Raw genomic sequence first — 57671 nt, 5'->3', positions numbered from 1 at the left:
TGTCCGCTTTTCCGTCGCCATTGGTATCGAAGATTTTGGCGATTTTCGGATCTTTTAGCTGAGCGATATTGGTGATGTTGTACTGCTCGGCGGTTTTTTTATCGATCAGATAGCCCTGCGCAGCGCCGGAGACGAAGACACCCTCGCGGTAAAACTTTTTGTCTCCGCCTGCTGCGGCATACATATCATCATGCAGCGGCTGCCAGTTCACGGCGGTAAACGTCGCATCGCCAGAGGCGATGGAGGTATAGCCTACGTTGTAATCGACTTCACTCGGCTTATTTACGGTATAACCCAACTTTTCCAGCGCCCGGCTGACCAGTAACGTCTGGAAGGACTCTTCAGAAATAGTGCTTTGGATAGGTTGGACGGTAATGCCTTTGCCAGGCAGGTCGGCAGCGAAAGCGCTGGCGGTGACAAGGGTGGCAAACGCTGAGGCAAATATCACAGTATGTCGCATCGTTGTTCCTTTAATTATGGTAGGGAGTTGTAAGCCCGGTAAGCGCAGCGTCACCGGGCGTCAGGAGAGTTACTTAACGAAAGGGCGGGTGATTAGCCCAACAGGACCGGTGGTATACCAGCGACGGTTACCGCGGCTACGCGAGTCGCGCCCGACGGCCTGCGTCAGACGGTCCAGAATGATGGCGAGAATCACAATGCCGACGCCGCCGACGGTTGCCAGCCCCATATCAAGACGACCAATGCCGCGTAGTACCATCTGGCCAAGCCCACCGACCGCAATCATCGAGGCGATGACGACCATCGAGAGAGCCAGCATCAGCGTCTGATTAACGCCTGCCATAATGGTGGGCATCGCCAGCGGTAACTGCACTTTGAACAACATTTGGCGCGGGCTGGCGCCGAACGAGCGCGACGCTTCAATTAAGTCGGCAGGCACCTGGTTAATGCCCAGGATCGTCAGGCGTATAATCGGCGGTAGAGCAAAAATAATCGTCACCACCACGCCCGGCACGTTACCGATGCCGAATAACATGACAATCGGCACCAGATAGACAAACGCGGGCGTGGTCTGCATCGCATCCAGCAGCGGACGAACTATTTTGGCCGCACGCGGGCTGCGCGCCAGCCAGATTCCCATCGGTAATCCGATCACGATGCAGAACAACAGGGCGGTCAGCACCAGCGCCAGGGTAATCATCGCCTGCGACCAGGCACCGATCGCGCCGATGGCGATCAGCGATATCAGCGCCGCGATCCCCATGCCCACGCCGGAAACCTGCCAGGCAATCAGCGCAAAGAGAATAATCGCCACAGGGGCGGGCATGCCCAGCAGCAGTTGCTGAAAGCCGTTAAGGATGTAATCCACCGGCACACGAATCCCCTGAAAAAGGGGACGGAAATGGGTAACGACCCAGTCGATTCCCTCTGTGACCCAGCTATCCAGCGGGATCAGCGTCTTATGGAACGGGTCCAGAAGAGAAAAGTGTTCAGGAGCTGGCGCGGGCGCGCTGTTCAACCAGTCGGTACTGCCGCCGTCCGTGGCTACGCCTGCCGGTGTTCCCCAGGCATCAGCCGTTTGCGTCGTCGTATCGGCCACCTGTGCGGTATCCCACGGATTCGTTTGATCAGCCATTGTTACCCCCCTCGCGATCTAAAGCCTGTAGCAACATACGTTTTGAAATAATGCCAACATACTGGTGTTCTTCATCGACAACCGGCACCGCGCAGGGCGCCTGGCCGACGTGAGAGAGCAACTCGCTGAGTGGGGTTTGCGCATCAACGACTAAAGGGGCGTCGATAAGCGCCGCTTCAATCCCTTGCGCCTGGCTTAATGCCGCTTTTAATGAGTCGATGGACACGACGCCCACGAATTTATTGCCACGCTCAATGACGTAACCATATTCACGGTCTTCATCCTGTAATAATTTCAGTGCCGAACGGGGACCGAAACCTGGCGTTTTACGAATTAAGCCGACCGGACTGCGACGGGCAATATCTTTGGCGCTAAAGACCTGGCTAATATCCACGCCACGGAAGAACGTGCGGACATAATCATTTGCCGGATTATTCAGGATCTCATCCGGCGTACCAACCTGTACGACCTCGCCATTTTGCATGATGGCAATCCTGTCGCCAATACGCATAGCCTCATCAAGATCGTGGGAAATAAAGACAATGGTGCGCTGATGTTTCGCCTGTAATTTCACCAGCTCATCCTGCATTTCGGTACGAATTAATGGATCGAGGGCGGAAAATGCTTCATCCATTAATAAGATATCAGGGTTGATTGCCAGCGCGCGGGCAAGCCCAACACGCTGACGCATCCCACCGGAAAGTTCATCCGGGTAGGCGTGAGCGTAATTCTCAAGCCCTACCTGACGCAAGGCGTCCAGCGCTTTTTCGCGACGCTCTTGCGCCGCGATGCCCGCTAATTCCATACCGAATGCCGTATTATCCAGCACGGTCATATGCGGCATGAGCGCAAATGACTGGAAGACCATCGCAATCTTTTTCCTGCGCACCTCGCGAAGCTCAGCGTCTGATATTTTGGCAATATCAACGCCGTCAATCAGTACCTGTCCGCGGGTGGGTTCAATCAGGCGATTGAGAAGGCGTACCATTGTGGATTTACCCGAGCCGGATAATCCCATGATGACAAATATCTCGCCTTCTTCAATGGCCAGACTGGCGTTTTTAACGCCAAGCGATAGCCCCGTTTTTTCCAGTATTTGCTCTTTCGATAGTCCCTTTTCAATATATTTGAAGGCACGCTGCGGATGCTCTCCAAATATTTTATACAGATTCTTCACTTCTAATTTAATTGCCATGCAATAGAATGATTCCTGTTATTTACTTATGTCGATATGTTACCTGATAGAAATAGTTACCTTTTTCTACCCTAACATACTCAGAATCTGAGACAACCCTGAATTTGCTTCTGGCATGAATATTGCGAGGTGCTATCGGCTGTGATTTCCCATGATATAAGGGCTGAACGCGAATGGAGAGGGAGAGATATTTTTTGGGACAACCAGCAAAAATCCACCTGAATTGGGGGAATCCAGGTGAATAATCTCACTCGTATTGAGTGTAGGACATGTTGTAATATTTGCGCGATTTAACCCGGTATTGCCTGAAATAAAGGCATGGGAAATGTAACGTTATTTCCCATGCCCGTAAGGTTAAAAATTCCAGTCTTCGTCTTCGGTTTCGACTGTTTTCCCCATCACATAAGATGAACCTGAGCCGGAAAAGAAATCATGGTTTTCGTCGGCATTCGGCGAGAGCGCGGCAAGGATTGCGGGATTCACGTCTGCCATCTCCGGCGGAAATAACGCCTCATAACCCAGGTTCATTAAGGCTTTATTGGCGTTGTAGCACAAGAAGGCTTTGACGTCGTTAACCCAGCCGGTTTCCGCATATAATGCTTCTGTGTAGCGGATTTCGTTGTCGTACAGTTCCATTAACAAATCCAGCGCGAAAAGCTTTAACTCTTCACGCTCGATTGCCGATGGTTTTTGTAGCGCTATCTGATACTTATAGCCAATATAATAACCGTGAACCGCTTCATCGCGAATGATTAAACGAATCAGGTCGGCAGTGTTCGTGAGCTTACCGCGGCTGGAGAAATACATCGGTAGCCAGAAGCCGGAATAGAACAGAAAAGACTCTAAAAAGACGCTGGCAATCTTTTTCTTTAGCGGTTCATCGCTGACGTAATGAGCCAAAATAATCTGCGCCTTACGCTGTAGCGGCGGGTTTTCTTCGCTCCAGGCGTAGGCGGCATCAACCTCTTTTGTCTGGCACAGCGTGGAAAAAATAGAACTGTAAGAGCGGGCGTGTACCGCTTCCATAAAGCTGATGTTCGACAGTACTGCCTCTTCATGCGGCGTGATGGCATCTGCCATTAACGACGGCGCGCCTGCGATGTTCTGGATAGTGTCAAGCAGCGTAAGACCCGTAAACACGCGAATGGTGAGCTGCTGTTCGGCGGCACTCAGCGTCTGCCAGGCCGGAATATCATTCGATAACGGCACTTTTTCCGGCAGCCAGAAGTTACTGGTCAGCCGGTTCCACACCTCCAGATCTTTGTCGTCCTGGATCTTGTTCCAGTTGATGGCGCTAATACGAGATAATTTCATATGGCTTTCCTTATAGCGCGCAGGATACGCAGCCTTCAATTTCAGTACCTTCCAGCGCCAACTGGCGAAGCCGGATGTAATACAGTGACTTAATACCTTTTCGCCAGGCATAGATCTGCGCTTTGTTGATATCGCGGGTCGTGGCGGTATCGGGGAAAAACAGGGTGAGCGACAGTCCTTGATCGACGTGGCGCGTGGCCTCGGCATAGGTATCAATAATTTTTTCCGGACCGATATCGTAGGCATCCTGATACATGTCCAGATTTTCATTGGTCATAAACGGCGCGGGGTAATACACACGCCCGGTTTTGCCCTCTTTGCGAATCTCAATTTTGGCCACAATCGGATGAATGCTGGAAGTCGCATGATTAATGTAAGAAATCGAACCGGTCGGCGGCACCGCCTGCAAATTTTGGTTATAGATGCCATAGCGCATCACATCGTCGCGCAGCTTTAGCCACATTTCTCGTGTGGGCAGCGTAATGCCGCTGCGGGCAAATAGCGCCCTGACTTTCGCCGTTTTCGGTTGCCAGTCGTCCTGTAAATACTGCGTAAAATAGTCGCCGCTGGCATAGCGCGACTGCGCAAATCCGGCGAAGGTTTTGCCGCGTTCGCGGGCCAGCCGCATTGAAGTATGCACGGCATGCCAGGTAATGGTGTAAAAATAGAAATTGGTGAAATCCAACGCCTCCGGCGAACCGTAGGCAATGCCTTCTCTCGCCAGATAGCCATGCAGATTCATCTGGCCCAGACCGATGGCATGAGAGGCGGCATTACCGGCGGCTATTGAGGGCACGCTGCGTATATGGCTCATGTCCGACACCGCCGTCAGGCCGCGAATAGCGGTTTCTACGGTACGACCAATGTCCGGTGAATCCATGACGTGAGCGATATTCAGCGAGCCGAGATTGCAGGAGATGTCATGCCCGATGTGGGTATAGTCAAGGTTATCGTCGTAACGGGAGGCGCTATTGACCTGTAAAATTTCCGAGCACAGATTGCTCATATTAATGCGACCAGCAATGGGATTCGCGCGGTTTACCGTATCTTCAAACATGATGTAGGGATACCCGGATTCGAACTGAATCTCCGCCAGTGTTTGAAAAAAGTCACGGGCGTTAATATAGGTTTTACGCACGTGTGGATCGGCAATTAATTCATCGTACCGTTCGCTAATGGCGATATCGCCAAACGGTTTGCCGTAGCGTCGTTGTACGTCATAGGGCGAAAAGAGCGCCATTTGCGCGTTTTCTTTCGCCAGCCGGAAGGTAATATCCGGGATCACCACGCCGAGAGAGAGCGTTTTGATCCGGATTTTTTCGTCAGCATTTTCCCGTTTGGTATCCAGAAAACGCAGAATATCCGGGTGGTGCGCATGGAGATAAACCGCGCCGGCCCCCTGGCGCGCGCCAAGCTGGTTGGCATACGAAAACGCGTCTTCCAGCATTTTCATCACCGGGATCACGCCGGAAGACTGATTCTCAATGCGTTTGATCGGCGCGCCCGCCTCGCGCAGATTGGAGAGTAAAAACGCGACGCCGCCGCCGCGTTTGGAGAGTTGTAGCGCCGAATTCACCGCCCGCCCGATCGACTCCATATTGTCTTCGATACGGAGCAGGAAGCAGGAGACCAGTTCCCCACGCTGCTGTTTACCGCAATTTAAAAAAGTCGGGGTGGCGGGCTGAAAGCGACCAGAAAGCATTTCATCGGTCAGTTGGGTGGCCAGCGTTTCGTCACCCTGCGCCAGCGTCAACGCCACCATTGTCACCCGATCTTCAAAGTGTTCCAGATAACGTTTGCCGTCGAAGGTTTTCAGCGTGTAACTGGTATAGAACTTCCAGGCGCCAAGAAACGTCTGGAAGCGAAAGCCGCTGGCGTGGGCGTGCTCGAACAGGCGGAGGACGAAGGCGCGGTCGTAACGCGCGAGGACAGCGTCATCGTAATACCCTTCCCGAACCAGCGTTTCCAGACGTTCATGCTGGCTGGCAAACGTCACGGAATGCGGGCGGACGTGGGCGGCAAAGAAGGCGTCGATCGCCTGCTGGTCCTTGTCGAACTGAATATGGCCTGCTTTATCATAAAGATTCAGCATCGCGTTCAGGGCGTGGTAATCCATGGTTTCCTGCATTACGCGCTCCGGGGTAGTTGTTGCCAAAATTCATTTACTCCTTTTCGGACGTTATCGATGTCGCGTTGTGTGCCCATGAGCTCAAAGCGGTACAGCCAGGGGACGCCGCATTTTTGTGCTATCACATCGCCAGCGCATCCCCAGGCATCGCCGAAATTGCGATTACCGGAGGCGATAACGCCGCGAATGCGCGCCCGGTTGTGTTCATCATTTAAAAAGCGGATCACCTGTCGCGGCACCGCACCGGCCATCCCGCCGCCGCCGTATGACGGCACAACCAGAATGTACGGTTCGTCTACCTGAATTCGCTCCCGTTCATTGAGCGGAATACGCGTGGCAGGCAGCCCCAGACGCTGCATAAAACGGTGCGTATTTTCAGAGCTGCTGGAGAAGTAGACGAGCGCGCTCATGCGTTTGCCGCGTGGGGTGTCGGGTGCAGACGGTTAATCATGTCCGGGCGGAAGCCAGACCAGCTCAAATCGCCCGCCATCACCACCGGTAATTGACGAAATCCTTGCGCCCGGAGCGTATCCGCTGCATCCGGCACCAGATCGACGTTCACCATCTCAAATTCAAATCCACGGCTTTCCATCGCCCGCTTTGTGGCGTGGCACTGAACACAGTTATTGCGAGTGTAAATAGTAATGCTCATGATTCGTATTTCCATTTAAAATGAGAAAACGGCGCGATGAAACGCGTCGGATTGTCGTGTGTTGATACAGGAAATACTAGATGTAGTTGAATTAAGATTCAACCATACAAGATATGGGAATTTTCGATTGATTTTAACGCCGCTGATGAACGCAGCGGGGTAGGGCGGCATGGCTAATTTTTGCCGGATGGCGGCGTGAACGCCCGATCCGGCCTGCAGGTTGACGCATAACAGAGTTGGCTGACATCTGCGCCATCCGGCAACAATGCGTCACATTCGCATACCAATCGCCAGACGGTTAAAGCAGTTCATTAAACCAATAGCGAAGGTCAGATCGCTGATTTCACGCGCGCTGAAATGATCGAGCAGCGGCAGGTAAACATTATCTTCGGCGTGGGTTTCAGCAATGTGCGTCACCGATTCCGCCCAGGCTAACGCCGCGCACTCTTGCTCGCTGAAATGGTGGCTTACCCGCCATCCTGCCAGCGCATCTAATTTAGCTTGATTTACGCCAGCCTTACGCAGCGCTTTGCTGTGCATCTCCAGGCAAAATGCACAGCCATTTATTTGCGAAACACGCAGGTAAATCAGCTCCATCAGAGTGAGGTCAAGCGTGCTCTTTTCCAGCGCGTTTTTCGCCTGCACCAGAGCGCTGTAAACCTCCGGGCTCAGTTCATAATAGGGTTGGCGTAACGTCGTCATCATGTTTCTCCTCGTGTTGATGACGAGCACTGTAGCACTATAATGGTCTGTAAAAGAGAGCCATATTTTTACAGAAAAAGCAGACCATATGCCGCGCTATCAACACATTGCTCGTCAGTTAAAAACGGCCATTGAGCAAGGAGAACTCGCGCCCGGAACGCGTTTGCCGTCCAGTCGGACGTGGGCGCAGGAACTGGGCGTTTCTCGCGCCACGGTGGAAAATGCCTATGGCGAGCTGGTGGCGCAGGGCTGGCTGGAGCGACGTGGCCAGGCAGGCACGTTTGTGAGCAACGCTCTACGGTTTGAGACGGCGCCGCCGATACCCGCTGTTTTTGCCGGAGAAAGTCCGGAACCGAAACCTTTTCAGATGGGGTTACCGGCGCTGGATCTCTTTCCGCGCGAGAAGTGGGCGCGAGTGATGGGGCGTCGGTTGCGCACGCAGACGCGCTTCGATCTGGCATTAGGCGACGTCTGCGGCGAGGCGATTTTGCGCCAGGCGATAGTCGATTACCTGCGGGTTTCGCGTAGCATTGAATGCCTGCCGGAACAGGTATTTATTACCTCCGGATATGCGGATTCTATGCGGCTGATCCTGCGTACATTGTCTGTGCCGGGAGACAGCATGTGGGTGGAAGATCCCGGCTTTCCGTTAATTCGCCCGGTGATAACGCAGGAGGGGATTACGCTGGCGCCGATTCCGGTCGATGCCGATGGGCTGAATGTCACGGCGGGGATGCGGGATTGCCCGCAGGGACGCTTTGCATTGGTGACGCCCGCCCACCAAAGTCCGTTGGGGGTGGCGCTGTCGTTAACTCGCCGACGGCAACTTCTGGCATGGGCGGCGAATGTGCAGGCCTGGATTATTGAAGATGACTACGACAGCGAATTTCGTTATCACGGTAAACCGCTTCCGCCGCTCAAGAGTCTGGATGCCCCGCAGCGAGTGATTTACGCCGGAACGTTCAGTAAGTCGCTCTTTCCGGCATTACGTACCGCCTGGCTGGTGGTGCCGATAAAGCAGATTGAGCATTTCCGCCAGCAGGCGTCGCTGATGCCCTGTAGCGTACCGTTGTTATGGCAGCACACGTTGGCTGATTTTATCCGTGATGGCCATTTCTGGCGACATCTGAAAAAGATGCGTCAACATTATGCTCAGCGACGGTTATGGATTGAAGAGGCGCTGGCAGAACAGGGATTTGTTGTGACATTACAGAAAGGCGGTATTCAATTGGTTATTGAGGTTGAAGGCGATGATAAAGCGCAGGTAGCGAAAGCGAATCAGGCCGGACTGGCGGTACAGGCGCTAAGCCGTTGGCGAGTGGTTTCATCAGGAAAGGGGGGCATTTTACTGTCGTTTACCAATATTACTTCCGCTGGCATGGCGAAACAGGTCGCATGGCAGCTGCGACAGGCGATACAGTAACCGTTTCGCCGAATGGCGCGACCTGGGCCTGCGGCAATGATGCAGGCCCAATAAAGTATGTCGCCATCCGGCAGCGCACGTCGTTAGCGACGCAGGCTGAGCAGCGCCCCGATAAAAATCCCTACCGCTGCGGCGGTTCCTACGCTACACCAGGGTTTTTCACGCACAAACGTATCCGCGCACCCCATCGCATCACAGGCGGCTTGTTTTACGCGAGTACGACCCTGCATCCGCGCCCGGGTCTCTTTCAACAACGCCTGTGCTTTACGTCGCGCAGCCTCGGCTTCGTCTTTCGCATCGCTTCCCCAGGATTTAAGGACATCTTCCAGACTGTCGGCTAATCGATTGACATCATTCTGAATATCCTGAACACCATCATCGACGTCGTTTCGGTTCGGTTTGTTAAGCATATGATCCTCCATTGATTTCGATGTAGCTTTCAGTGTAGTTCATATTTTTACCTGCTGAGGCTTGTTACGGCGATATCATGCGTTTCTGGACTTTTCTGAAAGCGTTGATAACGCGCTATCGGGTAAGGTAAGCCCGCAGTAAAAGAGAATGAGGATAAAATATGTATTTACGACCTGACGAGGTGGCGCGGGTACTGGAAAAGGCAGGGTTTACCGTCGATGTGGTGACGAATAAGACGTATGGTTATCGACGCGGCGAGAATTATGTTTATGTTAACCGCGAGGCGCGTATGGGGCGTACCGCGCTGATCATTCACCCCAGATTAAAAGACCGTAGCTCATCACTGGCTGACCCGGCTTCGGATATTAAAACCTGCGATCACTACCAAAATTTTCCGCTCTATTTAGGCGGCGAGACCCACGAACATTACGGTATTCCCCACGGCTTTAGCTCCCGAATAGCGTTAGAACGTTATCTGAACGGGCTTTTTGGCGACGAAAAAAGCGACTAAAAGCGCGACTGGCAATGCCAGTCGCGACGTTAACTTATGCCTTAGCCTGATGATAGCTGCTCACTTTAAACAGGCGACGACAATAATCCAGGAAGTAGCCATAAACCGCGCCCATTAACATTGAAACAACAATGTTTGAACTCACGGCGGCCACTATCTGATGCCAGCCGGCGCCGACGGTCAGCAAGATGATAATATAAACGGGTGACTGAAAGGTGACATAAGCCAATACATCCGCCAGGTTTTTGGCCCATCCCGCCGGGCTTGCCTTACGCGCGACGCGCATAATCAGATCGCGGTAAACGCCGTATGGCCATGCAATCAAAATGTTGACAGGTATCGCCACCAGCCTGGAAGAAAGCGACTGCTCAAAGCTCATTCCGGAGAGGAATATCTCGATCAACATGTTCACAACAGAACAGTAAACAACCATCGCAAACGTGTCTGCTACGGCATGACGCAAGCGTGACTGTGGAGAGAACATGTTAATGCTCCTTGTAGCGTATCGATCAGAATGAGGTGATGGTTGGTAGTGAAATCATAAAGCACTTTTGTCTTTGAATAGAGTATATCCCTATATAATAACTATCAACTAGTGTAATATTTTTATTTATAGGCTTTTTGTCGATAAAATACTCTACGATTGTGTGTTTTTTGCTCGCGGCGAGATTTTCGTTGTTTTTAGTCATTAATTACTTTTAAATCAATGCATTATAATGCATTGTTTTTCTGGCGATTTTCAGCCACATTCCAAATGTTGTCAGATGCGATGTATTCTCGGCTAACGGCACGCGCTCTACTTTTCTCAGCATAATTATAGCTATTGCAGGCTGATTTTTAGCATAAAGCTCTGATGATGATTTTTGAATGGTTAATCTATTATTGTGCTGAAATATTCACTTCTGTATAAGGTCAGCCACCGTGAGGGTCACCGTGGCTACTGAGATACGCAATACGCTATATATTCTATGGATTTCGAATTGCTTAAAGGCGGCAAGAGAGTGAGTCACCAGGAGCATAGATAACGATGTGACTGGGGTGAGCGGCAAATCTGCCGGGAGCAGATTTGAACGTCGCGTGCGACGGCCCGTCAGGGCGAGGCCCATGGATGGGCCGGGTAATCCGTAGCCAACACATAAGCAACTTGAAGTATGAAGGGTATAAACAGCTGAACGGGAAACCTACAGATATACCGTAGGCAGAATAACCTGAAATACACAGGGGGTAATGAATATAACCTTCTGGTTAACAGATTAATATAATTAATGGAGTTATACTGAGTATATCTGTATGAACTTTAGGATCTGGAAATATAATCAATAATCGCATACAATACCGCCTGTAATAGTTTTTTGTTTTCTGCGTTAAAAGGTTTTTATTGATATGAATTTGATGTTACAGAACTTAAATAATATCCGCACGCTGCGTGCTATGGCTCGCGAATTCTCCATTGACGTTCTTGAAGAAATGCTCGAAAAATTCAGGGTTGTCACTAAAGAAAGACGCGAAGAAGAAGAATTGCAGCAACGCCAGCTTGCCGAGAAGCAGGAGAAAATTAATGCCTTTCTGGAGCTGATGAAAGCAGACGGTATTAACCCGGAAGAGTTATTTGCCATGGATTCAGCAATGCCGCGTTCTGCTAAAAAGCGCCAGCCGCGTCCGGCAAAATATCGTTTTACTGATTTCAATGGCGAAGAAAAAACCTGGACCGGACAAGGTCGTACGCCTAAACCGATTGCCCAGGCGCTGGCGGCGGGGAAATCTCTGGATGATTTTTTAATCTAATCACGGATAACCTTTAACGGATGGCGCTTCGTTTCCTGTCTCTATTAACCGGGACTCAGGGAACGTTGCGCCATGCTCATTCTGATAAATCAGCACACGCCAAAATCGCCCTCTTCGCAATAGGGGGTGACATCTTCCGCTTTGAGGATCAATTTTTCGCCCTGCTCATTGCTGGCCTGTACCGCGACAATATGATCCTCGTTGACTTCAATCACTTTCAGTTTCGGCCCCCCCATTCGGGGCTGTACAAAATCGCCTGGTGTGAACATCACGCCCTCCTGTTGAACAATGCTATAAACCCGCCTTCAGTCTACTACACACTTACCGACGCGTGGTGAAGGTACCGCTTAATGAGTACGGGTATTCCAGGGCATTTTTTCCAGTAGTCGCGCCATTCCGCAGAAGCCGGTCATGCCTGCCAGCATTAACCCGGCCCCGACAAAACCGCTAATGAGGAAAAAGCCGCCGTGGACGGTATAGCCCAGAATCACCCCAAGCAACGTCAACCCGCCGGCGGCGATTTGCACCTGACGCATCAGCGGCAGCGGTTGCGATTTGTCTTCTGTGACGGGCAATCCTGCCGCTTTCCATCCGTCGATACCGCCTTCCAGTAGACTGACCTGAGCAGGGGCGGCAATGGCCTGTAGTTTTGCTGCATTGCTGCTGGTTCGTTTACCGGACTGACAGTGAAAAATAATCTGTTCCGCTCGCAGGTTGGCGGGCAAATCGCCCTGTTCAAGCCGGGAGAGCGGCGCCAGTTGCGCATGTGGAATATGCTCGCGCAGATATACATCGGCGTCGCGCACATCAATCAGTTTCGCGCCTTGCGCTATCAGCGCTTGCGCCTCACGGGGGGAAACTATCCCAATGGACATCGTGCCTCCTTATGGACAATAGAGATTCTTTAACGTGGCGATAATCGTATTAACCGCCTCATTTTTAATGAAATAGTGAATGCGCTGGGCATCGCGTTGACTATCAATCAGCCCTTCTTCCCGCATCCGCGCCAGATGTTGCGACGTCGCGGAGGGGCTTAGCCCGGTAATGCGCGCCAGTTCGCCTGCGCTGGTTTTTGGCGAACCGCAAAGCATACATAAAATCAGTAATCTTTTTGGGTGGCTCATCGCTTTGAGCAGGGCCGCCGCCTGTTCTGCGCTGGACTGAAGTTGTTCAAGCTCTGTCATAGTTATTTAAGCATTTTCTAAATTTAGTTAATTCTAAAATAAACGTCAACCTAATGCCAGCGTAAAGAGCGTAAAGGAGGGTAAAAGCGCGGCGCGCGACTGGCAGGCTCAGGTAAACTGACTATGCTTAGAGATAAAATCTCTTTTTAAACAATGACTAATTTTGCTTGTATGGAGTGTATATGGGTTTCTGGAGAATTGTATTTACGATTATTTTGCCTCCGCTCGGCGTACTTTTAGGAAAAGGGTTCGGTTGGGCATTTATCCTTAATATCCTGCTGACATTACTCGGATATATTCCGGGGCTTATCCACGCATTTTGGGTTCAGATGCGTCATTAATTACCGGCCACCGGCGGCGCATAAGCGCCGCTTATCAGGATAACCTCATTCCCTCTGCTACACTTTTCTTTGTGTGTATTTTTGACAAGCGAGGTGAATATGGGACTTTTCAATTTTGTAAAAGATGCAGGTGAAAAACTCTGGGACGCGGTAACCGCTAATCATGATAAGGACGATCAGGCGAAAAAAGTCCAGGAACATTTAAATAAAACGGGAATACCCGACGCTGACAAAGTGAATGTGCAAATTGCGGATGGAAAAGCGACAGTGACGGGTGATGGGCTGAGTCAGGAGGCAAAAGAAAAAATTCTGGTTGCCGTGGGGAATATCGCCGGGATTAGCAGCGTTGACGATCAGGTTAAAACCACGACGCCAGCGGCTGAAAGTCAGTTTTATACCGTAAAATCAGGCGACACCCTGAGCGCTATTTCAAAGCAAGTGTATGGTAACGCCAATCTGTATAATAAAATCTTCGAGGCAAATAAACCGATGCTGAAAAGCCCGGAAAAAATATATCCGGGACAAGTGTTGCGTATTCCTGAAGAATAATGGCTATCAGGCCGCGCCAGGCTACATTTTTCCTGCCATCGCCTGGCGAATAATGGGAATCGGCGTCAGCAAATGCTGACGCATTAATTCGCTGGCGCGTGCCGCCTCGCGCGCCAGTATCGCTTCGGTTAGCGTGTGATGCTGAATATGTTTATCTTCCAGCATCTCGACGGACAGAACGGTTTCACGTAACCAAATAAAGCGGTAGCGGGCCGCCAGGTCAAATAAGCGTTCACGCATCTGTAGCAGATAGTGGGAGCCGCACCCGGCGACAATGGCGGAATGGAACGCCTGGTGGCGCTGGTCCCATTCATCGAGCATATGTTCACTGGCATCGCTGGCTTCCAGTTTACTGAGCATATGCGCTCGCGCCAGGATCTCCGCCTCCCACGCATCATCGCCGCGTTCAATCGCCAGGCGTACCAGCATCGCTTCCATATTGGCGCGCGCGTCAAAAATATCGAGGAGTTCCGCCTCTGACATGGATGCCACGCGATAGCCTTTTTGATTCACCACGGTGACCAGCCGTTCCGCCACCAGTTGCGACAGCGCCTCGCGCAGCGGCCCTACGCCGAGCGCATAGCGGGCGGTTAATAAACTCATCCGCAGTTTCTCATCCGGCTGATAAGTGCCGCGAATAATGTCATTTTTAAGCCAGCGATAGCCATCTATGGCCGTCGGTTGGGAAAGGGCGGTCATCTTTTACTCCTGAGAAGCTTCCCGGCTGACGCCGGGAATAACTAACGTAGGTTTTGCAGGGGGGCTTTTTGCCACCTTATCAGTTTTTTCCAGCGAGACATAATGGGGACAGTACCTATTATGCCCAGCCCTAACAGCCCCGTCGAAATGACTTCTAGTTGCTGTGCTGGTCGAAATAGCATCACCACCAGAACAAAGCAGATAAAGCCGATAACCAGCCAGGTGAGCCACGGATAAAGCCACATTTTCAGCTTAATTTCTCCGCCCTGCGCCAGCAGAATTTTACGCATCCGCAATTGCGAAATCGCAATCACCAGATAGACCAGCAGCGCGATGGCGCCAGAACTGTCGATAAGAAATTTAAACACTTTTGCCGGGGCGTAATAATTGACGACAACGGTTAAAAAGGCCGCGCCGGTAGAGAGGAGAACCGCCACCCAGGGCGTTTTGCTACGGTTAGTTTTTCCCATTATCGCAGGCGCATCGCCGCGGCGGCTAAGGGAATAGAGCATCCGGGACGCGGTATATAATGCGGAGTTCAGACAACTGGTCACCGACAACAAAATCACGCAATCCATAATGAATTTTGCGTGCGGAATATGAAGCAGCTCCAGTACCGAACGGTACGAACCTACACTTTTCAGACCCGGCATATTCCACGGGATCAGCGCCACCACCACAAAAATGGAACACAGGTAAAAGATGGAAATTCGCCAGATAACAGAATTGGTGGCGCGTACGATATGTTTATCCGGCGTATCGGATTCCGCGGCAGCAATAGTGACGATTTCCGCGCCCATAAAAGAGAACATGGTGATCAACATGGCGCTTAACACCGCGCCGAAGCCGTTAGGCATAAAACCGCCGTGATCCCATAGCCGGGAGATACCGCTTACCTCGGCATATGGATAAAAACCGCTAATCGCCGTCGCGCCCAGCGCGATAAACGCCAGGATAGCAATCACTTTACATAGCGCCAGCCAGAATTCGAATTCGCCGTAATTTTTGACGCTCAATAAATTGCTTCCGGTTAAGGCAAGCGTAATCACTAATGAAAATAGCCACACCGGAATACCCGGTATCCATGAATTCAGAATAATGGCGGCAATATTGGCCTCCAGCGGAATAACCAGCACCCAAAACCACCAGTATAACCAGCCGATGGTATACCCGGCCCAGGGGCCGATCGCTTTATCCGCATAGGTGGAAAAAGAACCGGTATCCGGCGTGGCGACGGCCATTTCAGCCAGCATTCGCATAATCATGACGACTAAAAGTCCTGCGAACAGATAGGCCAGCAGTACCGCAGGGCCGGCCTCCGCAATCGCCACGCTGGAGCCGACAAACAGGCTGGCGCCGATGACGCCGGCGATCGATAACATGGTGACGTGGCGTGATTTCAGCCCGCCCCCTAATGCATGTGATTCTGACAATTGCCCCATCCTAAAACCTCTTTATTGTTATTGCGCTCGTTTACCGGATGGCGCCTGGCTTAATTCGGCCTACAATCGAAACGGTTTTTGTAGGCCGGATAAGACAGTTACGTCGCCATCCGACGCTGCTTATTGGACATTACGCTTGTTTCGCCTCATCAAAGCACTGGGCGATAATCTCCAGGCCTTGCCGAATCTGCGAGGCCTCAATAGTGAGTGGAACGAGGATGCGCAAGATGTTGTAGTAAGGACCGCAGGAGAGCAGAATTAACCCTTTCTCGCGGGCGCGGGCCACAATGTCGGCGGTCAGAGCCGCGTTCGGTTTGCCGGGGTCGCCATTTTCGAACAACTCAATGGCGATCATGGCGCCCAGTCCGCGCACGTCGCCAATCTCACGGTGCGTTTCCGCTATCTCCATCAGGCCATCGCGCAGCGTTTTGCCAAGCGTATTTGCCTTTTGCAGTAGATTTTCCTGCTCGAAAATGTCCAGTACCGCCAGCGCGGCGGCGCAGGCAATCGGGTTTCCGGCATAGGTGCCGCCCAGACCGCCCGGCGCGATAGCGTCCATCACGTCTGCCCGGCCGGTAACGCCTGCCAGCGGAAAGCCGCCGGCGATCGATTTCGCAAACGTGGTAATATCTGCCGCAACGCCCATCTGTTCCATGGCGAACAGCGTACCGGTCCGGCCCGCGCCGCTTTGCACTTCGTCGGCAATCAACATAATGCCGTGTTGGTCGCATAGCGCGCGCAGTCGCTGCATAAACGCGGGAGAGACGGCGTAAAATCCGCCTTCGCCCTGTACCGGCTCAATAATAATGGCGGCGATATCTTCCGGCGCGGCATCATTTTTAAAGATGCGTTCAATGCTGGCGATCGCGTCGTCGTCGCTGATGTTGTGTAGCGGGCAAGGATAAAGCGCGCGGTAGACATGGCCTGGCATCAATCCCATACCAGCAGAGTACGGGTGTACTTTCCCGGTCAGAGAGAGCGTGTAGTGGGTACGACCGTGGTAAGCGCCGCTAAACGCGATAGCGCCGCTGCGTTTTGTCGCCGCGCGGGCGATTTTCACGGCGTTTTCAACCGCTTCTGAACCGGTCGTGACCAGCAACGTTTTTTTGGCGAAATCGCCCGGTACCTTCTGGTTCATGCGTTCGCACAACGCCAGATACGGTTCATAGGCCAGCACCTGAAAACAGGTATGCGACAATTTCTTCAGCTGCGCTTCGACCGCTGAAACAATGCCCGGATGTAAATGACCGGTGTTCAGGACGGCAATGCCGCCCGCGAAATCGAGATACTCACGGCCTTCGACATCCCAGACCCGACAATTTTCCGCCCGCTCGGCGAAAATCGGGTGAATCTGGCCCACGCCGCGAGGAACGGCGTTATGACGGCGCTGCATTAAAGCGTTATTGGTATTCATTAGCGACTCTCCTGTTAAAGGCCGATGCACATATATTTGATTTCTAAATAATCTTCGATGCCGTATTTGGAACCTTCACGGCCTAATCCGGAGGCCTTAATACCGCCGAAAGGCGCGACTTCGTTGGAGATAATGCCGGTATTAATACCGACGATGCCGTATTCCAGCGCTTCGCCGACGCGGAAAACGCGGCTTAAATCGCGAGCATAAAAATAGGCTGCCAGGCCGAACTCGGTATCGTTAGCCTGCCTGATGACATCCGCCTCGTCGCTGAAGCGGAACAGAGGCGCGAGTGGCCCGAATGTCTCTTCTTTGGCGACTTTCGCGTTATCAGGGACATCCGCCAGAATGGTCGGTTGAAAGAAGTTGCCGCCCAATTTGTGCGCTTCACCGCCCGTAATGACGCGGGCGCCTTTTTCCAGCGCGTCGGCGATATGCTCCTGGACTTTCGCCACGGCTTTTTCATCAATCAGCGGCCCGATAGCGACGTCGGCTTGCAGGCCGTCGCCGACCGCGAGCTTATTTACCGCCTGGTTGAGTTTTTCCGCAAAACGATCGTAAACGCCGTCCTGAACATACAATCTATTGGCGCAGACACAGGTCTGCCCGGCGTTGCGAAACTTCGAAGCCAGCGCGCCTTCGACGGCTTTATCCAGATCGGCATCGTCAAAGACGATAAACGGCGCATTGCCGCCCAACTCCAGCGACACTTTTTTAATGTCTTTGGCGCATTGTTCCATTAGCTGGCGGCCAATCTCCGTCGAGCCGGTAAACGACAGTTTGCGTACCAGCGGGTTGCTGGTCAGCTCGCCGCCGATATCGCCTGCCGAACCGGTAACGACGTTAAATACGCCTGCGGGAATTCCGGCGCGCCGGGCCAGTTCCGCCAGCGCCAGCGCGGAAAACGGCGTCTGGCTGGCGGGTTTGAGTACCATTGTGCAGCCTGCGGCCAGCGCGGGGCCGGCTTTACGGGTGATCATTGCCGAGGGAAAGTTCCACGGGGTAATCGCGGCGGTGACGCCGATGGGCTGTTTAATCACCAGCAGCCGTTTATCGGCCTGATGACCTGGAATCGTGTCGCCATAGATACGTTTCCCCTCTTCGGCGAACCATTCAATAAACGAGGCGGCGTAGCTAATTTCGCCTTTCGCTTCCGCCAGCGGTTTGCCCTGTTCCAGCGTCATCAGACGCGCCAAATCGTCCTGATGTTCCATCATCAGATTGAACCAGCGACGCAGGATATTGGCTCGCTCTTTGGCGGTGAGCGCGCGCCAGGCGGGCAGGGCGCGATTGGCGGCGTTGATGGCGTCGCGCGTCTCTTCCGCCCCCATTTTGGGCACATTGCCGAGCGGTTTCCCGTTGGCGGGGTTGCTCACGGGGATGACATCGCCGCCGCGCGCGTCGCGCCAGTCGCCATCGATAAAGGCCTGCTGGCGGAACAGGGTAGAGTCGTTAAGTTGCATAATTGCTTCCTGTCTGAAGGGTTAACGGGTAAATGCGGCGTGTAGTGCGTCCACGCTGCGTGCCGCACGCAGCGTACGTCCGGGGTTGCTCTGGCTTTCGCGTAGCGCCTGAACTTTGCTGACGATATGCGCGCCGATAGGTATCGCTGATGTCGCCGCCGGGGAGGGGGCGTTACAGGTGTGAATGGAACGCGGCGTCGTGACAAACAGAAAATCATCAATCAGTTTGCCGTCCGGCGAAACCGCCTGCGCCCGCACGCCTGCCGGCCAGGGCTGGAGATCGTTGACGGTCAGGCTGGGGCAATACTTTTGTACTCGCCGCAAATAGCCGCTTTTGCACAGCGAGTTTTTCATCTCGCCCAGTCCGGAAAGCAGATGGTTTTGCAGTACGCGGCGAATGCCGGCGGAGCGGAAAATCTCCAGGGTGTCGGTGAAGGAAACGTCGCGCTTACGGTAGCCTTCGCGTTTAAGCGCCAGCACCGCATTCGGCCCGACCGTAACGCTGCCGTCGATCATGCGGGTAAGATGGACGCCGAGAAACGGCATTGCTGGATCGGGGATCGGGTAGATCAAATGGTTAACGATCCGGTTGTGTCGCGGGGCCAGACGAAAGTACTCGCCGCGGAAAGGGCAGATAATAAAACCGGGCTCCACGCCCAGCATTTTGACCAGCCGATCCGCCATCAGCCCTGCACAGCCGATAAGCGTAGCGGTTTCGATTTCCCGACCTTGCGAGGTGCGAATGACAACGCCAGCGGCATGTTCTGTTAGCGCGCTGACCTCGGCATGGTAGATGATCTCGCCGCCTTTGGCCTGAAAGCGGTTCGCCATGGCCGTCGCGACATCGCGATAGCTGACAATCCCGCTGGAAGGGACAAAAATCCCGCCCAGGCCAATGATATTGGGTTCGCGTTCACGCAGTTCCGCCGCGCTTAACCACTCGCGCTCTAAGCCGTTGGCCGCCGTCCGCTCCCATAGCGCGCGCATCCGCGCCATTTCCAGCTCCGAGGTGGCGACCAACATTTTGCCGCAGGTGTCGTAGCGGATGTTGTTTTGATCGCAAAAGGTTTTGGTCGCCTGATTGCCTGCCAGACAAAACCGCGCTTTGAGGCTGCCGGGCGTGTAGTACACCCCGGCATGGATCACGCCGCTGTTATGCCCGGTCTGGTGGCAGGCTGGCGCGGACTCTTTTTCCAGCAACGCGATGCGCGCATCCGGGTAAACATCAATAAGTTGCATGGCGGTCGACATGCCGATAATGCCGCCGCCGATAATCACAAAATCATACATCCGCGTAATTCCTTCGCCGTGGCGCTTATTGGTGAGTTTGATAATGGCTGGCGGCGTAGGCGAAGTAACCGCGCTGGCGCATCAGTTCGCGACGCAAGTCAGGATGCGGCGTAAAACGATCGCGTCCATGTAGCCAGAACAGATTGTTAATCAGCAGGAATTTGCCGACCGGTACCGGTACGGAGAGGATGTTTTGACTGGTTTCCAGCGCGTCTGAAAGCTCGCTGAGCCAGACGCCTTCTTCAAAGTCTTTTGGCTGGACGAACTGGTCGATATAACGCATGACCGGGCGGCCTTGTTGGTCGACATCAAACACCGGGTGCCAGACGTCATGGCTAACATTCTTGCTTGGCGGCGCCGCCCAGCGCATGACGCGACGCGCCAGCGGATGGGTAAAAAACGACTCCAGATGTTCCCAGTCATCAAGGTGCAGCAGCAGCGAATTACCGCCTTCCATATTTTGTTCGTCGATTTTCATCATCAGCACGTAGTCGGTCACCTCCTCAACATAGGTGCCGTCATTGTGCAGTTCCATTACGCGGTGGGGCTGGCGCAGATAACTGTCGGAGTTGTCGACGTTTTTGACCACGAAACGCGCGTAATACTGGCCGCTCATCGCATCGTAGTTGGAGCGACCAATAAGATGCGCCACCGCCGTCGCCAGTTTGACCATCTCTTCTGCCTGTGCGACATCATCGATCCCTTCGGCGCTGATCAACAGCGCGCCTTGTGCACGGTTGAGGAGCGTTTTGATCAACAGCGGTTGTAGCTGATTGCCGCACAGATCGTCGAGGATCTTGCCGATTTTAAAACGTAAGAAAGATTTGTATTCCAGCGCCTGCACCGGCCACTGCGCAACCTGATGGAGAAATTGTCTTGTGGTATCCGCCGTAAACGTTAACGCCAGCAGGCGCGGCGACTGCGCCGAAGCGGCAAGGGTGAAACCAGTATGGCGTTGGGCTAAATCATCTGTGTTCGCTTTTACGGCAGTCAGTGCATTCATCAGAATCATTCCTCTCGGTAGATGGTCAGGGAGACATGGCGATGCTCATTTCGTAGCCATAAATTAAAAATATCGACATTTTTCAGGAACGCGTATGAAATAACCGCCTTTGTTTAATTATTGTGATCAAAAACAACAAATATTTAACAATGCGAAAGGTGAGGTTAACGGCGCCACGAGCCTGACAACGGCAAGAAGGGGTGTAAAATGAGCGAGTTATGGGGAGAGTGATGCTGGCGGGGTTGCCCGGCCTGGCACATGAGCGCGTAGGCCGGACAAGTACAACGTATTTCAGCAGTCAATTAACCGGCGTCAACCTGCGGTTTACGGCTGTGTTTACGGATCAGACGTAACACTGGCGGTACGACAATGACCATGATCGCCATGATCAGCAGGGCTTTGGCAACGCCGCTTTGCCACAAAATCGCCATATTGCCGTTACTGATAGAGAGTGCGCGGCGCAGGTTCTGCTCCAGCATTTCCCCCAGTACGAATCCCAGGATCAGCGGCGACATGGGGAAGTGCATTTTACGTAAAATGTACCCTAACACGCCGAGCGCGACCATCAGCACCAGATCGAAGGTGGTGCTGTGTACCGCATACACCCCTACCGCCGATACGGCAGCGATGGCGGGTACCAGGAACCACAGCGGAATGGTGAGCATACGGGTGAACAGACCGATCAACGGGATATTCATGATCAGCAGCATCACGTTCGCAATCAGCAGCGCAGCGATGAGTCCCCAGACGATATCCGGCTGTTCGGTGAACATCGCCGGGCCTGGCGTGATGTTGTACAGCGTCAGCGCCCCCATCATCACTGCCGTAGTGCCGGAACCGGGAACGCCCAGCGTCAGCATCGGGATGAAGGAGCCGCAGGCAGAGGCGTTGTTTGCCGCCTCCGGCGCCGCGACGCCGCGAATATCCCCTTTGCCGAAGCTATCGCTGTTGCCGCTGAGTTTTTTCTCGGTCATATAGGTAATGGCGCTGGCGATGGTCGCCCCGGCGCCGGGCAATACGCCGACAAAAAAGCCGATTACCGAAGAACGCAGGGTGGTGCCGATACACTGCGCGCCTTCTTTCAGGTTGAACAACATTCGACCCGTTTTGCGGACCATTGTTTGCCCGCTGCTGGTATGTTCCAGCATTAAAAGTATTTCTGATACCGAGAACAGGCCGATCACCACGACGATAAACTGTACGCCGTCGGAAAGATGAACGCTGTCAAAGGTAAAGCGATAAACCCCGGTGTTGGCGTCCACGCCGACGGTCGCAAGGCCAAGACCGATCAGCGCTGCCAGAAATGATTTAAGCGGGTTTTGCGCCATCATGCTGCCAAGACAGGCGATGGCAAAAACCATTAAGGCGAAATATTCCGCCGGACCGAAGGCCAGCGACCATTGCGCCAGTAAAGGGGCAAACAGAATGATGCCGCCGATAGCGATTAATGAACCGAAAAATGAGCTGACTGCGGAAATCGACAGCGCTACGCCGCCTTTCCCTTGCTGTGCCATCGGGTAACCGTCCAGCGCCGTCATGATCGCCGCCGCATCGCCGGGGACGTTGAGCAATATGGAGGAGATCCTGCCGCCATACTCACAGCCAATGTACACCGTCGCCAGCAGAATTAGCGCCGACTCCGCAGGCAGATGCAACGCAAAGGCCAGCGGCAGTAAAATTGCCACGCCGTTGATCGGTCCCAGGCCCGGCAGCAGACCGACGATCGTGCCCACGAAGCAGCCAATCAACGCGATAACCAGGTTTTCCGGCGTCATCGCCACCGCAAAGCCCTGAGAAAGATATATCCAGGTATCCATCGTTGCTCCGTTAACTCAGCCAGGCGCCGAGAGGTAAGGTGACATCAAGCAGCCGGTCAAAGGCATACCACAGCAGAATGCCTAATACCGCGCCGGAGATACCCGCCGCTGGAATCGTGGCGCCGAACAGCATCCCGATAACCATGGTGAGAAGCGCGGTGGCGATGGGAAAACCCAGCCATTCGAATCCCCAGGCATACATCAACAGGATGATGATCATGGTAACTAGCTTTTGCAGAACATGGCGGCGCGGCCAGCTCACCGTGTCGGGATGGCGCAATAACAGCGCCAGCGCGCAGAGCGCCATCAGGCCGATAATCCCCAGCGGAAAAGGGCGGGGGCCGACGGGTTCATAGCTGTATTCGCTTTGGATCTGCCAGGCGATGAATAGCCCGGCAATACAGAGCAACAGCCAGATACCCGCAAAGATACGATCGCTCATCATTGCCTCCGCGATTATTTCGCGAGTCCGAAGGCTTTCGCCTGTTCACGGTAATCAGTAACCTGTTTTTTCACGTAGTCATCGAGCTGCTGGCCGGTCATGTCGAACTCAAACAGGCCGCGCAGATCGCGCTGCTTTTTAAACTCGTCGGTTTGCTGAAGCTTCTTGAAGGTATCCACCCACCACTGGTAATCGGCATCGCTGACTTTGGGCCCGACGTAGAAGCCGCGAATAATCGGCCACACCAGGTCGTAGCCCTGTTCTTTAGCGGTAGGGATATTGGCAAGCTGGCCCGGCAGACGATTTTCTGAAAAGACGGCAAGCACGCGGATTTTGTCGCCGCCCAGATAAGGCACCATTTCACTGAGATCGCCGGAGACAACCTGAACATGGTTGCCCATTAATGCCGTCACCGGCTCGCCGCCGCCCTCAAAGGCAACGTAGCGCATCTTGTGCGGGTCGACGTTCGCCTTTTGCGCCAGCAACGCCGACTTCATCCAGTCCTGGCTGCCAATAGAGGCGCCAGCGCCAATGACCACGCTGTTGGGATCTTTTTCCATCGCCGTCATCAGATCTTTCAGCGTTTTCCACGGGGAATCCGCACGCACGGCGATCATGCCGTAATCAGTGCCCACGCTTGCCAGCCAGCGCACATCATCCACGCCGTAGCGACCAAATTTCCCCTGCGACAGGTTGAGCAGCGAACCGCCGGAAAAGGCGACCACAGTCCCGGGTTCGCCAGGGCGTTGGGCGACTATCGCGTTATAGGCCACAGCGCCGACGCCGCCGGGCATATACGTTACCCGCATGGGTTTCTCGATTGCGCCAGTCTCCAGCAAACTCACCTGAATCAGCTTACAGGTAAGGTCGAAACCGCCGCCAGGTTTGGCTGGCGCGATACATTCCGTTCGCGACGGCGCCTCCTGCGCCAGAACAGAGGTACTCATTAATAAAATGCTTGCAGTAAGGGTACGAAGTAATTGTTTTTTCATTTTTTATCCTCACGCCGGACGTCCGGATTTTTCAGGTTCGGAAGAAGATTTTTGTGATTATGTGAGCCGACATGTAGCAGTTCGGTTGCGTGATTGTTAAAACAATAACCTTTCAATTCCCTTTCAATGCGGCAGAAACTTTACAGGATGTGATATGCGTCTCTTATTGGCGGAAGATAACCGTGAGCTGGCTCACTGGCTGGAGAAAGCGCTGGTGCAAAACGGCTTTGCCGTGGACTGCGTATTTGACGGCCTGGCGGCTGACCATCTTCTGCACAGTGAAATGTACGCGCTGGCGGTGCTGGATATCAATATGCCGGGAATGGATGGACTGGAGGTGGTGCAACGGCTGCGTAAACGCGGTCAGACCTTGCCCGTTTTGCTGCTCACGGCGCGAAGCGCGGTGGCGGATCGCGTAAAAGGTCTCAACGTCGGCGCGGATGACTATCTGCCGAAACCCTTTGAACTGGAAGAGCTGGATGCCCGTTTACGGGCCTTGCTCCGACGCAGCGCTGGGCAGGTTCATGAAGTTCAGCAACTGGGGGAATTGATCTTTCATGATGAAGGGTATTTTCTGTTACAGGGACAGCCGTTAGCGCTGACGCCGCGTGAGCAGGCGCTCTTAACCGTATTGATGTACCGACGAACGCGGCCGGTTTCGCGTCAGCAGCTTTTTGAACAGGTGTTCAGCCTGAACGATGAGGTAAGCCCTGAAAGCATCGAACTTTATATTCATCGACTGCGTAAAAAACTCCAGGGAAGCGATGTACGAATTACGACGCTGCGCGGCCTGGGTTATGTGCTGGAGCGCGGCGATGAAGTGGGTTAAGCCGCAATCGTTGTACCTGCAACTCTTGCTGTTCCTGGGGTTGCCGCTGATTCTGCTATGGGGGCTGTCGGCGTTTAACAGTTATGTCAATGCGCTACAGGCCGCCACTCAGGCTTATGACCGTACGTTGCTCTCCTCGGCGCGAACGGTATCGGAACGGCTGGTGGTGCGCAATAACCATCTGGAAGTTAACGTGCCCTGGGTGGTGCTGGATAGCTTCGAGCTTAATATGAATGATCGGCTCTATTACAAAGTCGTCGACCCTTCCGGAAAGGTTATTTCCGGTTATGACGATCTGCCTGCCATGCCGCCCGCTACGCCTCGTACCCGGCTTTATCCGGCGCTGGCGTGGTTCTATCATACCGAGTATCGCGGCGAGGCGATCCGCGTGGCGCGTTTGCTACAGCCGGTCAACGAAGGCGGCATTATCGGCATGGCGGAGATTTATGTCGCAGAGACGCTGCAGTCCCGTCGTTATCTGGCGGGCCAACTGCTGTTCTCTTCCTGGATCTCACAGGGGCTGCTGGTGTTGCTGACCCTGGTGCTGGTTGGCTGGTTATTACGCCGGATCCTGCGCCCTATGCGTCAACTTTCGTCATTAATGGTACGCCGCGAACCGGGTCTGTTAACGCCGCTGCCGGAACTGCTGCCGTGGTCGGAAACACGCTTGTTAATCGTGGCGTTTAATCGCTACATTGACAGGCTCCGCGGCATCCTCTCCCGGCAGGAACGCTTTAGCGCCGATGCTTCTCACCAGTTAAAAACGCCGCTGGCGGTGTTAAAAACGCAGGCGGCGGTGGCGTTAGCCAGCCAGCACCCTCATCACTGGTACGAAAGTCTGCAGGCGATGAGCGTAACGCTGGATAGCACCATTCAGCTCACGGAAAGATTGTTGCAACTTTCTGCGGTAAAGCATAAAGAGCAGGGCGAGCGGCGTTTTTCCCCGGTGAATCTGTACGATATCGTACAGAGCGGCTGTTTTACCCGCCTGGCGCAGGCGCGGAGTAAACATATCGACCTGGGCTACGAAGGCGAACAGGAAGCGATGTGGATCGAGGGGGATGAGGTACTGCTTAGCGAGCTGTGCGGAAACTTGCTGGATAATGCGCTGAAATACACGCCTGAGCAAGGCATCGTCACCGCGCGGCTTGAACGGGATAGTGATGCCGTGACGCTGGTTGTCGAAGATAGCGGCCCCGGTATTGATGATGAACACATCCATCTGGCGCTACAGCCGTTCCACCGGCTCGATAATGTAGGAAATGTGGCCGGGGCGGGCATTGGTCTGGCTTTGGTCAATGATATCGCACGCCTGCACCGTACTCATCCCCATTTTTCCCGTAGCGAAGCGTTGGGAGGGTTATACGTTCGGATACGCTTTTTAAGCCTTGTTCCGCAGTAATGCGCACAAATGTGTCAGCGGTAAAGCACGTTTACAAAAAGTCGCATCTTGAGGTGTGACGTTTTAATCAAATGATCATACATTCCCCCTACAAACCGTAGCGTTAATTAAAAATATAGTGGGTGCAGGGGCATGAATAATCATACTAAACGACGGGGAATAGCATTAACCGTCTTTCTTGTTGGGGTTAACATCCTGGCCTGGATTTGGGCGTTCTGTGTTTTTCATCACCATGCCGTCATGCTAAGCGCAGCCATACTGGCGTATAGCTTTGGGCTGCGTCATGCGGTTGATGCCGATCATATCGCAGCCATCGATACCGTCACCCGTAAACTGATGCAGCAGGGTAAAACGCCTTTAGGCGTGGGGGCGTTTTTTTCATTGGGTCATTCGACCATTGTCGTTCTGGCATGTCTGGCGATTGTTGTGACGTCGATGGCATTTCGCGATCGTATTGATGTTTTGCATCAATATGGTTCGTTGATTGGTACGGCTGTTTCCGCTTTTTTTCTGCTGGCGATGGCCCTGCTTAACCTGTTTATTTTGTTCAACGTCTGGCGGCAATTTCGCTCGGTTACCCGCGGCGAGTCAGTGAGGGCGCATGACGAGGCGATACCTGGCGGGCTGATGACGCGTATATTTCAGCGTACGTTTCGTTTGGTCACTTCCAGTTGGCATATGTATTTTGTCGGTTTTCTGTTTGGTCTGGGATTTGATACCGCAACCGAGGTTGGGTTGCTGGGCATTTCCGCTTCAGCAGCTAACCAGGGGCTATCTCTCTGGTCGATGATGATTTTTCCTGTGCTGTTTACCGCCGGGATGGCGCTGGTGGATTCCCTGGATAACTTTGTCATGGTCGGCGCTTACGGTTGGGCTTTCTCGCATCCATTACGTAAGCTTTATTATAATATGACCATTACCGCCGCATCCGTCATTGTCGCGCTGGCGATTGGCGGGCTTGAGGCGCTGGGGTTGATTGATGATGCGTTACAGTTAAGCGGAACATTTTGGCAGACCGTAAGCACGCTTAACGATCATATGGGGAATGTGGGCTTCTGGGTAGTGGGCGCTTTTGTGCTATTCTGGCTGCTCTCGTTGTTGAATTATCGCTGGCGCGGCTATGATAAAATCACCCTCAATACCTGATTGATTTCTGTAAAAATAACATTTCGGCAGTGGTGTCATATCATTGCCGAAGCATTTTATCTCCTGAGAGTATATTCTTCCCGGTAAGTGCGTTATTTTTCATGCTTGCCTTTCGTTATCAATTTAAGCAATCCGATATAACATACAATACCAAAAATAATAATAACAGTTGTATACCCAAGAATCAGCCAGTCTGCATGTGTCATAATATAATCCAGTTATCAGGTATCCCGTGTTAAGGCGATCTTTAAGCCTGTTGTCAGCAAGAACCACTGTACCCGTTCAGTGCTGTTGACAATAACGTATTGTTTATGCACAAGAGCGTTGTTACAAATAACGTATGCATTGAGCATAGACCCCACCCGCATTTTTGTAATGCCATAAAGCAAGGCTACACCTTTAATCTACTGACGGTATGCCAGGCCAGAAGAGATAAAATGGTGGTTGTCATCATCATCTGTTCCTGACGCCAGGTTAATGACACACACATATGAAAATGTATAACCGCTGCACGCTTTTTAGCACGTTATCTGTAACATACCGTGTTAATCAATTCCATAAAACCGAGTATAGTGTAAGTGAATTTCGAGTAATTGTCATTATGATTATATGGTGGTTAACTTATTTTTTAAATTCTGATTAAATTTTAGTTTTTTATCAGTTCATCAGGATTTATGAAAAATCTGGACGTAAAAAACATATTTACGTCCAGGCTTTCTTTTTAGCAAATCGATTTCCCGGTAAAATAGGGGGTCGACCACATGCGCTTATATTCCCATTCAGGCTTTAGTATGCCGATGGAAAAAAGCAATTTTTTTTGTCTTTCCTGGCAGTAATTTCTGGCGCGGCTAATATTTAGCCACATTAGTATGCTGCCGGGACTGAGTGGCCTGCACTCATTTTTAATTGCACCATTAGATACGTCAAAGTAGACGTTCATCTGGCTTTCAGATTTCAGTACGATATCAAATGCACAGGGTATCCCTTCAATATAAAGAATATGCCCAAACAGAAGGTGATGCAGTTGACTAAAAAAGTTGGCAAGGTTATCAGCGGGATAGCAGGATGAAGTATTGCCGAAACGAGACCGAAATAACTCGATAAAAATATGAGTCAGTTCATCAGAAGAACAATCAGCAACGCTTTTTACACTTCCGCCTTTTTTAAGAAATCGCTGATATTCATTACGGCGTGTTTTTTCAAACTTAGAAGAGAACGCTTCTTTGACCAGACAATTTTGTTTTTTTCTGGTGAGTTTCCATATGGCATTGCGTATTTGTGGCTGATGTAACGCCGAAAGTCGGTTAGTACGATCGGGTAAGAAGCAGCGTAAATCTGGTGCCATCGGAATAAGTATCTCATCTGACGATAGCGGGAAGGTTCTGCGCGTCAGGATGCCAATATTCTGATCATTACAAATAAAGTAGGCGCCTTTAATCTTATCATCTTCTTCATAGTGGAAGAATTTAAAATGCCAGTTATGGCGCTTCATAAAATAATCAACAATATCTGGGTGCATATTGATACTACCGCCGTATTGCGCAAACACCTCCCGGTATAGGGTAAAGGAAGACGGCTGCCAGCGGGTTAATATACGCTTAACTTCTTGTATTTTCACCAAAACTCCTGACTTGGCTTACTGAAAATTCTATTTTGTATTATTTTTTTGCTTAACCAAATAAAAATGTGACAAATGTTTAGCTTGTATTTAATGGTTAACATGCTAATCGATGACGTTATGGTGAAGGGAATAAGATTAAGATGTTGATCATAGCATGAGTGAAAGCGACGGTTTAATGCCGCGCTTTTCACTCGCAAGCCATTCTGTATTTAACCATCCAGTAGCGATACAGATTTCAAAGAGATCCGCTGAACGGTAGCAGGATCTGCACATCCGCGTATGAAATAGTTCTACCGGGAGAGGCTGTTAACCTCTTGTATTATTGTATCCAGAATATGATAGCGTTTCCGATACTCTGCGCGTTTTTTGCTGGGGATACTTTCAGGCGCTTTACGCATCACCTGTGATGGCAGATGATATAAGGCACCTTTCTTAACGCCGTTTAGCGACTCCCAGAATTCACTATAGCTGGCCACAAAAGTTTTTTTCTTCTGGAATAAGTACCTGAGTTGACGATAAACATGGTTGTTTTCACTTACCGCATAAATCTCGTCGACATTACAGGCCTGCATCAATGTCGCAAATGCTTCATACAGCATCCGTTTAGGAAAGAGACCGTAACAATCTTTGGTGGCGTTACGTATGACTTGTGGGCCGATATGTTTACTGGGCCCTTGTAACCCGGCAACCAGCGCTATTTGCTTCCCTTCATGGCGGATAAAGGAAAATGATAAACGTGCCAACGGCGTATCATTGAAGCACAGCGTTAATGTCAGCTCACCTTCTCTGTCATAGCCACAGGGACCGCAGTAGATATCTACCAGAGCACCGTTTTTTCCTTCCAGGTGAGCGAGTAAGATTTGTTCCTCGGACAGAAGGATCTTTTTAATTTTACTTTCCGGAAAGGACTGAACGAACTGGTAGTGTTCCAGAATAGCTCTTGCCCGGCAACGTATGCTAAGCCCGGTATACAAATAGGGCCGCTGGATTTTTGCCGGCAATAGGGGACGATGAATGATCAGCGTTCTGGGCTGAGACAGATGGCATAATTCATTGAAGTATTTAATTGTCGTTACGGGGTTAATAAGGCAACGTAATACAAATTTATAGCGAAACTTACGCTCTCCCCAGCGTTTATGGCGATAAGGCGTCTGCGCCATGACTTCTTTTAACATTAATAATGGATTATATCTTTCCATATCACTTTGCTGCATCGTCATACTACGTCCCTACTACTCGATAGACTTATAACCGAGACGGTAGCCTGATTGAGTTAAACGTAAAGGCAACGAAGAAGGCCTGTACAGACGACGTTGTTAAACAGTTTATCAATGGCAGCAATAAAACGCCTGAACACGCTTTTTAATAGATTTTCTGCTAATGAGTGGGATGAGTCCTGAACGTAGTATTAAAACGAATGCCGCGTTTATTATTTTAAATAATGTTTATACTCTAAATAATTCGAGTTGCAGGATGGCGGCAAGCGAGCGAATCCCCAGGAGCTTACTAAAGTAAGTGACTGGGGTGAGGGAACGCAGCCGCAGCACATGCAACTTGAAGTATGACGAGTATAAGCCAATATATTTATTTGGCTGGTATTGTGTAAGTCAGACAGCAAAGCACCGTGATACGTGATTATGTAACCAGACGCAAAGGGGGTATTCACCTTATCTCTAAATGCAAATCTATATGATAAATTTTATCATGTACTGTGTTGCTCTCTCTGGGAGAAAATATATGGAGCGTTCACTCGATAGTCTGGCTGGTATGGCTACATCTGCTTTTGGCGCGGGGACTTCTGCTGCTATGCGGCAAGCCACCTCTCCCAAAACCATTCTGGAATATATCATTAACTTTTTTACCTGTGGTGGGGTGCGTCGGAAAAATGAAGCACAATATCAGGAATTGATAGACACTATGGCTGATACATTGAAAAGTTCAATGTCTGACAGAGGTGCTCCGTTGCCAGAAAACATCATACTGGAGGATATGGATGGGTGTCGTGTCGAATTTAATCTTCCTGGTGAGAATAACGAAGCTGGACAAGTTATTGTACGGGTCAGTAAAGGCGACCATTCTGAGATGAGAGAAATTCCGCTTGCCTCTTTTGAAAAAATATGTCGAGCTTTACTATTCAGATGCGAATTTTCTCTCCCTCAGGATTCTGTAATATTAACTGCCCAGGGAGGCATGAATCTTAAAGGCGCTGTCCTTACCGGAGCAAATCTGACGGCAGAAAATTTATGTGGCGCAGACCTAAGCGACGCAGATTTAGGGGGGGCAGTACTGTTTATGGCGGATTGTGACGGTGCAAATTTTAAGGGCGCAAATCTATCGGGAGCATCATTAGGCGACAGTAATTTAATGAACGCCTGTCTGGAAGATAGTATTATGTGTGGCGCTACCCTCGATCGCGCTAATCTTACTGGTGCCAATTTACAACACACAAGTCTGTTAGGCTGTAGCATGGTAGAATGTAATTGTTCCGGTGCAAATATGGATCACACTAATCTTTCAGGTGCAACCCTTATACGTGCCGATATGAGCGGTGCGACATTAAAGGGTGCTACTATAATGGCTGCTGATATGGAAGGCGCTATCTTAACCCGGGCAAACCTGCGAAAGGCGAGTTTCATTTCTACGAACCTGGACGGGGCTGATTTGGCTGAGGCTAATTTAAACAATACCAGTTTTAAAGATTGTACACTAACCGATTTGCGTACTGAAGACGCCACAATGTCTACAAGTACACAAACACTCTTTAACGTATTTTATAGTGAAAATATTTAGCCCTACTTGACGTAAATCTGAAATAAAAGAAATGTAAGAATAACTATCTGCTACTGAATAGTAGCTGAGAGTAAATTATTTACAGTGTCTTTTATTATTACAGGAGTATGCGACGGTAAAAATATCTGAATAACCATTTCTATTTTCTCAAGTAGAACTTCCAACTAAAGCGAATTGTTTGAAAAGGAAAACGCTATGCCTGGATGTATAAGTGCCTGTTCGTGCGTTGCCAGCCCAACGCCTCCCGAGCCTAAGGGCCCCCCTAAGCCTAAGTGGATAGAGTTAAAAGGTTATTGTGTTACATGTACTCATGAGTCTGATATTCGCCCGCCTTCTGAAAGGGAAGACAGACGACAGAGAAAAATACAGGCGATTGAACTTTATTGGTTGCGGCGTCTCCTGGACGACTTGGGAATACAAGAAGGTACTTCTCAAGACACGGCAGTAAAACCCACTAACTGTGGGTTGTCATATTTTCCAGTAGCTCCTGGAGAACGAGAAACCGATGTTTGATGGTTTTCTGTCTGCAAAGCGCCTGATAAATATTACCAGGCGCTTTGTATTTTGGCACCAACATCACTTTCATCATCAAATATCGAATGACTACAATCGTATCCGATCCCACCATTACCCAGACGGAAAGTCGCTGGCAAACTGTAAGAACGGTTCGCCGTCGGCAGGGAAGCGGCGGTGAACCCTGAACCGCGCTATACCATCTTATCTGGTTGTTTATTATCATTAATGCTTTGAAAAATAATTAATTTCCTCTATTCCTGTTTTGTAAAACCTTCGTTCAGTAGGCGCATTCTGCCCCCCTTCCCGGATTACTGGCAAAGTGGAGCCCGGACAGAGAGTCATATTGCAAAATCCCGTTTCCGTTTTTTTATTACCAGATTTTTGCGGTTGAAAGATTGCCTTTTTCTTAATTGAATGATAATTATTATCATTAGCATATGATAATAATTACTATATAGCCGTAACCTGGCAAGGATGTGAGTTTGAGGGCAACAGCGCTACTTTAGACATTATTTAGGGAATGGGTATGAGAGTTAAGAAGTTCATCTGGTTAATAACCGTGGTTTCTACAGGGATTAATAGTCCATTATCAGCAGCAGAATCTACAGACGACAACGGCGAAACGATGGTGGTTGAATCCACTGCCGAGCAAGTATTAAAGCAACAGCCGGGCGTTTCGATTATTACTCGTGACGATATTCAAAAGAATCCTCCCGTTAACGATCTTGCCGATATTATTCGTAAGATGCCTGGGGTTAATCTTACCGGCAATAGCGCCTCGGGGACGCGCGGAAATAACCGACAAATTGATATTCGTGGTATGGGGCCGGAAAATACCTTAGTGCTGATTGACGGCGTGCCGGTGACGTCGCGAAATTCGGTTCGCTATAGCTGGCGCGGAGAACGCGACACCCGTGGCGATACAAACTGGGTACCGCCGGAGATGGTAGAACGTATTGAAGTGATCCGTGGGCCCGCCGCCGCGCGCTATGGCTCCGGTGCCGCAGGCGGGGTGGTGAATATCATCACCAAACGCCCCACTAATGACTGGCACGGCTCGCTGTCGCTCTATACCAACCAGCCGGAAAGCAGCAAAGAAGGTGACATCCGGCGGGGTAACTTTAGCCTTAGCGGCCCGTTGGCTGGAGATACGTTGACGATGCGCCTGTACGGTAATCTCAACAGAACCGATGCCGATAGCTGGGATATTAACTCCTCCGCCGGTACCAAAAATGCCGCCGGACGGGAGGGGGTCACCAATAAAGATATTAATAGCGTCTTCTCATGGAAAATGACCCCGCAGCAAGTCCTTGATTTTGAAGCGGGATACAGTCGGCAGGGGAATATCTATGCCGGCGATACGCAAAACAGTACTTCAAACGCGGTTACCAAAAGTCTGGCGCAGTCCGGGCGGGAGACCAATCGCCTGTACCGGCAGAATTACGGTCTAACTCATAACGGCATCTGGAACTGGGGGCAAAGCCGCCTGGGGTTCTACTATGAAAAAACCGATAATACCCGCATGAATGAGGGGCTCTCCGGCGGCGGCGAGGGGCGTATTACCAACGACCAGACGTTCACCACTAACCGCCTGACCTCGTATCGCACCAGCGGCGAGGTGAATGTCCCGGTGATATGGCTATTTGAGCAAACGCTCACCGTCGGCGCGGAGTGGAACCGCGATGAGCTGAACGATCCTTCCTCTACCAGTCTGACGGTTAAGGATAGCAATATCGCCGGGATTCCCGGTTCGGCGGCTAACCGTAGCAGCAAAAATAAATCGGAAATCAGTGCGCTGTACGTTGAAGATAATATCGAACCCATGGCCGGTACCAATATTATTCCGGGTCTGCGTTTTGACTATTTGAGCGAATCCGGGAGTAATTTTAGTCCCAGTCTTAACCTTTCCCAGGAGTTAGGTGAATACGTCAAGGTGAAAGCCGGTATTGCCCGGGCCTTTAAGGCACCGAACTTGTATCAAACCAGTGAGGGGTATTTACTCTATTCGAAAGGCAACGGTTGTCCAAAAGATATTACGTCGGGCGGCTGTTACCTGGTCGGTAATAAGAATCTCGATCCTGAAATTAGTATCAATAAAGAGATTGGGCTGGAATTTACCGTAGACGATTACCACGCAAGCGTCACGTATTTCCGTAACGATTATCAGAATAAGATTGTCGCAGGTGATAAAATTATTGGCAGAAGCGCATCTGGCGCTTATGTATTGCAGTGGCAGAACGGCGGTAAAGCGCTGATTGAAGGTATTGAAGCCAGCATGGCTGTTCCGCTGATGCCGGACCGTCTGAACTGGAATACCAATGCGACTTATATGATCGCTTCTGAGCAAAAAGATACCGGCAATCCCTTATCGATAATCCCGAAATATACGGTGAATACCTTCCTCGACTGGACTATTACCAGCGCGCTCTCCGCTAACGTCAACTGGACGTTATACGGCAAGCAAAAACCGCGAACACATGCGGAGTCGCGTAGTGAAGAGACCAAAGGATTGTCCGGGAAAGCGCTGGGGGCTTACTCACTGGTTGGTGCTAACGTTAACTATGATATCAATAAGAACCTGCGTCTTAATGTCGGTATCAGCAATATCTTCGATAAACAGATCTATCGCTCCGCCGAAGGGGCAAATACCTATAACGAACCGGGTCGGGCTTATTATGCTGGTGTGACGGCCTCGTTTTGATGGATTATGCCCGCCGCTGGCGGACATAATCTGGCGGCGGGTTAATGGCAGCGTGGTTTTTGGCTTGCCGGTTCGCGACTGATATCCAGCAATGCACTGCGAAAAGAGGCGTTAAACATGGGCCCGTGGCCCAGGCCCGGGTAATGCTGCAGGGCCGCGTTAACGCCGTTGTTCTCAAGCGTTCTCACGGCCTCCTGAACTTTTTGCAGGAGCTCGGCCATCTGGCGTTGCCTGCTATCCCCATTCGACGCTGAACCTTCCATTATGATGAGTTTTTTATGGCAGAACGGCGACGGCTTCACTGTCGTAAGGCGATTCAACAGGGCAAAATTATCCCTGCTGAGTGACGGGCTGGCGCTGTAATAGATATGAAAGAAGGATGACGACAGCCAGGAGTCCAAAACGAACAGGCCGCCATAAGAATGTCCCCATACCCCGCGCCGTTCGGGGTTGATGGTTATTCCTTGTTCCACCTGCGGCGCAATATGTCTCTCCAGTAGCTGGCGGAACGCTGGCCCGCCGCCGGTTTTACGATGAAAACGCGGGTTATTTTCACTGCCATCGCGATCGATTCCCGTCGCCGGCGTATAGTCATAAGCTCTGCCGTTAAGATCAAACGGCAGGTTAGTTTGATAGCCAATCGCCACAATCACCGGCGGCGAGTGGTCTGCCAGTTGTTTGAGCAACGCCTCCGGCAGCCTGTCCATCACTGCGTTGCCGTCCAACATATATAAGACAGGATAACCCGACGGCGGGGCGGCTTTATTGGGAATAGCGGTCCATACCCGGTAATGTCTTGCGCCATCGGCAGATTGAAAGTCATTGACCCTAAAATGGTAATATCCCGAACCTTTATCAGCGATATTCGGCCCTAATGGCTGCATATCCGGCTGCGCATAACTCAGCGCGCTAGAACAAAAACTCACTAAAAATAGCGCCATGCGATAGCACTTGTTGTGGTACTGGCGACCATACATCGGATGTGATTCCTTTTTGGCAGGTGAAGTTTTATCGGGGCAGTAGACGTAATCCGTCAATCAGCGCGCCGCGCCACCAGGCATAATCGTGACCGCCGGTGTACACGCTGCAATGGCTTTCAACGCCGGCGGCGCGCAATTTTTCATGCAACTGTTTGACCTGCGGGACCGTCGAACCTTCCAGCGATCCCACGCACAGATGCGTACGTACGGCTGGCGAGGGCGCGGATAACACATGTTCACTGACCCATGAGCGCTCTTCTGCGCTGAAATGGGGCGGGCGATTGCGGTTGTCCGGCGTCCACCACATAGAGGGGGAGTGGCTCAGCACCAGGCCGAAGTTCTCTGGCGCGTGGCGGGCCGCCATCAGCGCGGTCACGCCGCCGAGGCTTTGCCCTGCCAGCACCGTTTGTGTACGGTCCGCCCACCGCCGTTCCGGGTATTTGGCGCGAAGGGTTGGCAGCAGGCGTTCGGCAATGTCGAGCACCAGCTCGCGGCGACCGCCGAGGATTGCGACGCGTTCACGCGCGTTGATGTTATCAATGCCGAGTACGGCCACCGGCGCGATGCGTCCGCTGCGGATGGCAGCGTCAATGGCGGCACTTACCCCAAGATGGTCGAACCAGATCTCGCCATCCGTGAGTACCAGTAAGCCCAGCGGTTGTACGACAGGAACGTCAGGAAGATACAGCCGCACACGGCGACGTTGTCCGGCGAGCCGATGTTCTGAGGTGAAAAGCTGCCCGGCGTAAGCGCGACAGCCTGACCACTCCTCCTGTGCCGGGGCGTGATCCAGCGCCAGAACGGATTCCTGCGCATTGCCCCGAACATTTATTCCCGGCGTGCTGTTCAGTGGGTCCGCCTTCCCGACAAGGGAGGCGAAACGGCTTCCAAGCTGCAACACCGTCTCGTCCGGGGTTTCCGGTGGTATTTCGACCATCGTATAGGAACCGCAGTAGGATGCCGGTAAGCGAAGCGTCAGATGCCAGATATCCGTTGTGGGCAGTTGCGTCATCATACCTTTCGCCACGTTATCTTTATCGGTGACACGGTTCAGGCGGACATAAACCCCCCGCAGAGGAGAGGCGGCACGCCACAGGAAGGTGACTTCCCGTTCATCGTCTGCGTCGTTAATGGCTGTCACCAGCGGCAGCGCGAGCGAGTTTGCTTCTCGCCAGAAGTGAGAAGCGTCAACCTGGCTTCCGGCGGCGAGTTGGCGGCGAAGGCGCGTAGCGGTCTGTATAGCGACAGGAGCGACGGGCGGGCTCAGTCTCATTTTCTGTATTCCATCTCATTTATATTTCGGTCAGTATCAATAGCTAAAGCGGCTGTTACAGGAACAGCCGCTTGCGGGCTTTCTTTTGCGTAAATCGTGGCGATAAAAACTATCCTATGACCTCTCCTTGCGTATCGCGTGTCTGGCCGATGCTGTCCCGCCACAGACGAGCATACAGGCCATGAGCCGCTATCAACTGCTCATGGCTACCATATTCAGCGATACATCCTTTATCGATTACGACAATAACATCGCAGCGGCGAGCGGTGGTCAGTCGGTGCGCGACGATAAGCGCGATGCGTTTCTCGGTGTGCGTCACTCCGGTAAGCGAGGTTATTAAGCGCTCCTCGGCGCTGCGGTCGATACGCGCTGTCGCCTCGTCGAGCAGCAGAATGTGCGCCTGCGCCAGTTGCGCGCGGGCGAGGGCAATCAACTGACGCTGGCCCGCGGACAGATCCGTGCCGCCGTTATTGACCGGAGTACGAAACCCCAGCGGCAGATGTTGCACAGTTTCAAAGAGTCCCGCCCGTCGCGCCGCGATCTCTACCTCCGTGTCGCTGCTGTCTGGCCGCGAATAGCGGATATTTTCGGCAATATCGCCGCTAAATAATGCGACATCCTGAGTGACCAGCCCCGTCTGGCGACGATAATCACTAAGCGACGCGGCATCAATTAGGCGCTCACCGACACGGATTTGCCCGCTGCCGGGAGAGTAGAGCCCGGCCAGCAGCTTGATCAGCGTCGATTTGCCGACGCCGCTACGTCCGACCACCGCGACTACCGTTCCTGGCGGAATGGTGAGCGAGAGATTATCAAGCACAGGTTGCGTTTTTTCGGGATAGCGGAATGTCAATGCCTCCAGACGTAGCGCGCCGCCAGTGCCAGGCGTTATGGATGACGGTTCAATATTCTCCGTTTCCTCAGTCGCCAATAGCGCATTGATATGTTTGCCGCTGGCGGTCGCCTGCTGCCAGGAATCAACAATGCCTGACAACTGCTGTACCGGGCCATAAAATTGTCCCAGTAGCAGGAAGAACGCCGCCAGTATCCCGGGCGTCATTTCGCCTCCGGCGACCCGAGTCGCCCCGATTAAAAGCACGGCGGCATAGGCGGCCTCGGTGCAGAAGGTCAGGAACGGAAAATAGACAGCAAGGTATTTTTGCGCCCGCACGCGGGTGGCGCGGAAGTTGTCTGATAACGCCCGTAGCCTGGCGGCTTCCTGCTTCTGTTGGCCGTGTGACTGAACTACCCGCATACCGGAGACCTTTTCCTGAAGCGTACTGTTCACCTTACCAATTTCCAGCCGTGCCTGGGCGTAGGCAGGCGAGCTCAAACGGCGGTAAATCCACGTCGCCAGCATTACTACAGGCACGGCGCTTAATGCCGTTAATGCAAGAATGGGGTCAAGCCAGAACATTGCCGCGGCGATAGCGACCATCGTCACGATGCTGGTGGCCGCGCTGGCAAGACCGTTTTGCAGAAATCGGGCGAGTGAATCAACGTCGACGGTCATGCGAGTAAGACGCGAGTCGATGTGCTTCTCGTGCCAGGGAAGACTCAGGCGTAGCAGGTGGCTGAAGCTGCGTAAGCGTACCGTATGCTGTACCGACTCTGCCGCGCGGGCGGCGAAGATCGTTTGCAGCGCATAGCAGCACCAACCGATCGCCACCAGGCACAGCGCGAGCAGGGCGCATATGCCAATAGTCGACATATCCCCTGCGGCAACGCCTGAGTCAATACCGCGCTGCAAAAGCACCAGCACGCCAACGCCTGCGGCGGAATCAAGCGCGATAAGCAGGGCGGCGATGACGAACATCCAGGCTACTGGCGTCAGCAACGATGAGACTTGACGCCCGTGGCCTGCCAGCGCCATCTGTACGGCGCGTTCCGGAACGCGCGTCATCCGGTCGACAAAACCTTTTCCGGCGGGGGGCTGGCGCTCATGCGCGTCGTCGGATTTTACCGCCTGCGTTGTTGGCCATAGCGCACGTTGTTCCGCCGGGGCGAGGGCGAGAAAATCACCCTCGCCGCTCATCAGCGAGCGAAACGTCGGACACCTTGCATCCAGCTCCGCCTGGGTACCGATATCCACGACGCGGCCTTTATCCAGCACGACGATCCGATCGGCTAACTGCAGTGTTGAGCGGCGGCGCGCAATCACCAGCAGCATATGCTCATTATCGGCATAACGACCAAGAGCCGTGTTAATTTCCGCTTCAGTACCGGCATCGACCGCCGAGGTGGTGTCATCGAGAATCAGCAGTTCCGGCGCGGTAATCAGTGCCCGGGCTAGCGCAATACGCTGGCGTTGGCCGCCGGAGAGGTTGCTTCCGCGTTCGGCCAGTCGGGTGTTGAACCCCTGCGGTAGCGCATTGATGAACCCGCTGGCGCCTGCGGCATCGGCGGCGCGTCGAATGTCGTCCTGAGTCGCTTGCGGGTGCCCATAGGCGATGTTTTCCGCCACCGTACCGGCAAACAAAAACGCGTCTTCAAACACTACGCCAACGCGACGACGAAGCGCCGTCAGTTTCAGGTCGCGAATATTCTGTTGACCCGCAGTGGTGTTGAGCCATACTCCGCCGGAGGTGGGATCGTAAAAGCGCGCCAGCAACATCAGCAACGTTGATTTCCCGGAGCCGGATGCGCCAACCACTGCCACGGTTTCACCGGCGTGAATGGAAAAGGAGATCTCATTGAGGATACGGTTACCGTTGTCGTAGTGGAAACTCATCTTCTCCACGTCCAGCCCAATAATCTGACCCTCAACCGACTCAGTACCGTCTTCCATGCGAGAACGCGTGTCGATAAGCGCGAAGACGCGCTCTACCGACGCCTGTGTGCGCTGTGCAATAACCAAAAACGATGCCAGTACGCGGGTGGGGCCGGTCAGCATAGCGAGAAAACTCGCGAACGCAACGAAGGTTCCCAGATCGATGCGCCCATTCATTACCGACCAGCCGCCATAGCACAGCAGGACGATCTGCCCTATCACCGGTAGCGCCAGCATGGTTGCGCCCGGCATCGCCTGCGAGATAGCGGCACCGATGCGTACCCGCACCATCTGCCGCGACTGACCATCGAGCCAACGCGTTTCGCGTAACTCCGCCACGCAGGACTTCACCACTGAGATCTGTTCCAATACTTCGCGCATATGTTCCGTCATGTGCGCCAGCCGGTCTGAGGCAAGCCCCGTTTGCGCGAAAACACGGCGACGGGCGCGCAGGGCGGTAATAGCAAGGGCGGCCAGTACGCAAATCACGATAAGCGTCATGGATGGCGACATCCATAGCATCACCGCGATACCGGCCACATAGTAAGTGAGCACCGCCAGCGGCACCGGACACATCTGTAGCAAGGTGTGTACCTGTTGAAGATCGCTGTTGGTACGCGAAATGACCTGCCCGGTACGCAAGGCGTCCTGGCCTGCGCCGTCCAGTTTTTGAATACTGTCGAACGCACGGCTACGTAACGTATGCTGAACCCACAACGAGAGTTCTCCGGCATAGCCGCGGCGCACGTAATTCCCGATAAAATCAAAAAGGGCAATTAATATCAGGCCGCAGGCAAGTAACGGCAGGTGGGTCGTATCGCCTGCTATCGCGTCATTGACGGCCTGACGCGTTATTAGCGGCGTCAGCGCAGCCAGTAAAATGGTCGATACTGATGCTACGATGACAATGATGCTCAGTGTTTTACGTTCCCAACACACGCGGGCAAGGCGAACTATCCAGGCACGAGCGGGCATGGGGGAATGAGTCGCGGGCATTAAGCCTCCTTATCGGTGAAAGATGAGATATGGCGACGCAATCTGGGCTCAGCCGCCATATTGTCATTGCGCTGCCGCGGTTAGCCGTGTTGCAGCATGGCGATCAGTTTTTTTGCCACCTCGGTCGGGCAAGGCTGGGCCGCCATTTCCGCCGCGACCTCCTGCGACGCCTCGCGAAGCGCGCGATTACCGAGGAAGGTATTGATCATGCTGCTGGTAAGCCCGCTCTTACCGGGAATAATGCCGCATCCGCGCTCGACCACGGCGCGGGCATTGACGGGTCTGTCGGCACCCTGACCAAAGACTATCTGCGGAATGCCGGCATGTAGCGCCGTCAGGGTGTTGCCTGCGCCGCCATGGTGGATAAAACCGTCGGCGCCGTTAAGGAAAACGCCCATCGGAAGCCAGTCGACCAGACGGACATTCGGCGGCAGCGAACGTAAATCCGAGCGGGCGTTTGCCGGAAGATGCAGGATGATTTCGGCATCTACTTCGCCGGCAGAATCCATTACCCAGGAAATCAGATCCAGGCCATCCACCATCGGTTTGACGGTGCCGAGGCTGACCAGAAGACGCTTGCGATCAGGTGTACGTTCCCACCATTCTTCCCAGACGGCGCCGCCGTTATACGGGACGTATTGCATGGAGATAACCGGCTCTCCGTCATTTTGCAGTATGCTCATGCTGGGCGGTGTGACGTCTATCCACGCCAGATCTCTTGGTGGCGCGCTGACCCCATGGCGGCGGTAGGCGTTAGAAAGTGATTTCGTCACGCCTTTGATGTGCCAGGGCGTATGACCGAAGCCGACGGTTTGCATCACTACCGGAATGTCATACTTAGCGGCAATCAGTGGTCCAACGACCCCAAGGGGAGGGTAGACGATGAGATCTGGTCGCCACTGCCCGGCGAACGCGACCAGCGGGTCAGTCATCTCTTCGCTGAAGAATGAGAAGTTCCCCATTTTTGTTCCAATGTTATTTTCTTTTCGTAATGCCTCCTGACGGCGATAACCCGCTTCCGAATCGAAACCAGGCGCAGCGTCAAATACCACCAACCCAGCTTCGGCTGCTTTCTGTGCAAATTTTCCACCGCTTGCAATCAGCACTTCATGGCCATTAACACGAAACGCTTGCGCCAGGGACAGCACAGGGTATAGCAGTCCATACAGTGGTGGACCGACAAACAGAATACGCATGAGAAATCCTCTCTCTCCACGTCATAAATCGAACAAGTTGTTAATGAGAATGATAATAATTACCAATATCATTTGTAAAATGCAATAACTAATACGACACTTGATCATGTGATGATTTTTTGCGTAAAAATCGGGAAAGAGGAGAGCGTTAAGCGGTGAAGTTTGGTTTCAGGCTTATTTACGCGCGTATGGTCGCACAGGCAAAGCGCCAGGATTGGGGAACTGGATTCGCATACCAGACGCCCGTGGATTATTAATGATAACTTTGCAAATAACCTTTCAGACAATGAGGTAAACGTACCGACAACAAGGTAACGGGAAGCGTAGGTAGTAGTATTGATAACGCGTTGCGGGGCAATTTAATGGTGTCCGGCGGCAGATCGTGCTCTGTGCAGATTTTACGGCGTTAAATCTCGTATCACCTGCGAGCCTGGACTATCTCTGTGGTATCAACTCTGTAGTAATTTTGTCCCCTTCGTCTTCATTAACCAATGAAACCGGCTTTAACGTCACCGTTCGAATGTTACGAACGAACAGCTCCTTATGCGGAATATCGTCACCGCTCTGCGATTTTTATAGCGCATTAGCCACACGATTTATTGGTTCTTGAAAACCAAGGTTTTTGATAAAACAATCTCCCATGAGAAAAGCGACTAAAATTCTTCTTTATCTGATGTAAAGGAGAAAATCATGGCTACTATTGGGTATATTCGGGTGTCAACAATTGACCAAAATATCGATTTACAGCGTAATGCGCTTACTAGTGCAAATTGTGACCGCATTTTTGAGGACCGTATCAGTGGCAAGATTGCAAACCGCCCCGGCCTGAAACGAGCGTTAAAGTATGTAAATAAAGGCGATACTCTTGTCGTCTGGAAATTAGACAGACTGGGCCGCAGCGTGAAAAACCTGGTGGCGTTAATATCAGAATTACATGAACGTGGAGCTCACTTCCATTCTTTAACCGATAGTATTGATACCAGTAGCGCGATGGGGCGATTCTTTTTTCATGTAATGTCAGCACTGGCCGAAATGGAGCGAGAATTAATTGTCGAGCGAACCCTTGCCGGACTGGCTGCCGCCAGAGCGCAAGGACGACTGGGAGGGCGCCCTCGGGCGATCAATAGACATGAACAGGAACAGATTAGCCGACTATTAGAGAAAGGCCATCCTCGGCAGCAATTAGCTATTATTTTTGGTATTGGCGTATCCACCTTATACAGATACTTTCCGGCAAATCGTATAAAAAAACGAATGAATTAAAATAAAAATTACAACAGGATGGATATAACATTTTTGTAATACAGACGTATGGCATGAATAAACCGAAAGGGTATACGAAAAAGACAGCATCTAATAAAAAAGAGAAAAAATTCAACGCATTAACATATATAGTATAACACACTCACGATAAAGCCTATGTTATATCCAGCTATAGACGACATCGCTCAAAACACTACCAGACGCAGTGTTCACATAGAAAGGCTTTTTAATCAAACTGTTAGATGTAAGCATTTACGGATAGAAAAAGTAGTAAAGTTTATGCCTTAAGTGTCGATAACCTGGATGACACAGGTAAGCCTGGCATAACATTGGTTATCAAAAACCTTCCAAAAGGAAAATTTTATGGCACAAGTAATCAACACTAACAGTCTGTCGCTGCTGACCCAGAATAACCTGAACAAATCCCAGTCCGCACTGGGCACCGCTATTGAGCGTCTGTCTTCTGGTCTGCGTATCAACAGCGCGAAAGACGATGCGGCAGGTCAGGCGATTGCTAACCGTTTCACCGCGAACATCAAAGGTCTGACTCAGGCTTCCCGTAACGCTAACGACGGTATCTCCATTGCGCAGACCACTGAAGGCGCGCTGAACGAAATCAACAACAACCTGCAGCGTGTGCGTGAACTGGCGGTTCAGTCTGCTAACAGCACCAACTCCCAGTCTGACCTCGACTCCATCCAGGCTGAAATCACCCAGCGCCTGAACGAAATCGACCGTGTATCCGGCCAGACTCAGTTCAACGGCGTGAAAGTCCTGGCGCAGGACAACACCCTGACCATCCAGGTTGGTGCCAACGACGGTGAAACTATCGATATCGATCTGAAGCAGATCAACTCGCAGACCCTGGGGCTGGATTCACTGAACGTGCAGAAAGCGTATGATGTGAAAGATACAGCAGTAACAACGACAGCTTATGCCGATAATGGTACTACACTGGATGTATCGGGTCTTACTGATGCAGCTATTAAAACGGCTACGGGTGGTACGACTGGTACGGCTTCTGTAACCGGTGGTGCGGTTAAATTTGACGCAGATAATAACAAGTACTTTGTTACTATTGGGGGCTTTAGTGGTGCTGATGCCGCCAAAAATGGCGATTATGAAGTTAACGTTGCTACTGACGGTACAGTAACCCTTGCGGCTGGCGCAACTAAAACCACAATGCCTGCTGGTGTAACAACTAAAACAGAAGTACAGGAGTTAACAACTACACCGGTAGTTGCTTCAGCAGATGCTAAAAATGCCTTAATCGCTGGCGGCGTTGACACTGCCGATGCTAATGCCGCTACATTGGTCAAAATGTCTTATACCGATAAAAATGGTAAGACAATTGAAGGCGGTTATGCGCTTAAAGCTGGCGATAAGTATTACGCCGCAGATTACGATGAAGCGACAGGAGCAATTAAAGCTAAAACCACAAGTTATACTGCTGCTGACGGCACTACCAAAACAGCGGCTAACCAACTGGGTGGCGTAGATGGTAAAACCGAAGTCGTTACTATCGACGGTAAAACCTATAATGCCAGCAAAGCCGCTGGTCATGATTTTAAAGCACAGCCAGAGCTGGCTGAAGCAGCCGCTAAAACCACCGAAAACCCGCTGCAGAAAATTGATGCCGCGCTGGCGCAGGTGGATGCGCTGCGCTCTGATCTGGGTGCGGTACAAAACCGTTTCAACTCCGCTATCACCAACCTGGGCAATACCGTAAACAACCTGTCTGAAGCGCGTAGCCGTATCGAAGATTCCGACTACGCGACCGAAGTTTCCAACATGTCTCGCGCGCAGATTCTGCAGCAGGCCGGTACTTCCGTTCTGGCACAGGCTAACCAGGTCCCGCAGAACGTGCTGTCTCTGTTACGTTAATTTATTTCGTTTTATTCAGCCCCGTGAATTCGGGGCTTTTTCATTCAGCATAGATGAATATATCTTTATGGAATGTATAGCTGTAAATGATATTTCCTACGGGCGAGAGGCTGAAATATGGCCGCGGGATTATTCTATGCTTGCTCGTCGAGTTCAATTTCTACGTTTTAATGATATCCCTGTTCGATTGGTGAGTAATAATGCCCGGATAATCACAGGCTACATTGCGAAGTTTAATCCGAGGGAAAATTTGATTCTGGCTTCGGATAAACCTAAAGGAAATAAGCGCATTGAAGTTAAATTAGAGTCTCTGGCAATTCTTGAAGAATTATCAGGTAATGACGCTTTTAATCTTTCGCTGGTGCCGGCTGACGAATTTAATCTTCAGCAAGATACTCCATCAAGAAGAGATTATTTCTCGATTTGCAATAAGTGCTATAAACAGGGAGTCGGTATCAAAATCTATATGAAGTATGGACAGGTTTTGACTGGCAAAACAACAGGCGTAAATGCGTGTCAGGTTGGTGTGAGGACATCCAATGGCAATCATATGCAAGTTATGTTTGACTGGGTGAGCAGGATCACGTCTTCGGATTATGCTGAATAACGCCTACGGTAATAAAATATTCCGTGAGAAAATATTGCTCCTGGAGGAACAGAGACCATTCGACAGCGCATAGATAGTTTCGCCGCTGCTCATGCCACTACGGCCAGGACGCTTAAAGCAGCTGACAGAAAAGAATTGATCATTAAGCTTCGCAAAGAAGGTCTGCTGAATCTTCGTAAATCTATGGATACCGTAGCCCAACATCCTGGCGTCTCACGGGCAACTGCTTATCTTTATGCTCGACAGTCTGACTGCGAGCTTTGCCCCAGCCAGGCAGGACTCTCAGTGAGTGTTCTATTTTCTTTGACTCTCGTATTCCAATTCTTTCGGGAGTTATTGGTGAGACTTTTGGCGTTTTGCCCTGTCACCCATTGCGTCATTTGACGTCAATGCCCGTGAGGCTCTCAGCAATCCTCACCAGGCGGCAATAGATGTAAAAAAGCCCGCAGGGCTTGTGCTGTGCGGGCTTAGTAGACTTCATTGTACTTCAAACAACTAAAAAGTGGTGGAGCTGGCGGAGTCTGAATAAATTACTCAATACTTTAAATATAAAGGATTTTTCCGTATTCAACTTTCAGGTGTGTACCTAAACGTGTACCAATTAAAGGATCTCAGGTTCAGCAACTTTGCTCCAGCGGAGACGGCTAATGGACTTGAATTTTGCTATGCCTAGCTGATTTCGCTCATTTCTAGACTTTGACCCCGGAGCTTGAAGAGCTGCGACTACTACATCTCGTGATGCTTCATACATGGCAAAAGCATCATAATTTTCATCAAGCAAAACTAAAAGAACAGAATCAAATGGCTTAGATATATCAATAGCACCAATTCTCGCAGAGACTTTTTTAGGATCAGGCATATATCGACCTTTGATTTGAACTCTATATTCTTTCCCGTCCAAAATCTCAGTCGCATCGTATCCGGACTGACGTGCTGAACATAGTGACAACCCGAGAAGAGTTGCAGCTTCATGTTCAGCTATTTCTCCAGTGATTCCGAGAGGCTTATTGGTTAATTTGTAATACCTTAGCGCCACATCTTTAGCTTCATTTAGTATGTTTAAAATTTTTTCATGGTTTTCTTGAAGCAAAGTAGTCCCCATAAAATTCCCTTTTGCTTAACACGTTACGAATTAACGTGCTGTCTTGGTGAGGCTTTCAGCTAACTTGGATCTTTCCATAAAGTATGGAGAGCTACATCATACTCAAAAAAAGTTTTTTTGCATTTAACTGTTCACACTGTTCACCATGCTTATTTTCTATTTTAAATCATAAAGATAAATGGTGATGAGTTGGTGAAGAGTGAACAGTCGACTCTTCACCTTTGTGATTTTTTCTCGCTCTGGATGCGCCCGGTCAGGCGATGTGGTGGAGGGATAAAAAGTTTGTTTAGGTTTTACTGTTCACACTGTTCACACTGTTCACCTCTAGTTTTTTATCAATAATTTCATGGTGATACAGGGTGAATATACGGTGAAGGGTGAACAGTGGAGTGTTCACCCTGTGGCAATGTCCAGAAAGAAAAAGACCGGCTGTTGCCGGTCTGAGTAAGGTTATGTTGCTGCGGGTTCGTCACACTTTGGCAACCAGTCGCCGTAGCTTTCCTCTTTCAGCGACAGATTGGTCTGTATCCCCTGCTTGGTGTGCCGCTTCTCATAATTCAGGCCGTACTCTTTCAGCATCATGGGCAGCCCCAGCCCGAACATTTTCAGGCTGAGCACGTTCCTGTACCCGTTAGCCTCCATATAGGCCAGATACGCGTGATACAGGTATTTACGATAATTACGCGGGATGATGCTGGCATTCCCCATAAACATCCCGTTGGTCTGCGGGAGCATTTCCAGATAGCCGCAAAAATCAAACGTCGGGTCAGCATCGCGCTTGATACTGAGTGCCTCGTCGGAGTTCTGCTGTGACTGGAGCAGTGTGCGCGCTGTCATCGGGTCGCTGAACTTCTGCATAAGCTGACGCACAATGACGGCCAGCTCGCGCGCAATTTTATCCCTGAGCTGCGGGTCGCGTTCCTCCGGGGCAATCTGCTCCGGGAAGTGAATAATCACCCGGCGGCGCGATACACCACCGCTGCGGTCGGTGAAGCGCATCGGGTTATTGTTCACGGCCAGAATTACCGCTGGAATATGTGTTGAGTACGGGTTCTGGTATTTCGGGTCAACCGAGACCGCATCGCCGCCGGTGATGGCCTTGAGCCCTGCGCCGTCACCGCTCCATTTTTCCTGGTCAGGCAGACGGATAAGCGAGAAGCCAATCAGGGAGGCACGCTTGCGCGGGTCTTCCAGCGTGTCAATGTCGGCTGACGTGGCGTTATCTTCCCCGGCAAGCATGGTCGCAATTTCGGCCAGAATACTTTTCCCGCTGCCACCCGGACCGGTGACTTCGAGAAAGAGCTGCCAGTCGTAACGGTTCGCCAGCACCATAAACAGCGCGGCCAGAATCACGTCGCGTTTTTGTGGATTTTTACCGGCCGCACGGTCGAGCCAGCGCCAGAAGTTCGGCGCGTGAGTCTCCAGCGTTTCCCCGTCCACCGGCGGGGTAAAATCCACATCGCATAGCGTGCGCAGCCAGTGCGATTTGTGGTGCGGGCTGAATACGCCGCTTTGAGTATCGAGTACCCCGTTGCGAAAGCCAATCAGACGACGTGCTGGTGTGTCCTGCTGCGGAATAATCAGCTTCAGGGTCTCCACCACCGAGGCGATTTTCCCGGATGAGAACGGAGCGCGTAAGCGCTGGAATAAATCAGCCACATTCCGTGAAAAAGTGGCGGCAGGGATATTTTTCCAGATGCCGTTTTCATAGCGGGACAGGAGCTGGCCGTTCGCATCCACCGCCAGCGCTTCGCCGTAATGCTCATGCACCCGCAAAGCCTTGTCGCTGGCGCTCATGGCGGTAAATTCTGCCTCGCTCATGGTGTCGAACGGACTTTGCGCCGGTGGGCGGATGACGTCATAAATGGCTTTACGCGTGGCCTCTTCACCTTTCTGCATAAACGCATCATTCCAGTCACCGAACAGCGGTGGCAGGGCGACAATGCCCTCGCAGACTTCTGCGGCCGCTGCGGCTTTTGTCTGGCCGTCGCCGTTAAGGTCGCGGTCGGCGGCGAGCACAATCTGACAGGCCGGGTGTTTCTGACGGGCAAGGCTCGCCAGAGAAAGGAGGTTCACGGAGGACAGCGCCACCATGACGGTTTCGCCGGTCAGGTGATGCACGGTGAGCGCGGTCGCATAGCCCTCCGCTATCCACAGGCGTTTTCCGGCCTGTTTCTGCTCCTCGATGATATTACACGCCCCTTTGACCTGACCGCCTTTCAGGGTGCGTTTGAGACCGTCAGCATTGATAAGCTGAAGGTTAACCAGTGCGCCGGTATTGTCATATAACGGCACCACCACATCACCGGCGCGGAACGTCACACCGCCGGTTTTGTGTGTGGTCGTCAGCGTCAGACATTCCCGACCGGGGAAGCCCTTGCGGGTCAGGTAGGCGTTGCCGGTGGCCGGTCGGGTTTTCTCCATGAGCCTGACGGCCAGCGCGGCGGCCGCCTGGCGGTCGGCATTGGTTTCTGTCTCTGCGGCTGCAATCACCTCCGGGGCAACCGGCGACAGGTTGCCGGTAACGGCGTTCACCCTCCCGGCAGCTTCTGACGGGGTTACGCCAAACACTTTCTCTACCAGCTTAAGCCCGTCACCAGCGCCGCACTGGTTGCAGAACCACGTCCCGCGCCCCTCTTTATCGTCAAAGCGGAAACGGTCAGAACCGCCGCACACCGGACAGGCCTGATGGCGGTTTTTAATGACCTTCACACCCAGCGCCGGGAGAATGTTCGGCCAGTGGCCGCACGCCTGTTTTACGGTTTCTGATACGTTCATTTTCATTGTTATTTTCTCCCTCAATGCAGTACCGGTGTGGTGATATGGCGGGCGCAGAGTTCATCCATCACGGCGAGCCCGAGAAAGGACAGCGACGGCGCGGCCTTGAGTGGTCCGGCTTCCATTAAATCTTCCAGCAGTGCACAGGCAATCTGACGGCCTTTTTCCTCGCCATGCTGGCGCAGGTAGAAGCCCTCCAGCTCGGCGGCAATGGCGCTTTCCAGTGTGTCGAGGGTGAGTTGCGGGTAGCGGTGCTGACGTTCGCACAGGGTCAGCCATGCACAGGCCACGGCGCGACGATACAGCGCGGCGCGTAATACGGGCGGTAATGGCTTTTTCATACGTTGCCCTCCCCGGTCAGCCAGTGCTGATTGCAGCGTTCGACCACACCGTCGAGCTGGGCGGTCATGAGATAAATCACGGAGGTGAGCTGTAACTGCTGCGCAGGGTCACGACGAACGGTGGCGCAGTCCTGCACCTGCATCAGCTCATTGACAAGCTGGCCGACGTTGCGCATGTGCTCAAGGCATTCGAGGTCACGGGCGGTAATGGTGGTGTGTCTCATGCGCGCACCTCCGCAACCGGCAGACGGCCAGCAAACGAGAGGACGTAATCGCGAACAAGAGAAAGGCGTGCGGCGTGCTCATCACCGGCAACAGTGCGGAGCATACAGATACGGGGTTTACGGTCTGCACGACGAACGGCGGCAAACACAAAGACAAACTGCGGGTGTGACGGGGTGAGGGTCGTAGCCATAAGGGCAACCTCCTTGAAGTAGCGGTTATCGCCACCACCGGAGTTCTCACGCTCGGGTGGTAGCCCAGACGGGGGTGAGAAACCGGCCTTCAAGGGAACCGGCCAGCCCGAAGGCTGCCCCGCCTGAGCCACCATTACGCGGATACAGCAACGGCTAAAGAACCGATGCGTAAACAACAGGTGCACATAGGCATAGACACAAAAAAAGACGCATGGCGCGTCTGGTGTCGCCTTGAAGTAACTCGGGTTCTCACGCCCGGCTGCCGATTTTGCGACAGCGGGAAAACTATACCTGGAAACGACGAAAAGAAGCAAGCCAGAAAAAGGGGCTGTTTGCTGAACGGTCATCATCATGCGTCATAGCCCCGGTTGCGTTCGGCAATGCGATCCGCCATCCATGCGGTGATTTCAGACTGCGCCCACGCCACGTTTTTACCACCGAGGGAGATTTGTTTCGGGAAGGCTTCCCGGCTGATGAGGTCATAAACAGTTGACCGGGACAGGCCGCATAAATGCATCACTTCGGGCAGACGAATAAAACGCTCCTGGACGACATCAGAAAGCGGCATCAATGGGGCTGCAGGCGCTGAAGACGGGGAAGAAAAAACAGTGTGCATCGGGCTACCTCATAAAGTCCATACAGTGCCGGTCGTGTCTTTCCGGCGTCAGGTAGCTCCTTATTATGGTTATATTTTCCCTCAGGTCATGTGAGATTTTCGGGGAAACAAACATTGACTTTTCGCTATGGCAAACAAAGGCAAACGCTGGCAAACAGATGCAAATCACTGCATTATAATGCAGCAATTTCTATTTCCTTTAGTTATATATTTTCTATTTTTAATTGAAATAAAGTCTAAAAGGTATCGACAGAGAAAAACAGAAGGGTGAACAGTGGTGAACAGACGGTGAACAGTCAGACCTTCAACTGTTCACCATTTAATTAACTGTATTACTTATCTTTTTTCTCAAGGTGAACAGTAGTGAATAGTTATAAGTAAAAAAACAAACAGTGAGTAAGGTTTTCCTGAGACCTTTCTCTGGCCAGCCGGGTTTTGAGTGCTGTTTGTGCCATTTTTGCCACAACGGCAATGAATCGTGTTGTTGTGTCCGGCGCGGCAGAATCTCCTCAGATTGAAACGAAGAGGAGACCCGACATGACTCATACCGCTGTTATTCCCGACTACCTTAAACCTGCAATGGAACGCCTTGAGACTGCCCGCTCGGCGCATCTCGCCAATGCCAGCCGTATGGATGAAACCACGACGGCCATCAGCCAGGTGCAAACGCAAAAAAATGAACTGGAGCAGGAAAACGGCAATGATTCCGGCGCATGGCGCGCCGCCTTTCGTGCCGGTGGTGCTGTCATTACCGACGAGCTTAAACAACGCCATCTGGCGCGCGTGGCACGGCGGGAACTGGCGCAGGAATGTGACAGCATGAACGAGGTACTGTCTTTTGAGCTGGACAGGCTCAAAGGAGCCTGTGACCGCACGGCCAGAGCATACCGTCAGGCACATCACGGCGTCCTCAGTCAGTATGCAGAGCATGAACTTGATGCTGCCCTGCGTGAAAGCTGCGGTGCCCTCATCAGAGCAATGAAACTCAACATACTGGTTCTGAATAATCCGCTTGCTAATACGACCGGGCATCAGGGATATATCGAACCGGAAAAAGTTGTAATGCAGCAGGTGAAAGCGTGGCTTGAACAGGCCGTAAAGGGCTGCAATATCCGTCTGACCGATGAACCGGTGCTGTTTAAAACAGGGCTGTCGGCCTCCACGATGCCGCATATGGAGCATGACGTTGCGGCCACGCCCGTTCAGCGGAAATTCTGGCAGGAAAAAATGCGGGAACGTGAAGCCGACCTGAAAGCACGGGGGCTACTGTCATGATGCTCTGCCCTTTCTGCCGCACGGCGGCACACGTTCGCACCAGCCGCTATATGTCTGAGAGCGTCAAAGAGAGTTACCTGCAGTGTCAGAATGTGCACTGCTCGGCGACATTCAAAACGCATGAGTCCATCTTTGAAGTAATACGTTCGCCGGTCGTCGATGAGAAACCCGCGCCGGTACCAACAGCCCCCGTTGCACCCCGTCGGGTAAAAGGCTGCTACAGCTCGCCGTTCCGCCATTAATCAGGAGAGACTACCCGTGACCACCCTGACATTACAACAGGCTTTTGAAGCCTGCCAGACGAACAAAACCGCGTGGCTGAACCGTAAAACCGAACTGGCCGCCGCAGAGCAGGAATATCAGGAATTATTGCTGGATGACAATGCATCAGGCTCCCGTAGATTACAGTCGCTGCGCGACCTGATTGACGTAAAAAAGTGGGAAGTTAATCAGGCCGCCGGTCGCTACATCTTCTCGCATGAGGAGGTGCAGCGCATCAGCATCCGTAACCGGCTGCATGATTTTATGCAGCAGAACGGCGCAGAGCTGACCGCCGCACTGGCACCGGAGCTGATGGGGATTAAAAACCAGCCCGCGATGATAAAAAACCGCGCGCTTGACCGTTCAGCCTCTTACCTGAGAGAAGCTCTTTCCGTCTGGCTGACCGCTGGAAATGACATTAATTATTCTGCACAGGATAAAGATATTTTAACGGCCATCGGATACAGGCCTGACGCGCCTTCGCGGGATGATAATCGTGAAAAATTCACCCCTGCACAGAATATGATTTACACCCGTCGACGCGCCGAACTGGCCGCGCAGTAGCCCGTCAAAAAATCCCCGTAAATCCCGCTATTTTTACCCAAATAAGCCATGCATCCATAAGGTGCATGGTTTTGCATGTGTTTTCCCGCCCCTGCACTCCCTGCCAGCGCCAGTCGCGGCGCGACCTGAGACCATCTTTGCACCTGCATTAAAAGCGACCCATTAAGCGGGCAGGCGTGGCGGGGAGAGCATTGCGCGCTGTGGGTGCATAACCAAAAGTTTTGATGTCGTAAATATGCGCAAGATACTGGTTTCTGAAACTCGAGGTTGATATCTTACTTGTCAAAAGGATATGAGATAAGGAGTGTATAAATGGCCAGGCCGTTACCACTGAATAAAGATTTGATAGTTTGTGTACCTAGTAATTATTCCAATACCTCGAGAGGGAAGTTTTTCGAGAATTTTTGCGCTGATATACTCCGCCGGCAATCGTATAGAATTGATGGTATGGAAGTCAGAAAATCTGGCATGGAAATTGATATTCAGGCTACTCATACACCATCAAATGAAAAGCTGTATGTAGAATGTAAATTCATGCAGCAAAAAGTTGATTCATCTGTGGTTGATTTGGCATTTTCTCAAGCATTTAGGTTGAGAGTTAAAAAAATTGCACTTTTTTCAATTTCTGATTTGGGTAAAGATGCTCAGTCAACGCTTGAGGATTATAGACTTGATGAGCGTATAGATTATTCTTTTTTTGATAAAAAAGAGATTCTTATATCTATAATTGCAACAGGTAAGGTTGAGGATATTCCAACAGATGACATTCCGGCAAAATATACTAGTGCAACACTTTTAGTTCATCCTGAAATAGAAATGACTTGGCTTTTGCAAGAAGTTGAAAATGGTAGCCCTATAAGAGTGGTGCCGTTCGCTATAAATAAAAATAGTAAAATTCCAAGTGTCAGTCGCATAAGTGATATTATAAAGGAGCAAGGGCTTTTTGAAGGATTGGAAGTAACTGATTTTTATATATTATCTGAACCGGAACAAACTGTTTCGTCTTCAAAATTATCTGAAAATTACGAAAGGGAAATTGTCAGTGAAATAATTCTTGCTGACGATTTTATGGATTATAAACCATGTCAGCCGAAAGACTTTGTTGGTCGCGAATATATACAGAAAGAAGTTTGGGATTATCTTGAGAATGTTAGAGGAAATAGCTCTCAAAGTAGAGTCCTATCACTTATAGGCGGTTCAGGAAATGGAAAGTCATCTTTAATAGCAAGGCTATCCTCAAGATTTAAAAATCAAAAATGGAAGAATAAATTCTTCCTTACACCAGTCGATGTCCGTTCTGCTAGAGGCGGACGTTTTGTTGCAGAAGCTGTCGTTAAAGCTTTCAGCAGTGCGATCAAAGAAGGTTTTATCGAATATGAAAAACCATTCCTGATTGAGAGTGTTACGGATATCATAGGATCTGAGAGTGTTCAGGAATGTTTAAAATACCTTTCCGAACATGATAAGGTATTGACTATTTTCTTTGATCAGTTCGAAGAAGTCTTTATGAAAGAGGAACTATTCGGGCTATTTAAAGAATTTGAACGATTCGCACTCGATGTCTCGGCACTACAAAGCAATTTAGTTGTAGGGTTCTCATGGAGAACTGGTATTACTTTAGGGGATGAAAATCCAGCGTACTCAATGTGGAATCGGCTAAAAGATTATAGGGTTGAAAAGAAACTTGAGCCTTTTGATCTAAAAGATTCATCTAAATTAATTAATAGTTTCGAGCTAAATACAGGGTTTAAATTAAATAAACCTTTACGCACGCGTCTTATTCAGCAAGCTCAAGGTTATCCATGGTTATTGAAAAAGCTTTGTATTCATGTATTCAAAAAGCTAAAAGGAGGTATCTCACAGGATCAAATGTTGGTTAGTCAACTACAGATCTCAAATTTATTTCATGAAGATTTAGATAGGCCTGAAAAACAAAATTCATGTTTAAAATTTGTGGCAAAGAACTCTCCGATTAGTCAATATGAAGTTACTAAAGAGTTTGGGAGTGATACTGTTTTAGAGCTAATTTCAGATAGGATGGTAATTAAAACAGGTGAAAAATTATCAGTGTATTGGGACGTTTTTCGAGATTACTTGAAAGGAAATGACCTTCCAGTTATACCATGGTCATATATGCCATCAACATCTCCGAAAATGGTTTTGTTAATTCTTGATGTTGTAAACTCGTTCAAAACCATTAGCTTGGATGAACTGCAAACTAAACTAAAATATAGTCGGGGAACATTAATAAATGTTTTAATGGATTTGCAGTATTTTGTTCTCATAGACAGAGATTTAAATGGGAATATACTTTGTAAACAGACTATCACAAATGTCCCTGAGTTTCTTCGTGAGCATTTTAAGAGTCATAGTGTTTTGTTAGAATTGGCAGAGAATATTGTTGATGCCGATTTAAGAAGAGTTCCTATCGATAAGTATGAATCTATAATAGCCCATACTTATAAGAATAAAGACGGTGGTTATCCTAAGTCTTATAGTTCAAAATTATTGGCTTGGTTACAATTTACGGGGCTGATAGCGGTTATCGGGAAATCTGTGGTTATATATGATGGCGAGTTGTTTTCCCCAGCATTTGGGGCGATTGATCTAGATAAAAGAGGGGCGCGTAATAGAAGAGGATCACTTTTCTTAGCTGCTACTTCGCCAGAAAAAACACTCGAAGTTGCCGAGTATCTGTGCGCCAATAAAAAAATGAGCCATTCATTCATTCAGGCGAATAAACATAGGAATGCAGTGCAGGATTTAATTTCTTTAGGTTTTTGTTCTCGACAAGATGATGGTGTGGTGATAAATAATAAAATAGAAGTTATATTAGAAAGCATCAGCCTTGAAAGGGCTTTAGCTAGGTTAGTCACTGAATCTCCAGCTATCAAAATATTAAATGCTTATGTAAATAAATTTGGCGATGATGATAAGAAAATGATGGGGGCAGCACTAGCAAAAGAACTTGAGAGAACATGGACACCTGCATCTACTACTAGATATATTTATGCACTAATGAGATATCGAAATTTCGCATTGGAAACTTTATAATTATTAGATCATAGGGCGAAAGCCCTATGATTTTACTTTTACACCCCACCATGACATCAATTCTCTGCGTTGTTCTAAATAAATAGAACGATTATACGCCCGCCGTACTTCATTTTTATCTATATGCGCTAAAGCTGATTCTATAATATCGGAATTAAAACCAGACTCGTTCAACGCTGTGCTAGCTATAGAACGAAGCCCATGAGCAACGAGTTTACCTCCATATCCAATACGTTTAAGTGCTGCATTTGCAGTCTGACTATTCATAGGTTGCTTAGGGTCATTCCTACTGGGGAAAACATGTTCACGATGAGCACTAATCGGTTTCATCACTTCCAGAATATCTAACGCCTGAGGCGATAAAGGTACAATGTGTTCACGCTTGGCCTTCATCCGTTCGGCTGGAATCGTCCAGAGTTTGGCATCGAGATCGATCTCTTCCCATCGAGTACCAGAAGCCTCAGAAGGGCGCACTAGGGTCAGGAGCTGCCACTCAATAAGACAGCGAGTCGGAACAGACAGATTCGACATGACCAGAGAACGCATCAGCTTAGGTAATTCTTCTGGTCGTAGCGTGGGCATATTCTGCTTGTTGGGTTTCTCAAATGCCATTCCAACACCTGATGCCGGGTTAGCATCAATCAGGCCGGTGTTGACCGCGTAAATCATTATTTCGTTAATGCGCTGGACCAAGCGACGAACAGTCTCTAATGCCCCACGCGCTTTGATTGGTTCCAATGCTTCAACTATCGTTCTGGCCTTAATCTCCTGAACAGGTATCGCGCCTATTGCTGGGAATACGTCTTTATCTAGAGAACGCCAAATATCCTTCGCGTAGTCCTCAGTGATGCTTTTGCTCTTCATTTTGAACCAGTTGGCGGCCACAGTTGAGAAAATACTATCCAGCTCAATCTGACGTTGTTCTGATGCTTGCTCTTG

At 51.1% G+C, this 57671-nt stretch carries 52 protein-coding genes and 1 pseudogene (2 of these 53 running past the window's edge); 18 read left to right on the top strand and 35 right to left on the bottom strand.

Annotated elements, in window-relative coordinates:
• The 8 genes from proX to ACLJRE_RS00515 all read right to left on the bottom strand — a co-directional run.
• A protein-coding gene (gene proX, locus ACLJRE_RS00550) for a glycine betaine/L-proline ABC transporter substrate-binding protein ProX (protein ID WP_001216613.1) crosses the window boundary here: on the bottom strand, positions 1–460 show its 5' portion. Its footprint begins 536 nt before the window's first position; 460 of the gene's 996 nt are visible here — the first part of the coding sequence; the start codon lies at positions 458–460; its stop codon lies off the left edge, out of view.
• Positions 461–529: 69 nt separating this feature from the next.
• Positions 530–1594: a glycine betaine/L-proline ABC transporter permease ProW gene (gene proW, locus ACLJRE_RS00545; RefSeq protein ID WP_023212483.1), complete on the bottom strand. Its 1065-nt coding sequence runs from the start codon at positions 1592–1594 to the stop codon at positions 530–532.
• A complete protein-coding gene (gene proV / locus ACLJRE_RS00540; RefSeq protein ID WP_000985534.1) occupies positions 1587–2789 on the bottom strand; it encodes a glycine betaine/L-proline ABC transporter ATP-binding protein ProV in 1203 nt (400 codons plus the stop codon). Before proV ends, proW begins: the two co-directional genes overlap by 8 nt.
• 354 nt (positions 2790–3143) lie before the next feature.
• Positions 3144–4103 carry a class 1b ribonucleoside-diphosphate reductase subunit beta gene (nrdF, locus tag ACLJRE_RS00535; RefSeq protein WP_023212484.1) on the bottom strand — a complete coding sequence of 320 codons (960 nt, stop codon included), beginning with the start codon at positions 4101–4103 and terminating at the stop codon, positions 3144–3146.
• 10 nt (positions 4104–4113) lie between these two features.
• Entirely contained in the window at positions 4114–6258 is a 2145-nt protein-coding gene (gene nrdE / locus ACLJRE_RS00530; RefSeq protein ID WP_024138323.1) for a class 1b ribonucleoside-diphosphate reductase subunit alpha, read from the bottom strand.
• Positions 6231–6641: a class Ib ribonucleoside-diphosphate reductase assembly flavoprotein NrdI gene (gene nrdI / locus ACLJRE_RS00525; RefSeq protein ID WP_001275401.1), complete on the bottom strand. Its 411-nt coding sequence runs from the start codon at positions 6639–6641 to the stop codon at positions 6231–6233. Before nrdI ends, nrdE begins: the two co-directional genes overlap by 28 nt.
• Entirely contained in the window at positions 6638–6883 is a 246-nt protein-coding gene (gene nrdH, locus ACLJRE_RS00520; protein ID WP_000028870.1) for a glutaredoxin-like protein NrdH, read from the bottom strand. Before nrdH ends, nrdI begins: the two co-directional genes overlap by 4 nt.
• A gap of 270 nt (positions 6884–7153) precedes the next feature.
• Entirely contained in the window at positions 7154–7585 is a 432-nt protein-coding gene (locus ACLJRE_RS00515) for a carboxymuconolactone decarboxylase family protein (protein WP_000209807.1), read from the bottom strand.
• An 88-nt stretch (positions 7586–7673) separates the two neighbouring features.
• On the opposite strand from ACLJRE_RS00515, the gene ACLJRE_RS00510 reads away from it, so the two are divergent.
• The gene (locus ACLJRE_RS00510) at positions 7674–9008 is read left to right on the top strand and encodes a PLP-dependent aminotransferase family protein (RefSeq protein ID WP_001528710.1); all 1335 of its coding nucleotides are present in this window, start codon (positions 7674–7676) and stop codon (positions 9006–9008) included.
• An 83-nt stretch (positions 9009–9091) separates the two neighbouring features.
• On the opposite strand, the gene ACLJRE_RS00505 is transcribed toward ACLJRE_RS00510, so the two are convergent.
• A complete protein-coding gene (locus ACLJRE_RS00505) occupies positions 9092–9418 on the bottom strand; it encodes a DUF883 domain-containing protein (protein WP_001519557.1) in 327 nt (108 codons plus the stop codon).
• 161 nt (positions 9419–9579) lie between these two features.
• Here ACLJRE_RS00505 and ACLJRE_RS00500 point away from each other — a divergent pair, with 161 nt between their 5' ends.
• A complete protein-coding gene (locus tag ACLJRE_RS00500; protein WP_000281304.1) occupies positions 9580–9930 on the top strand; it encodes a DUF2002 family protein in 351 nt (116 codons plus the stop codon).
• 34 nt (positions 9931–9964) lie between these two features.
• On the opposite strand, the gene alaE is transcribed toward ACLJRE_RS00500, so the two are convergent.
• Positions 9965–10414, bottom strand: a complete 450-nt coding sequence (gene alaE, locus ACLJRE_RS00495) for an L-alanine exporter AlaE (protein ID WP_000492669.1) — start codon at positions 10412–10414, stop codon at positions 9965–9967.
• An 899-nt stretch (positions 10415–11313) separates the two neighbouring features.
• Here alaE and stpA point away from each other — a divergent pair.
• A complete protein-coding gene (gene stpA, locus ACLJRE_RS00490) occupies positions 11314–11715 on the top strand; it encodes a DNA-binding protein StpA (RefSeq protein WP_001051100.1) in 402 nt (133 codons plus the stop codon).
• An 89-nt stretch (positions 11716–11804) separates the two neighbouring features.
• Here stpA and ACLJRE_RS00485 read toward each other — a convergent pair whose 3' ends face one another.
• From ACLJRE_RS00485 to ACLJRE_RS00475, 3 genes are all read right to left on the bottom strand, one after another.
• Positions 11805–11984 (bottom strand): hypothetical protein, encoded by a 180-nt coding sequence (locus ACLJRE_RS00485; protein WP_000494935.1) that lies wholly within the window; start codon positions 11982–11984, stop codon positions 11805–11807.
• Positions 11985–12062: 78 nt separating this feature from the next.
• On the bottom strand, positions 12063–12590 hold the full coding sequence (locus tag ACLJRE_RS00480) for a rhodanese family protein (protein WP_000022015.1): 528 nt from the start codon (positions 12588–12590) through the stop codon (positions 12063–12065).
• Between the two features lie 9 nt (positions 12591–12599).
• Positions 12600–12899, bottom strand: a complete 300-nt coding sequence (locus ACLJRE_RS00475) for an ArsR/SmtB family transcription factor (protein WP_001749413.1) — start codon at positions 12897–12899, stop codon at positions 12600–12602.
• Between the two features lie 182 nt (positions 12900–13081).
• Between ACLJRE_RS00475 and ACLJRE_RS00470 the strand changes: the two genes are divergently transcribed.
• Positions 13082–13240, top strand: a complete 159-nt coding sequence (locus tag ACLJRE_RS00470) for a YqaE/Pmp3 family membrane protein (RefSeq protein WP_000508175.1) — start codon at positions 13082–13084, stop codon at positions 13238–13240.
• 99 nt (positions 13241–13339) lie between these two features.
• Positions 13340–13789: a peptidoglycan-binding protein LysM gene (gene lysM, locus ACLJRE_RS00465; RefSeq protein WP_000522406.1), complete on the top strand. Its 450-nt coding sequence runs from the start codon at positions 13340–13342 to the stop codon at positions 13787–13789.
• Positions 13790–13810: 21 nt separating this feature from the next.
• Here the strand turns inward: lysM and csiR are convergent, their stop codons facing one another.
• The 9 genes from csiR to ACLJRE_RS00420 all read right to left on the bottom strand — a co-directional run bounded on the left by csiR (position 13811) and on the right by ACLJRE_RS00420 (position 24351).
• Complete coding sequence (gene csiR / locus ACLJRE_RS00460; RefSeq protein WP_000126152.1) at positions 13811–14488, bottom strand: DNA-binding transcriptional regulator CsiR; 678 nt, start codon at positions 14486–14488, stop codon at positions 13811–13813.
• Between the two features lie 41 nt (positions 14489–14529).
• Positions 14530–15930 carry a GABA permease gene (gene gabP, locus ACLJRE_RS00455; protein WP_000531288.1) on the bottom strand — a complete coding sequence of 467 codons (1401 nt, stop codon included), beginning with the start codon at positions 15928–15930 and terminating at the stop codon, positions 14530–14532.
• 130 nt (positions 15931–16060) lie between these two features.
• On the bottom strand, positions 16061–17344 hold the full coding sequence (gabT, locus tag ACLJRE_RS00450) for a 4-aminobutyrate--2-oxoglutarate transaminase (RefSeq protein ID WP_001095565.1): 1284 nt from the start codon (positions 17342–17344) through the stop codon (positions 16061–16063).
• 14 nt (positions 17345–17358) lie between these two features.
• Complete coding sequence (gene gabD / locus ACLJRE_RS00445) at positions 17359–18807, bottom strand: NADP-dependent succinate-semialdehyde dehydrogenase (protein WP_001176532.1); 1449 nt, start codon at positions 18805–18807, stop codon at positions 17359–17361.
• Positions 18808–18828: 21 nt separating this feature from the next.
• Positions 18829–20097 (bottom strand): L-2-hydroxyglutarate oxidase, encoded by a 1269-nt coding sequence (gene lhgO / locus ACLJRE_RS00440; protein WP_023212485.1) that lies wholly within the window; start codon positions 20095–20097, stop codon positions 18829–18831.
• A 25-nt stretch (positions 20098–20122) separates the two neighbouring features.
• Positions 20123–21100, bottom strand: coding sequence for a glutarate dioxygenase GlaH (gene glaH / locus ACLJRE_RS00435; RefSeq protein WP_023212486.1), 978 nt, complete (start codon positions 21098–21100; stop codon positions 20123–20125).
• Positions 21101–21402: 302 nt separating this feature from the next.
• Complete coding sequence (locus ACLJRE_RS00430; RefSeq protein WP_000382034.1) at positions 21403–22917, bottom strand: tripartite tricarboxylate transporter permease; 1515 nt, start codon at positions 22915–22917, stop codon at positions 21403–21405.
• A 10-nt stretch (positions 22918–22927) separates the two neighbouring features.
• A complete protein-coding gene (locus ACLJRE_RS00425) occupies positions 22928–23362 on the bottom strand; it encodes a tripartite tricarboxylate transporter TctB family protein (RefSeq protein ID WP_077905333.1) in 435 nt (144 codons plus the stop codon).
• Between the two features lie 11 nt (positions 23363–23373).
• Positions 23374–24351 (bottom strand): Bug family tripartite tricarboxylate transporter substrate binding protein, encoded by a 978-nt coding sequence (locus tag ACLJRE_RS00420; protein ID WP_000744413.1) that lies wholly within the window; start codon positions 24349–24351, stop codon positions 23374–23376.
• A 154-nt stretch (positions 24352–24505) separates the two neighbouring features.
• Between ACLJRE_RS00420 and tctD the strand changes: the two genes are divergently transcribed.
• The 3 genes from tctD (at position 24506) to ACLJRE_RS00405 (ending at position 27728) form a co-directional block, all read left to right on the top strand.
• On the top strand, positions 24506–25180 hold the full coding sequence (gene tctD / locus ACLJRE_RS00415) for a transcriptional regulator TctD (protein ID WP_001237934.1): 675 nt from the start codon (positions 24506–24508) through the stop codon (positions 25178–25180).
• Positions 25167–26582, top strand: coding sequence for a sensor histidine kinase (locus ACLJRE_RS00410; RefSeq protein WP_000872340.1), 1416 nt, complete (start codon positions 25167–25169; stop codon positions 26580–26582). The genes tctD and ACLJRE_RS00410 overlap by 14 nt, the downstream gene beginning before the upstream one ends.
• Before the next feature lie 132 nt (positions 26583–26714).
• Positions 26715–27728 (top strand): HoxN/HupN/NixA family nickel/cobalt transporter, encoded by a 1014-nt coding sequence (locus tag ACLJRE_RS00405; RefSeq protein ID WP_001059351.1) that lies wholly within the window; start codon positions 26715–26717, stop codon positions 27726–27728.
• Positions 27729–28449: 721 nt separating this feature from the next.
• Here ACLJRE_RS00405 and ACLJRE_RS00400 read toward each other — a convergent pair.
• Both ACLJRE_RS00400 and ACLJRE_RS00395 read right to left on the bottom strand, forming a co-directional pair.
• Complete coding sequence (locus ACLJRE_RS00400; RefSeq protein WP_000701508.1) at positions 28450–29346, bottom strand: antimicrobial resistance protein Mig-14; 897 nt, start codon at positions 29344–29346, stop codon at positions 28450–28452.
• A 293-nt stretch (positions 29347–29639) separates the two neighbouring features.
• Complete coding sequence (locus tag ACLJRE_RS00395) at positions 29640–30569, bottom strand: VirK family antimicrobial peptide resistance protein (RefSeq protein WP_000178742.1); 930 nt, start codon at positions 30567–30569, stop codon at positions 29640–29642.
• 517 nt (positions 30570–31086) lie between these two features.
• Here ACLJRE_RS00395 and pipB2 point away from each other — a divergent pair.
• A complete protein-coding gene (pipB2, locus tag ACLJRE_RS00390) occupies positions 31087–32139 on the top strand; it encodes a type III secretion system effector PipB2 (RefSeq protein ID WP_023212488.1) in 1053 nt (350 codons plus the stop codon).
• Between the two features lie 1042 nt (positions 32140–33181).
• A complete protein-coding gene (locus ACLJRE_RS00385; protein ID WP_410957288.1) occupies positions 33182–35356 on the top strand; it encodes a TonB-dependent siderophore receptor in 2175 nt (724 codons plus the stop codon).
• Positions 35357–35397: 41 nt separating this feature from the next.
• Here ACLJRE_RS00385 and ACLJRE_RS00380 read toward each other — a convergent pair whose 3' ends face one another.
• The 4 genes from ACLJRE_RS00380 to iroB form a co-directional block, all read right to left on the bottom strand.
• Entirely contained in the window at positions 35398–36333 is a 936-nt protein-coding gene (locus tag ACLJRE_RS00380) for an alpha/beta hydrolase (RefSeq protein WP_023212490.1), read from the bottom strand.
• A gap of 31 nt (positions 36334–36364) precedes the next feature.
• Complete coding sequence (locus tag ACLJRE_RS00375) at positions 36365–37609, bottom strand: esterase family protein (protein WP_001239927.1); 1245 nt, start codon at positions 37607–37609, stop codon at positions 36365–36367.
• A 109-nt stretch (positions 37610–37718) separates the two neighbouring features.
• A complete protein-coding gene (gene iroC, locus ACLJRE_RS00370; protein ID WP_023212149.1) occupies positions 37719–41375 on the bottom strand; it encodes a salmochelin/enterobactin export ABC transporter IroC in 3657 nt (1218 codons plus the stop codon).
• 80 nt (positions 41376–41455) lie between these two features.
• On the bottom strand, positions 41456–42571 hold the full coding sequence (gene iroB / locus ACLJRE_RS00365) for a salmochelin biosynthesis C-glycosyltransferase IroB (RefSeq protein ID WP_001221110.1): 1116 nt from the start codon (positions 42569–42571) through the stop codon (positions 41456–41458).
• 690 nt (positions 42572–43261) lie between these two features.
• Between iroB and hin the strand changes: the two genes are divergently transcribed.
• From hin to ACLJRE_RS00345, 4 genes and pseudogenes are all read left to right on the top strand, one after another.
• Positions 43262–43834: a flagellar phase variation DNA invertase Hin gene (hin, locus tag ACLJRE_RS00360; RefSeq protein WP_000190917.1), complete on the top strand. Its 573-nt coding sequence runs from the start codon at positions 43262–43264 to the stop codon at positions 43832–43834.
• Between the two features lie 363 nt (positions 43835–44197).
• Positions 44198–45718, top strand: a complete 1521-nt coding sequence (locus ACLJRE_RS00355; RefSeq protein ID WP_000079796.1) for a FliC/FljB family flagellin — start codon at positions 44198–44200, stop codon at positions 45716–45718.
• A gap of 67 nt (positions 45719–45785) precedes the next feature.
• Entirely contained in the window at positions 45786–46325 is a 540-nt protein-coding gene (gene fljA, locus ACLJRE_RS00350; RefSeq protein ID WP_000388872.1) for a phase 1 flagellin gene repressor FljA, read from the top strand.
• Between the two features lie 27 nt (positions 46326–46352).
• Positions 46353–46574 (top strand): annotated as a pseudogene (locus ACLJRE_RS00345) (helix-turn-helix domain-containing protein); the annotation flags it as partial.
• Between the two features lie 352 nt (positions 46575–46926).
• Here the strand turns inward: ACLJRE_RS00345 and ACLJRE_RS00340 are convergent.
• From ACLJRE_RS00340 to ACLJRE_RS00315, 6 genes are all read right to left on the bottom strand, one after another.
• Positions 46927–47427 (bottom strand): DUF6998 domain-containing protein, encoded by a 501-nt coding sequence (locus ACLJRE_RS00340; protein ID WP_001592532.1) that lies wholly within the window; start codon positions 47425–47427, stop codon positions 46927–46929.
• A 450-nt stretch (positions 47428–47877) separates the two neighbouring features.
• Positions 47878–50211, bottom strand: coding sequence for a primase-helicase zinc-binding domain-containing protein (locus ACLJRE_RS00335; RefSeq protein ID WP_023209823.1), 2334 nt, complete (start codon positions 50209–50211; stop codon positions 47878–47880).
• 14 nt (positions 50212–50225) lie between these two features.
• Complete coding sequence (locus ACLJRE_RS00330) at positions 50226–50546, bottom strand: DUF5375 domain-containing protein (protein WP_023209824.1); 321 nt, start codon at positions 50544–50546, stop codon at positions 50226–50228.
• The gene (locus tag ACLJRE_RS00325) at positions 50543–50770 is read right to left on the bottom strand and encodes a hypothetical protein (protein ID WP_001216600.1); all 228 of its coding nucleotides are present in this window, start codon (positions 50768–50770) and stop codon (positions 50543–50545) included. Before ACLJRE_RS00325 ends, ACLJRE_RS00330 begins: the two co-directional genes overlap by 4 nt.
• Entirely contained in the window at positions 50767–51315 is a 549-nt protein-coding gene (locus ACLJRE_RS00320; RefSeq protein ID WP_000980374.1) for a host cell division inhibitor Icd-like protein, read from the bottom strand. Before ACLJRE_RS00320 ends, ACLJRE_RS00325 begins: the two co-directional genes overlap by 4 nt.
• Positions 51312–51578, bottom strand: a complete 267-nt coding sequence (locus ACLJRE_RS00315; protein ID WP_001673700.1) for a helix-turn-helix transcriptional regulator — start codon at positions 51576–51578, stop codon at positions 51312–51314. Before ACLJRE_RS00315 ends, ACLJRE_RS00320 begins: the two co-directional genes overlap by 4 nt.
• 537 nt (positions 51579–52115) lie before the next feature.
• Between ACLJRE_RS00315 and ACLJRE_RS00310 the strand changes: the two genes are divergently transcribed.
• The 4 genes from ACLJRE_RS00310 to ACLJRE_RS00295 all read left to right on the top strand — a co-directional run bounded on the left by ACLJRE_RS00310 (position 52116) and on the right by ACLJRE_RS00295 (position 56732).
• The gene (locus ACLJRE_RS00310) at positions 52116–52853 is read left to right on the top strand and encodes a hypothetical protein (RefSeq protein ID WP_000149860.1); all 738 of its coding nucleotides are present in this window, start codon (positions 52116–52118) and stop codon (positions 52851–52853) included.
• Entirely contained in the window at positions 52850–53095 is a 246-nt protein-coding gene (locus ACLJRE_RS00305; RefSeq protein WP_024146987.1) for an ogr/Delta-like zinc finger family protein, read from the top strand. The genes ACLJRE_RS00310 and ACLJRE_RS00305 overlap by 4 nt, the downstream gene beginning before the upstream one ends.
• 16 nt (positions 53096–53111) lie before the next feature.
• Positions 53112–53678: a phage polarity suppression protein gene (locus ACLJRE_RS00300; protein WP_023209739.1), complete on the top strand. Its 567-nt coding sequence runs from the start codon at positions 53112–53114 to the stop codon at positions 53676–53678.
• A gap of 312 nt (positions 53679–53990) precedes the next feature.
• Positions 53991–56732: a restriction endonuclease gene (locus ACLJRE_RS00295; protein ID WP_023212151.1), complete on the top strand. Its 2742-nt coding sequence runs from the start codon at positions 53991–53993 to the stop codon at positions 56730–56732.
• 24 nt (positions 56733–56756) lie between these two features.
• Here ACLJRE_RS00295 and ACLJRE_RS00290 read toward each other — a convergent pair whose 3' ends face one another.
• On the bottom strand, positions 56757–57671 hold the 3' portion of the coding sequence (locus ACLJRE_RS00290; protein WP_023209741.1) for an integrase domain-containing protein. It continues 273 nt past the right edge of the window; the window shows 915 of its 1188 coding nt (coding positions 274–1188); its start codon lies off the right edge, out of view; it ends in the stop codon at positions 56757–56759.

The sequence above is a fragment of the Salmonella sp. SAL04157 genome (genome assembly GCF_046551635.1).
GTDB classification, from domain to species: Bacteria; Pseudomonadota; Gammaproteobacteria; order Enterobacterales; family Enterobacteriaceae; genus Salmonella; species Salmonella enterica.
Note: the sequence above shows the minus strand (reverse complement) of the source record. Positions and strands in the feature narration are given on the sequence as shown.

Bases quoted from the DNA above. Each gene is read 5' to 3' on its own strand.
- proW (WP_023212483.1), bottom strand. From the start codon at position 1,594: ATGGCTGATCAAACGAATCCGTGGGATACCGCACAGGTGGCCGATACG.
- proV (WP_000985534.1), bottom strand. From the start codon at position 2,789: ATGGCAATTAAATTAGAAGTGAAGAATCTGTATAAAATATTTGGAGAG.
- nrdF (WP_023212484.1), bottom strand. From the start codon at position 4,103: ATGAAATTATCTCGTATTAGCGCCATCAACTGGAACAAGATCCAGGAC.
- nrdI (WP_001275401.1), bottom strand. From the start codon at position 6,641: ATGAGCGCGCTCGTCTACTTCTCCAGCAGCTCTGAAAATACGCACCGT.
- nrdH (WP_000028870.1), bottom strand. From the start codon at position 6,883: ATGAGCATTACTATTTACACTCGCAATAACTGTGTTCAGTGCCACGCC.
- ACLJRE_RS00515 (WP_000209807.1), bottom strand. From the start codon at position 7,585: ATGACGACGTTACGCCAACCCTATTATGAACTGAGCCCGGAGGTTTAC.
- ACLJRE_RS00510 (WP_001528710.1), top strand. From the start codon at position 7,674: ATGCCGCGCTATCAACACATTGCTCGTCAGTTAAAAACGGCCATTGAG.
- ACLJRE_RS00505 (WP_001519557.1), bottom strand. From the start codon at position 9,418: ATGCTTAACAAACCGAACCGAAACGACGTCGATGATGGTGTTCAGGAT.
- ACLJRE_RS00500 (WP_000281304.1), top strand. From the start codon at position 9,580: ATGTATTTACGACCTGACGAGGTGGCGCGGGTACTGGAAAAGGCAGGG.
- alaE (WP_000492669.1), bottom strand. From the start codon at position 10,414: ATGTTCTCTCCACAGTCACGCTTGCGTCATGCCGTAGCAGACACGTTT.
- stpA (WP_001051100.1), top strand. From the start codon at position 11,314: ATGAATTTGATGTTACAGAACTTAAATAATATCCGCACGCTGCGTGCT.
- ACLJRE_RS00485 (WP_000494935.1), bottom strand. From the start codon at position 11,984: ATGTTCACACCAGGCGATTTTGTACAGCCCCGAATGGGGGGGCCGAAA.
- ACLJRE_RS00480 (WP_000022015.1), bottom strand. From the start codon at position 12,590: ATGTCCATTGGGATAGTTTCCCCCCGTGAGGCGCAAGCGCTGATAGCG.
- ACLJRE_RS00475 (WP_001749413.1), bottom strand. From the start codon at position 12,899: ATGACAGAGCTTGAACAACTTCAGTCCAGCGCAGAACAGGCGGCGGCC.
- ACLJRE_RS00470 (WP_000508175.1), top strand. From the start codon at position 13,082: ATGGGTTTCTGGAGAATTGTATTTACGATTATTTTGCCTCCGCTCGGC.
- lysM (WP_000522406.1), top strand. From the start codon at position 13,340: ATGGGACTTTTCAATTTTGTAAAAGATGCAGGTGAAAAACTCTGGGAC.
- csiR (WP_000126152.1), bottom strand. From the start codon at position 14,488: ATGACCGCCCTTTCCCAACCGACGGCCATAGATGGCTATCGCTGGCTT.
- gabP (WP_000531288.1), bottom strand. From the start codon at position 15,930: ATGGGGCAATTGTCAGAATCACATGCATTAGGGGGCGGGCTGAAATCA.
- gabT (WP_001095565.1), bottom strand. From the start codon at position 17,344: ATGAATACCAATAACGCTTTAATGCAGCGCCGTCATAACGCCGTTCCT.
- gabD (WP_001176532.1), bottom strand. From the start codon at position 18,807: ATGCAACTTAACGACTCTACCCTGTTCCGCCAGCAGGCCTTTATCGAT.
- lhgO (WP_023212485.1), bottom strand. From the start codon at position 20,097: ATGTATGATTTTGTGATTATCGGCGGCGGCATTATCGGCATGTCGACC.
- glaH (WP_023212486.1), bottom strand. From the start codon at position 21,100: ATGAATGCACTGACTGCCGTAAAAGCGAACACAGATGATTTAGCCCAA.
- ACLJRE_RS00430 (WP_000382034.1), bottom strand. From the start codon at position 22,917: ATGGATACCTGGATATATCTTTCTCAGGGCTTTGCGGTGGCGATGACG.
- ACLJRE_RS00425 (WP_077905333.1), bottom strand. From the start codon at position 23,362: ATGATGAGCGATCGTATCTTTGCGGGTATCTGGCTGTTGCTCTGTATT.
- ACLJRE_RS00420 (WP_000744413.1), bottom strand. From the start codon at position 24,351: ATGAAAAAACAATTACTTCGTACCCTTACTGCAAGCATTTTATTAATG.
- tctD (WP_001237934.1), top strand. From the start codon at position 24,506: ATGCGTCTCTTATTGGCGGAAGATAACCGTGAGCTGGCTCACTGGCTG.
- ACLJRE_RS00410 (WP_000872340.1), top strand. From the start codon at position 25,167: ATGAAGTGGGTTAAGCCGCAATCGTTGTACCTGCAACTCTTGCTGTTC.
- ACLJRE_RS00405 (WP_001059351.1), top strand. From the start codon at position 26,715: ATGAATAATCATACTAAACGACGGGGAATAGCATTAACCGTCTTTCTT.
- ACLJRE_RS00395 (WP_000178742.1), bottom strand. From the start codon at position 30,569: ATGACGATGCAGCAAAGTGATATGGAAAGATATAATCCATTATTAATG.
- pipB2 (WP_023212488.1), top strand. From the start codon at position 31,087: ATGGAGCGTTCACTCGATAGTCTGGCTGGTATGGCTACATCTGCTTTT.
- ACLJRE_RS00385 (WP_410957288.1), top strand. From the start codon at position 33,182: ATGAGAGTTAAGAAGTTCATCTGGTTAATAACCGTGGTTTCTACAGGG.
- ACLJRE_RS00380 (WP_023212490.1), bottom strand. From the start codon at position 36,333: ATGTATGGTCGCCAGTACCACAACAAGTGCTATCGCATGGCGCTATTT.
- ACLJRE_RS00375 (WP_001239927.1), bottom strand. From the start codon at position 37,609: ATGAGACTGAGCCCGCCCGTCGCTCCTGTCGCTATACAGACCGCTACG.
- iroC (WP_023212149.1), bottom strand. From the start codon at position 41,375: ATGCCCGCGACTCATTCCCCCATGCCCGCTCGTGCCTGGATAGTTCGC.
- iroB (WP_001221110.1), bottom strand. From the start codon at position 42,571: ATGCGTATTCTGTTTGTCGGTCCACCACTGTATGGACTGCTATACCCT.
- hin (WP_000190917.1), top strand. From the start codon at position 43,262: ATGGCTACTATTGGGTATATTCGGGTGTCAACAATTGACCAAAATATC.
- ACLJRE_RS00355 (WP_000079796.1), top strand. From the start codon at position 44,198: ATGGCACAAGTAATCAACACTAACAGTCTGTCGCTGCTGACCCAGAAT.
- fljA (WP_000388872.1), top strand. From the start codon at position 45,786: ATGGAATGTATAGCTGTAAATGATATTTCCTACGGGCGAGAGGCTGAA.
- ACLJRE_RS00340 (WP_001592532.1), bottom strand. From the start codon at position 47,427: ATGGGGACTACTTTGCTTCAAGAAAACCATGAAAAAATTTTAAACATA.
- ACLJRE_RS00335 (WP_023209823.1), bottom strand. From the start codon at position 50,211: ATGAAAATGAACGTATCAGAAACCGTAAAACAGGCGTGCGGCCACTGG.
- ACLJRE_RS00330 (WP_023209824.1), bottom strand. From the start codon at position 50,546: ATGAAAAAGCCATTACCGCCCGTATTACGCGCCGCGCTGTATCGTCGC.
- ACLJRE_RS00325 (WP_001216600.1), bottom strand. From the start codon at position 50,770: ATGAGACACACCACCATTACCGCCCGTGACCTCGAATGCCTTGAGCAC.
- ACLJRE_RS00320 (WP_000980374.1), bottom strand. From the start codon at position 51,315: ATGATGATGACCGTTCAGCAAACAGCCCCTTTTTCTGGCTTGCTTCTT.
- ACLJRE_RS00315 (WP_001673700.1), bottom strand. From the start codon at position 51,578: ATGCACACTGTTTTTTCTTCCCCGTCTTCAGCGCCTGCAGCCCCATTG.
- ACLJRE_RS00310 (WP_000149860.1), top strand. From the start codon at position 52,116: ATGACTCATACCGCTGTTATTCCCGACTACCTTAAACCTGCAATGGAA.
- ACLJRE_RS00305 (WP_024146987.1), top strand. From the start codon at position 52,850: ATGATGCTCTGCCCTTTCTGCCGCACGGCGGCACACGTTCGCACCAGC.
- ACLJRE_RS00295 (WP_023212151.1), top strand. From the start codon at position 53,991: ATGGCCAGGCCGTTACCACTGAATAAAGATTTGATAGTTTGTGTACCT.